The following is a 54,792-nucleotide window of genomic DNA, read 5'->3' as shown; positions in this document are numbered from 1 at the left end:
CCGGCCTTCACCAAGGTGCCGGTCGACCAACTGGTAGCCAAGGACTACCTGGCCAAGCGTGCTGCGCAGGTCAACCCGAAAGCCATTTCAGAGACTGACAAGGTCAAGCCAGGGCTGGAACCGCACCAGACCACGCACTTCTCGATCGTCGACAAGCAGGGCAACGCGGTCAGCAACACCTACACCCTCAACCTCGATTACGGCAGCGGCGTGGTGGTCAAGGGTGCAGGCTTCCTGCTCAACGACGAGATGGACGACTTCAGCGCCAAACCGGGCGCAGCGAATGCATTTGGGGTGGTCGGTGGCGACGCCAACGCCATCGAACCGGGCAAGCGCATGCTTTCGTCGATGAGCCCGAGCCTGATGACCCGCGACGGTAAGGTCGAGCTGGTGATCGGCACCCCGGGTGGGTCGCGGATCTTTACCTCGATCTTCCAGGTGATGAACAACCTGTACGACTACGGCATGCCGCTTGAGAAGGCCGTGGCGGCGCAGCGTGTGCATCATCAATTACTGCCCAAGGACACCATCTACTTCGACAGCTATGCGCCGCTGACCGGGCCAGTGGCTGATGAGCTGAAGAAGATGGGCTATGTGCTGGAGGACCAGGGTTGGGAGATGGGCGATATCCAGGCGATCCGCGTCAATGGGGCGCAGCTTGAGACCGCTTCGGATCCGCGTGGGCGTGGGGTAGGGATGATCGTCAAGTAATGACATTCGAGATTGCCGGGGCGCCGGACCGGTCGGATAGGGCCGCAAAGCGGCCCCGTGCTCTTGAGGTCAGACGCGGAACTGGCTGACCAACATCTGCAGATGCCCACCCAGGCGCGCCAGTTCGACGCTGGACGCCGCTGTCTCGTCGCTGGCAGCGGCCGTCTGCTCCGATACATCCCTTACATTCAGAATGCTGCGGCTGATCTCTTCAGCCACCGCACTCTGCTGCTCGGCCGCCGCAGCGATCTGCTGGTTCATCGACTGGATGCTCGACACCGTGCTGGTGATGTTCTCCAGCGAAGTCCCGGCCTTGCGCGCCAGCTCCACACTGCTGTCGGTCAGCGTGCGGCTGCCCTGCATGGCATTGGCCACTTGCTGGGTACCGTGCTGCAGGCTGGCTACCAGCTCTTCGATCTCTTCGGTGGACTTCTGTGTGCGCTGGGCCAGGCCACGCACTTCATCGGCCACTACCGCAAAGCCACGGCCGGCCTCACCGGCACGGGCTGCCTCGATCGCGGCGTTCAGTGCCAGCAGGTTGGTCTGCTCGGCGACCGACTTGATCACGTCCATCACGCTGCCGATCTTCTGGCTTTCCTGCTGCAGCAGGTTCATGGCCTCGGTGGAGCGGTGCACTTCTTCGGCCAGGCGCTCGATCTGGCTGATCGCCTCGCCTACTACGCGGTCACCGGCACGGGCCTCGTCGTCGGCACCGGTGGCTGCGTGCGACGCTTGCTCAGCGTTGCGCGCCACTTCCTGAACGGTGGCGGCCATTTCGTGCATGGCGGTGGCCACCTGGTCGGTCTCGACTTTCTGGCTGTTGGCGCCAGCGCTGGTCTGCTCGGTTACCGCCGACAGCTCTTCGGCGGCACTGGCGATCTGGGTGACGCCGTCACGGATGCCGCTGATCAGGTCGCGCAGGGTGGTGCCCATGCGCGCGATGCCTTGTTGCAGTACACCAATCTCGTCGCGGCGGGTGACGCGCAGGTCGTGGGTCAGGTCGCCAGCGGCGATGCGTTCGACAGCTTGCAAGGTCTCGCGCAGTGGGCGGGTGATCTGGCGGGTGATGACAACCGCGGCGATCACGCCAGCCAGCAGCGCCAACAGTGTGGCGATGGTCTGCAGGCTGCGTGCCTGGGCGCTTTCGACGTCGCGGCGGTCAATCTGGATCTTGTACAGCGCGTCGCTGCGCTTGACGATGTCGGCACCCTCCACAGTCATTTCCGCACGGGCTACGTTAATGGCGGCGACCGCATCGCGGAACTGGCGCACGGCATCGCGGTAGGCCAGTACCGCCTGTTCGAACTGCTGAACACGGGGTGCCTCGGCCGGTAGCTGGCGCTTGAGGCTGTCGATGTCGGCCAGCGAACCTTCCAGTTGACGCAGGGCGGCCTGCTCGTTGGCGGTGCTGTTGTCGGCAATGTAGCCGCGCACATCGACGCGCACCTGCAACAGTTGCTGGCGCGCCTTGCTGATCAGCTGGTACTGGGCCAGGCGCACGCTGTCAGCCTCGGGGCGGGACATGACGTCCTGGCTGAGCGTTTCCATCGCTTCATCGGCCTTGGCCGCCGACACGTTCATCGCATCGCGGGCGGCCAGCGAACTCTTGTAGCCGGCGCGCATCTTGTTCAGCGATACCTTGTATTCGCTGATGGTCTGCCCCAGCTCCTTGAGCAGCTCGACGTTGGCCGGGCTGGTGAAGGTGCTGACCAGGTATTCCTGCTGCTTGCTGAAGGCGTCGAGCTTGGCCTGTGTGTTGGCGGCGGCGGCATCATCGCCGTTGGCGATCATGTATTGCAGGCGCGCCACGCGCAGGTCGGTCAGGTCCTTGTTGAGCTGGCCGATGTCGCCCATCCAGTTGCTGCGGTCGATCAGGCTGCCCAGGCTGGTCCAGCCGGTCAGGGCCAGCAGGCCGGTTAGAAACAGCACCAGGCCGAAGCCCAGGCCGAGTTTGAGGTTGACGCTGATGTTGGCGAACCAGCTGTTCATGCACGCTCTCCAGAAAATTCATTCGCTCACTTGATCATCGATCGCAGGGCGTTGTTGTTCTGGGGCCTGCTGATTCGTGCAGGTGTTATCGGCACGACGAAGGGAAAGCTGAATCGCTTTTTCAGCTGATTTGTAACTTTGGTGATCGCAGGCGGCTGTGCAGCCCATCGCCGGCAAGCGCGGCGCCTACATCGATCAAGCGGGGAGCCGCGCTTGCCGGCGATGGGCCGCAAAGCGGCCCCAAGATCTCAAAGGCTACGCGCGCTGAAGGTATCGCAGCTGTTCACATTACCCTGGGCAAACCCGGCCTTGAACCAGCGCACCCGCTGCGCCGAGGTGCCATGGGTGAACGAGTCGGGTACTACGCGCCCCTGGCCTTGCTGCTGCAGCCGGTCATCGCCAATGGCATTGGCCGCATTCAGTGCTTCTTCTACATCGCCAGGTTCCAGCCAGTTCAGCCGTTTCTGCGCCTGATACGCCCACACTCCGGCCAGGCAGTCAGCCTGAAGCTCCTGGCGCACCAGCAGGCCATTGTCGCCCTCCATGCGCTGGCCGCCGCGCCGTGCGGCATCGACCTTGGCCGACACACCTAGCAAGGTCTGCACGTGGTGGCCGATCTCGTGGGCGATCACGTAAGCCTGGGCGAAATCACCCGCTGCGGCGAAGCGGTTTTCCATCTCGCGGAAGAACGACATGTCCAGGTAGACACGTTGGTCCGCCGGGCAGTAGAAAGGCCCGACCGCCGCGGAAGCGAACCCGCAGGCGGAGTTCACCTGGCCGCTGAACAGCACCAGCTTGGGATCGCGGTATTGCTTGCCTGCCTGGGCAAACAGGGCCTTCCAGGTATCCTCGGTGTCACCCAGGATCGAGGCGACGAACTGCGCCTGCTCGTCATTGGCCGGCGGCGCCTTGCCGCCTGCGCCAGCCGGCGCTGCCTGATGTTGCTGCTGGTCCATCTGCCCTGCGAGCTGGCCGAGGATCTGCAGTGGGTCCTGGCCGGTGAGCCAGCCGATGCCAACGATCAGCAATATCGCCCCCAGCCCCAGCCCCTTGCCGCCGCCAAAGCGCATGCCGCCGCCACCGCCACCTTCGCCACGGGCATCGACCACGTTGTCGCTGCGCCGGCCTTTTCGCCATTCCATGAAGTGCTCTCCAGAGCGTGAAACATGGGGATAAAGATTAGTTCACCCCAGCCAAAGGTACTAATGCATAACCATTTGGTTATGTATTGGGTGGCTGATTTCAATATTCATCTGGCCCGACCTATCTGAAACTGCAAGTCCGCCTGCCGTGTACAGGCGTTTTCATAATTCCAAGAGAGGAATCCGGCATGCCCGCCCAGGACAACAGCCGCTTCGTGATCCGTGATCGCAACTGGCACCCCAAGGCCCTGACGCCTGACTACAAGACGTCCGTTGCCCGCTCGCCGCGCCAGGCACTGGTCAGTATCCCGCAGTCGATCAGCGAAACCACCGGCCCGGACTTTTCCCACCTGGGCTTCGGGGCCCACGACCATGACCTGCTGCTGAACTTCAACAACGGCGGCTTGCCGATCGGCGAGCGCATCATCGTTGCCGGCCGCGTCGTCGACCAGTACGGCAAGCCGGTACCGAATACCCTGGTGGAGATGTGGCAAGCCAATGCCGGCGGCCGTTATCGCCACAAGAACGACCGCTACCTGGCGCCGCTGGACCCGAATTTCGGTGGTGTCGGCCGCTGCCTGACCGACCGCGACGGATACTACAGTTTCCGCACCATCAAGCCGGGCCCATACCCATGGCGCAATGGCCCGAACGACTGGCGCCCGGCGCACATCCACTTCGCCATCAGCGGCCCGTCGATCGCCACCAAGCTGATCACCCAGCTGTATTTCGAGGGCGACCCGCTGATCCCGATGTGCCCGATCGTCAAGTCGATCGCCAACCCCGAAGCGGTGCAGCAGTTGATTGCCAAGCTCGACATGAGCAACGCCAACCCGATGGACTGCCTGGCGTATCGCTTCGACATCGTGCTGCGCGGCCAGCGCAAGACCCACTTCGAAAACTGCTGAGGACCCCGTCATGCCTATCGAACTGCTGCCGGAAACCCCCTCGCAGACCGCCGGCCCCTACGTGCACATCGGCCTTGCCCTGGAAGCGGCTGGCAACCCGACCCGCGACCAGGAAATCTGGAACCGCCTGGCCAAGCCGGACGCTGCTGGCGAGCACATCCTGCTGATCGGCCAGGTGTATGACGGCAACGGCCACCTGGTGCGTGATTCGTTCCTGGAACTGTGGCAGGCCGATGCCAATGGCCAGTACCAGGATGCCTACAACCTGGAAAACGCTTTCAACAGTTTCGGCCGCACCGCCACCACCTTCGATGCCGGCGAGTGGACCGTGCACACGGTCAAGCCAGGTGTGGTGAACAATGCCGCAGGCGTGCCGATGGCGCCGCACATCAACATCAGCCTGTTTGCCCGGGGGATCAACATCCACCTGCACACGCGCCTGTATTTCGATGACGAGGCCGAGGCCAACGCGAAGTGCCCGGTGCTCAACCTGATCGAGCAGCCGCAGCGCCGCGAAACCTTGATTGCCAAGCGTTGCGAGGTGGACGGGAAGACGGCGTATCGCTTCGATATCCGCATTCAAGGGGAAGGAGAGACGGTGTTCTTCGACTTCTGATACAAACCCTTGGGGCTGCGTTGCAGCCCATCGCGGCGCAAGGCCGCTCCTACAGGAATATGCGTTCCCCTGTAGGAGCGGCCTTGTGCTGCGAAAGGGCCGCACAGCGCCCCCAGCGATTTATCAGTCAGCGCCGAACCAGCAGGACGCCACTTTCCATGTGGTGGGTATAGGGGAACTGGTCGAACAACGCACAACGCTCGATGCGGTGCGTGTCCTGCAACTGGGCAATGTTCGCCGCCAGCGTCTCCGGGTTGCACGAGATGTACAGGATTCGCTCGAAACGCCGGGTCAGCTCGCAGGTGTCCGGGTCCATGCCGGCACGCGGCGGGTCGACGAACACCGTGCCGAACGCGTAGCTTTTCAGGTCAATCCCTTCCAGCCGGCGGAACGGGCGCACGTCATTCAGCGCCTGGGTCAGCTCTTCTGCCGACAGGCGCACCAGCCGCACGTTATCCACAGCGTTCTCGTCGAGGTTGCTCAGCGCGGCATTGACCGAGGTCTTGCTGATCTCGGTGGCCAGTACCTGGCGCACGCGTGTGGCCAGCGGCAGGGTGAAGTTGCCGTTGCCGCAATACAGCTCCAGCAGGTCGTCCTCACGCTCGCCGATGGCCTCGAAGGCCCAGCTCAGCATCTTCTGGTTCACCGCGCCGTTGGGCTGGGTGAACGCACCTTCTGGCTGGCGGTAACTGAACACACGGCCGGCGACATCGAGCTTTTCCACCGCGTAATCGCGGCCGATCACCAGGCGTTTGCCCTTCGAGCGGCCAATCAGGCTCACGCCGAGGTCTTCGGCCAGCTGCCGGGCAGCCACTTCCCAGGCTTCGTCCAGCGGGCGGTGGTAGCACATCGTGACCATGGCATCGCCGGCCAGGGTGGTGAGGAACTCCACCTGGAACAGGCGGTTGCTCAGCGCTTCGCTGGCCTGCCAGGCGGCTTTCAGGCGCGGCATCAACGCATTGATGCGCTGGCTGGCGATGGGGAAGTCGTCGATCAGGATCGCCTTGTGCTTATCGCCCGGGGCGAACATCGCATAGTGGCGCTGGCCCTCTTCACGCCACAGGCGGAACTCGGCGCGCAGGCGGTAGTGCTCGCGCGGCGAGTCGAAAACGGCCGGTTCCGGCGCGCCAAAGGGCGCCAGCAACTCGCGCAGACGGGCGACTTTGCCCTCAAGCTGGGTGTCGTAGGCGGTGGGATCGAAGACAGCACTCATGCGTTGAACCAGCCCAGCTTGATGACGAACAGGATGGAAAGGATCACCAGGGCCGGGTTCAGGTCGCGGTGGCGGCCAGAGATCAGCTTGACGGCGGTCCAGGAGATGAAGCCGAAGGCAATGCCGTTGGCGATCGAGTAGGTCAGCGGCATGGCCAGGGCGGTCACCACCACCGGGGCGGCTTCGGTAACGTCGTCCCAGTTGATTTCCGCCAGGCCCGAAGCCATCAGCACGGCAACGAACAGCAGCGCCGGGGCGGTGGCGAAGGCGGGCACGCTACCGGCCAGCGGGGCAAAGAACAGCGCCAGCAGGAAGAGGATGGCGACCACGATGGCGGTCAGGCCGGTGCGACCCCCGGCGCTCACGCCAGCAGCGGATTCGATGTAGCTGGTGGTGGTCGAGGTGCCCAGCAGGGAGCCCGCCATGGCTGCGGTGCTGTCGGCGATCAGGGCGCGGCCCATCTTTGGCATGTGGCCATCCTTGCCCATCAGGCCGGCGCGCTTGGCCACACCGATCAGGGTGCCGGAGTTGTCGAACAGGTCGACGAACAGGAAGGCGAAGATCACGCTCACCAGGCCCACGTCGAGGGCGCCCTTGATATCCAGCTGCAGGAAGGTCGGTGCCAGCGAAGGCGGCATGGATACCACGCCACCGAACGGGGTCACGCCCATTACGATCGAGGCGATGGTGACGGCGAGGATGCCGATCAGCACCGCGCCTCGCACCTTCAGCGACTCGAGGCCAACGATCAGAAAGAAGCCCAGGGTAGCGAGGATCGGTGCCGGCTGCTTGAGGTCGCCCAGGCCCACCAGGGTTGCCGGGTTATCGACGACGATGCCGGCATTATGCAGGGCGATGAACGCCAGGAACAGGCCGATACCCGCAGCAATCGCCGAGCGCAGGGGCAGCGGGATACTGTTCACGATCCATTCGCGGATGCGGAAGATCGACAGCAGGAAGAACATCACCGCCGAGAGGAACACCGCGCCCAGTGCCACCTGCCAGGTGTGGCCCATGTGCAGGACCACCGTATAGGTGAAGAACGCGTTCAGGCCCATGCCCGGCGCCAGGGCGATCGGGTAGTTGGCGATCAGGCCCATGGTGGTCGAACCGATGGCGGCGGCCAGGCAGGTGGCGACGAAGATCGCGCCTTTGTCCATGCCGGTCTCGCCGAGAATGCTCGGGTTGACGAACAGGATGTAGGCCATGGCCAGGAAGGTGGTGACGCCCGCAAGAATCTCGGTGCGCACATTGGTGTTGTGTGCTTTTAGTTGAAACAGCCTTTCCAGCATGCCCGCTCCCCAGGGCGCCCTCGCGCCGTGAATGTATCGACCCCATCAGCAAAGCACAGACCGTAGCGGATGCCGTGGTTTTGTGTGGGGCGGAAAAAAGCCGCGCATCATACCAGCATGCTCGGCGGGGGCCTATCGCCGTTGGGGAATGGGTTACCTCTAGCCTGTGCCGGCCTCTTCGCGGGTAAACCCGCCCCCACAGGGATATAGCAAGGGCGGCCCCCTGTGGGAGCGGGTTTACCCGCGAAGAGGCCAGCACAGGAGAGCGAATTATTCGTTGTGCAACCGGTCTCGCTTGGCCAGTGTGGGGAACAGTTTTATCCACACCCCGGTCACCACCAGCGTACCGACCCCCCCCATCACCACCGCCGGCACCGTGCCGAACCAGTGCGCCGTCACCCCGGACTCGAACTCGCCCAGCTGGTTCGACGCGCCGATGAACAACCCGTTGACCGCGCTCACCCGCCCGCGCATCTCGTCCGGCGTCTCCAGCTGCACGAAGGCGCCACGGATGACCATGCTGATCATGTCCGCCGCGCCCAGCACCACAAGCACTGCCAGCGAGAACCAGAACGAGGTCGACAGACCAAAGGCAATGGTCGCCACGCCGAATAGCCCGACGGCGGTGAACATGGTGCGGCCGACCTTGCGCTCCACCGGGAACCGCGCCAGCCATAGCGACATCAGCAGTGCCCCCACCGCTGGCGCCGAGCGCAGCAGGCCCAGGCCCCATGGGCCGGTAAGCAGGATGTCCTTGGCAAACACCGGCAGCAAGGCGGTGGCGCCACCGAGCAGCACGGCGAACAGATCCAGCGAGATGGCACCGAGAATGTCGGGTCGGCTGCGGATGAAGCGGATCCCGGCCATCAGCGATTCGATACTGGCGCGGCCACGCTGAGGCACCTGCTGGCGCGAGTCGAGGCTGAGCATCAGCAGGCAGGCGATGGCGTACAGGGCGACAGTCGGGCCGTACACCCAGATGCTGCCAAATGCGTACAGGAAGCCCCCTACGGCCGGGGCGACGATGGTGGCGGCCTGGGTCGCCGAGGCCGAAGCGGCCACCGCGCGCGGGAACAGCCCGGCAGGTACCACGTTGGGCAGCAGCGCCTGGGTCGCCGGCATCTCGAACGAGCGGGTGGCACCGAGCAGGAAGGCCAGCACGAAAATCAGTTCGCGGCTGACGTTGTCGGTGGCGCTGCCCACGGCCAGCGCCAGGGCGATCAACCCCTGCAAGGTCTGGCACAGCGCCGCGACCTTGCGCCGGTCATAGCGGTCGGCGACGTGCCCGGTGTGCAGCATGAACAATACCCGCGGGGCGAATTCGACCAGGCCCACCAGGCCCAGGTCGAGCACATTGCCGGTCAGCTGGTAGAGATGCCAGCCAATGGCCACGGTGAGCATCTGGAAGCCGCTGGCGGTGAACACCCGGGCCAGCCAGAAAGCGATGAACGGGCGGTGATGACGCAACAACTGCGGTGCGGAATCGGACATCGGAAACCTGTTGGCCTCGGCGCAGTAGAGGGGCCCGCAGCGTATCATCTGTTTGTAACAAACGGTTACTGTTTGCCGTGATCGGCACTTTTTCACGTTTCGCGAAAGAGGGTGGGGCAACCGGTCACGCGGCAAACAACCACACGGCCCGGTGGGCCATTCGGGGCTATGCTTCCTAGTAATCGTTGACTTGGATCAATCGTTCCAGATCTAACGAATTGGCCCTCGGGCCGGAATCCCTGCGATCGAACAGAACAATTCCAACGTGCCGCACTCGACTACCGTGGGGGCAGTGGGCGACGGGGCCACAAGCCCGGACGCCGGATTATCTGAAGAGGAAGCACCATGTTCGGAATAGAGGCCTTAGAGCTCGCCCGAATGCAGTTTGCCTTTACCGTGTCGTTCCACATCCTGTTCCCGGCCATCACCATCGGCCTGGCGAGCTACCTGGCAGTCCTCGAAGGCCTCTGGCTGCGGACCCACTACCAGGTCTACCGTGATCTCTACCACTTCTGGTCGAAAATCTTCGCCGTCAACTTTGGCATGGGCGTGGTCTCGGGCCTGGTCATGGCTTACCAGTTCGGCACCAACTGGAGCCGGTTCTCGGACTTCGCCGGTGCCGTCACCGGCCCATTGTTGACGTATGAAGTGCTGACCGCCTTCTTCCTCGAGGCGGGCTTCCTTGGCGTCATGCTGTTCGGCTGGAACCGTGTCGGCCGTGGCCTGCACTTCTTTTCCACGGTGATGGTCGCGCTCGGCACCCTGGTCTCGACCTTCTGGATTCTGGCGTCCAACAGCTGGATGCAGACCCCTCAAGGCCACGAGATCATCGATGGCCGGGTGGTGCCAGTGGACTGGCTGGCGGTGGTGTTCAACCCATCGTTCCCCTATCGCCTGATGCACATGGCCACGGCCGCGTTCGTTTCCACGGCCTTCTTCGTCGGTGCTTCGGCGGCCTGGCACCTGCTGCGCGGGCGTGACAACCCGGCGGTGCGCAAGATGCTCTCGATGGCCATGTGGATGGCACTCATCGTCGCGCCGATCCAGGCGGTGATCGGTGACTTCCACGGCCTCAACACGCTCAAGCACCAGCCGGTGAAGATCGCTGCGATCGAAGGCCACTGGGAGAACGTGCCCGGTGAATCGACCCCGCTGATCTTGTTCGGCATCCCCGACATGAAGGCCGAAACCACCCGCTTCAAGATCGAGATCCCGGCGCTCGGCAGCCTGATCCTGACCCACAGCCTGGACAAACAGGTGCCGGCGATGAAGGAGTTCCCGCCTGAAGACCGGCCCAACTCGACCATCGTGTTCTGGTCGTTCCGGGTCATGGTCGGGCTCGGCTTCCTGATGATCTTCGTCGGGCTGTGGAGCCTGTGGCTGCGCAAGCGCGGCACACTCTACACCTCGCGGCCGTTCCTCCATGTGGCCCTGTGGATGGGCCCCTCTGGCCTGGTCGCGCTGCTCGCCGGCTGGTTCACCACCGAGATTGGCCGCCAGCCGTGGGTGGTGTATGGCCTGATGCGCACCGCCGATGGCGTGTCCAACCACAGTTATGCACAGCTCGGTTTCACCCTGGTGGCATTCGTGGTGGTGTACTTCGCCCTGTTCGGCACCGGCCTTGGCTACATGATGCGCCTGGTGCGCAAAGGGCCGCAGACGGGCGAGGGTGACGAGCACAACCCCGGAGGCCCTGGCACCACACGCACACCGGCGCGGCCGCTGTCTGCCGCTGATGATGGCCGTGAGGCCGAATCCGCCAGCCTGAGCAAGGGGAACTGAGCCATGGGTATCGACCTTCCGCTGATCTGGGCCGTGATCATCATCTTCGGCGTCATGATGTACGTGGTGATGGATGGCTTCGATCTGGGCATCGGCATGCTCTTCCCCTTCGTCAAGGGCGAGCGTGACCGCGATGTGATGATGAACACCGTTGCCCCCGTGTGGGACGGCAACGAAACCTGGCTGGTGCTGGGCGGCGCCGGGTTGTTCGGGGCGTTCCCGATGGCCTACGCCGTGGTGCTCGAAGCGTTGTACCTGCCGCTGATCCTGATGCTGATCGGCTTGATATTCCGTGGCGTGGCTTTCGAGTTCCGCTTCAAGGCCAAGGCCGACAAGCGTCATGTGTGGGACAAGGCGTTCATCGGTGGCTCACTGGTCGCCACCTTCTTTCAGGGCGTGGCGCTGGGTGCCTTCCTCGAAGGCTTCAAGGTAGTCGATCGGCATTTCGCCGGAGGCACCCTCGACTGGCTGACACCGTTCAGCCTGTTCTGCGGCATTGGCCTGATCGTCGCCTACACCTTGCTGGGCTGTACTTGGCTGATCATGAAGACCGAGGGCGACTTGCAACTGAAGATGCACGACCTTGCCCGGCCGCTGGCGCTGGTACTGCTGGCAGTCATCGGCATCGTCAGCCTGTGGACCCCGATCGCTTATCCGCAGATTGCCGACCGCTGGTTCAGCATGCCCAACCTGTTCTGGTTCATGCCAGTGCCGCTGCTGGTCCTGGTGACCTTCTACGGTTTGCTCAAGGCGGTGGCACGCAATGCGCACTACACGCCATTCCTGCTCACCCTGGTATTGATCTTCCTGGGTTACAGCGGGCTGGGCATCAGCCTGTGGCCGAACATCATCCCGCCGTCGATCTCGATCTGGGAGGCCGCAGCGCCACCGCAGAGCCAGGGCTTCATGTTGGTGGGCACGTTGTTCATCCTGCCGTTCATCCTCATGTATACCTTCTGGAGCTACTACGTGTTCCGGGGCAAGGTGACCCATGAAGACGGCTATCACTAGGAGGGCGCCATGATGACCGGTAAACATGGCCTGGAAGAGAAGAAACCGCTGTGGCAGCGATTGGGTTGGCTGGTGCTGATCTGGGCGATGAGCGTGGCAGCGCTGGGCGTGGCGGCCTGGGTGATGAGGCTGTTCATGGGGGCAGCGGGCCTGACCACCCATTGATTCAGGCCATCAGGGCCCTCTCGCCGGCTTGCCGGCGAGAGGGCCCTGAACGTTTACTTGCGGGCTTTGAGGATCACGAACTTTGGCGTCGCCGCTACCTGCTCCACGCCACGGAACAACCGCGCCAGTTTGCTGTGATAGCCCAGGTGGCGATTACCGACGATGTAAAGTGCACCACCCACCACCAGCGCCTCACGCGCCTGCTGGAACATGCGCCAGGCCAGGAAGTCACCCACCACCTGCTGCTGGTGGAACGGCGGGTTGCACAGCACCACATCCAGCGACTGTTTCTCCACCCCGGCCAGGCCATCACCCGGCATCACCGTTACCGGCCGCTCACCCAGGGCAGCCTGCCAGTTCTCCTGCGCCGATTGCACGGCCATGTACGATTCATCGACCAGGGTGAAGTGCGCGTCCGGGTTGGCCAGAGCGCTGGCAATGGCGAGCACGCCGTTGCCGCAGCCGAGGTCGGCAACGCGGGCGTTGCCCAGGTTGCGCGGCAAATGGGGGAGGAAGGCACGGGTGCCGATGTCCAGGCCCTCGCGGCAGAACACATTTGCATGGTTGAGCAGTTCAAGGGCCGGCGTATCGAGCAGATAGCGGGTCGGGTACGGCGACTTGGCAGCAGGGCGGTCGGCGACCGAGGCGGTCAGCAGGCGGGCCTTTTTCTGCGCCAGTGAGGCTTGCACCGGGCCGATGTACTTTTCCATCAGGTCGCCGGCCGCTCGCGGCAAGTGTTTGATCATGGCACCTGCAATCACCTGGGCGCCGGGTGCCAGGTGGCCTTGCAGGCGGATCAGTTGTTCTTCGAGCAGCGCCAAGGTCTTGGGCACGCGCACCAGCACGCGGTCGAACGGGCCTTGCCAGTGTTCGCTTGCCGGCACGAAGGGCACGCTGTCGAAGGCCTTGTCATTGCGTGCCAGGTTCTTCTCCAGGGCAATGCGCGCCAGGTGCGAATCGCCGCTGCTGACCACTTGCAGGTGCCCGGCCAGGCTGGCCGCCAGGGCGCCGAAACTGTCGTTGAGCACCAGCACGCGGCTGCCGGCTACCAAGCCCTGCGCGTGCAATTGCTCGAGCAGGTATTCATCGGCGGCATCGAAGGCCTGCAGCGGGTCGTTGGCCTGGTCCGGCTGTCGGATCAGGTCGAGTTCGGCGTAGGGGGTGGTCAACAGGGGCATGGCGTCTGGCTCGGGTACGGATCTGCCCACGGCGGTTCGCCACGAGCTTTGCTGCGCGATTCTACAGGGCTTTGCGCGACGCCGCAGGCCTGGCTAGTGTTCGATCAGGCCGCGCATCATGGCGGTGGCGATGGCACCGGCCTTGTTGGCGGCGTTGGTCTTGGTGATCACGCTGCGAATATGAAAGTTCACCGTACTCTGCGACAGCGACAGGATGCAGGCCACATCGGCTGCGGTCTTGCCGGCTGCCGACCACTTGAGCACTTCGATTTCGCGGTCGCTCATCTTCAGCGGCACACTGATTCTGGCCAAGTGATATTCACTGATGATCGCGTGCAGGGTGTGGCACAACCACTGCACCTTGCTGGCCTTGTCATACAGTTCGGCAATCTTCACTTCGCCCAGTGGCCGGCACACACTGACCTGGCTTTCGTTGTGCTGAAGGTCATGCAGGGATTGTGTCCAGCCATGGCGCAGGCCATGCGCGCAGGCTTGTTCGCGGTAGTGGGGCACGTCACGGTACAGTTCGTCGGTCCATAGCACCGGCATGGTCGAGGCGTGGCTACGGATAGCAGCAGCGTCCTGTTTGTAGAAGTCGTCGCGCTGATAACGCTCGATCCACTCGACGGGGTAGTTGCTGTAAAGGTACAAGTGGGGAGACTGGGCAGCGAGTTGAATGCGAAGCTTCAGGCCCATGAATTCCATGCCTAGGTCCTGGGCAAGGTGCACCGCAAGGTCGAACACCTTTTGCGGCGTGCTCTCGCTGACCAGCTTGTGAAGATGCTCATGGTTCCATTGAAACATCTCTCGACCTCCTTCCGTTTCTGGCATCCATTCCATTTGCTGCCGGGAAGAGTGTAGGAAAAGTCTGAGCGTTATGATGGGATTATTTGTAACAGCGGTCATGCATTTATGACGTAACAATCGGGGCAGTAGGCTGTGCCCCTACACTCTTGCGGTTTTTATCCTGTCCGCTTTGCGCGACACTGGGCGCACGCTATCGATGGAGCCCGTCATGACCGCCAGTGCCGACAAATTTACCTGCCAGACCCTGCTCGACGTCCAGCCGCTGACGCCGAACCTGTTCAGCTTGCGGGTTACGCGCGACCCAGGGTTTCGCTTTCGGGCCGGCCAGTTTGCCCGGCTGGGCGTGAGCAAGGCTGATGGCAGCGTGGTCTGGCGTGCCTACTCCATGGTCAGCGCCCCCCATGACGAATACCTCGACTTCTTTTCAATCGTAGTACCGGGCGGGGAGTTCACAAGTGAGCTGAGCCGTCTGGGAGAGGGCGATACCCTGTTGATCGACCGTCAGGCGTTCGGTTATCTGACCCTTGACCGCTTTGTCGGTGGCCGCGACCTGTGGCTGCTGGCCACCGGTACCGGCATTGCACCCTTCATGTCGATCCTGCAGGACTTCGAAGCCTGGGAGCGCTTCGACAACATAAAGCTGGTGTATTCGGTCCGTGAGGCGAAGGAGCTGGCGTATGTAGACGACATCGCCGGGTTGGAGCAGCGTGATTATCTGTCCGAATTTGCTGGCAAGCTGCAGTTCATTCCGGTGGTGACCCGTGAGCAGCACCCAGGGGCATTGAATGCGCGCATCACCACGCTGATCGAAAATGGCGAGCTGGAAAAGGCGGCAGGGCTGGAACTGTCGCCCGAGCATTCGCGGATCATGCTCTGTGGCAACCCGCAGATGATCGACGAGACACGCAAGGTGCTCAAAGCGCGTGACCTGCAACTGAGCCTGAGCAAGCGGCCGGGGCAGGTGGCGGTGGAAAACTACTGGTAATGCAGAGGGGCCGCGAAGCGGCCCCTGCTGTTTCAGGGCAGACGGTTCTGGTTCTGCGCCTTGAGCAGATCGCGGATCTCGGTCAGCAAGGTTTCCTGAGGCGTCGGCACCGGCGGAGTGGTGGGTGCAACGGCTTCTTCACGCTTGAGCTTGTTGATCGCTTTCACGCCCATGAAGATGGCGAAGGCGACGATGATGAAGTCGACCACGGTCTGGATGAACTTGCCGTAGGCCAGCACCACGGCCGGTACATCACCTTCAGCAGCCTTGAGGGTAATTGCCAGGTCGCTGAAGTCGACGCCGCCGATCAGCAGCCCCAGTGGTGGCATGACCACGTCCCCGACGAACGAGGAGACGATCTTGCCGAAGGCCGCGCCGATGATGATACCGACCGCCATGTCGACGACATTACCTTTGACCGCGAAGGCCTTGAACTCACTGAGCATGCCCATGTTTGATTCCTTGTAACAAATGGTGAGGTAAACGCAGTGTAAGCCACTCAAACGCTTCATGCGTTGGCTTCAGGGGTAGTGACTGCGGTTAGAACGAATAGTTTTGTCGCATCTCGACGCGTTCGAGACACGTCGCCCTCGGCTATGATGGCGGTTTTTTTCCAGGAGACCCTGCCCCATGGCCAAGGCCAAGCGTTTGTATGGCTGCACCGAGTGCGGCGCTACCTTCCCCAAATGGGCCGGCCAGTGTGCCGACTGCGGGGCCTGGAACACCCTGGTCGAAACCATGATCGAAAGCGGCGGCGCGGCGGCCTCCAGCGGCCGCGCCGGCTGGACCGGGCAACAGGCGCAGATCAAGACCCTGGCCGAAGTCAGCGTCGAAGAAATTCCGCGCTTCACCACCAGCAGCACCGAACTCGACCGCGTACTCGGTGGCGGCCTGGTCGATGGCTCGGTGGTGCTGATCGGCGGTGACCCGGGGATCGGTAAATCGACCATCCTGCTGCAGACACTGTGCAACATCGCCGTGGGCCTGCCGGCGCTGTACGTCACCGGTGAGGAGTCGCAGCAACAGGTGGCCATGCGCTCGCGGCGCCTGGGCTTGCCCCAGGACCAGCTCAAGGTGATGACGGAGACCTGCATCGAAACCATCATCGCCACTGCGCGGGTAGAAAAGCCCCGGGTCATGGTGATCGACTCGATCCAGACCATCTTTACCGAGCAGTTGCAGTCCGCCCCTGGCGGTGTGGCCCAGGTGCGCGAAAGCACGGCCTTGCTGGTGCGTTATGCCAAGCAGAGCGGCACGGCGATCTTCCTAGTTGGCCACGTCACCAAGGAAGGCTCGCTGGCTGGGCCGCGGGTGCTGGAGCACATGGTCGATACCGTGCTGTATTTCGAGGGCGAGTCCGACGGCCGACTGCGGCTGTTGCGGGCAGTGAAGAACCGCTTCGGCGCGGTCAACGAACTGGGCGTGTTCGGCATGACCGACCGTGGCCTGAAAGAGGTTTCCAACCCCTCTGCGATCTTCCTCAATCGCACCCAGGAAGAAGTGCCGGGGAGTGTGGTCATGGCCACCTGGGAAGGCACCCGGCCGATGCTGGTAGAGGTGCAGGCGCTGGTCGATGACAGCCACCTGGCCAACCCTCGGCGGGTCACCCTGGGCCTGGACCAGAACCGCCTGGCCATGCTGCTGGCGGTACTGCACCGCCATGGTGGCATTCCTACCCATGACCAGGACGTGTTTCTTAACGTGGTCGGTGGGGTGAAGGTGCTGGAGACGGCTTCGGACCTGGCGCTGCTGGCGGCGGTGATGTCCAGCCTGCGCAACCGGCCGTTGGCCCATGGGCTGCTGGTGTTTGGCGAGATTGGCTTGTCGGGCGAGGTGCGGCCTGTGCCCAGTGGCCAGGAGCGCTTGAAGGAAGCAGCCAAGCACGGCTTCAAGCGCGCCATCGTGCCCAAGGGCAATGCGCCGAAGGAGCCGCCAGCAGGGTTGCAGGTCATTGCAGTGACCCGGTTGGAGCAGGCGCTGGATGCGCTGTTCGAGTAAATGAAAAAGGGGAGCCGACGATGCGCATCGGCTCCCCCCACCTCACCGCTCAGTCAGCGGTCAATGCTCGGCAACAGCACTGCGCCTGGGCGCCTGGTTGCCGTGCTCGTCCAGCTCCATTACCGGCACTTCGTTGCCATCGGCATCGAACAGCTTGCCATCCTTGAAGTAGTCACCATCACGCAGGCACGAGATGTCCGAATACTGGATGGTGCGCTCGTAGGCTGCGGCGAATACCGACTGGTTCTCCGAGTTGCCTGTCTTGAAGTGGTTGAACAGCAGGTTCAGCAGGATGGCCATGATTGCCGCCGAGCTGATGCCGGAGTGGAAGATGGTCTCGAACCAGTTAGGGAACTGGTGGTAGAAGGTCGGCGCAGCGATCGGGATCATACCGAAGCCCAGCGAGGCGGCGACGATGATCAGGTTGACGTTGTTCTTGTAGTTGACCTTCGACAGGGTGCGGATGCCGCTGGCGGCCACGGTGCCGAACAGCACAATGCCCGCGCCACCCAGCACTGGAGTCGGTACGGCGGCAATCACCCGGCCCATCACTGGCAACAGGCCCAGCACCACCAGGATCACGCCACCGGTGGCCACCACATAGCGGCTCTTGACCCCGGTCACGGCCACCAGGCCGACGTTCTGAGCGAAGGCGCTCTGGGTGAACGAGCCGAAGATCGGCGCCAGAATGCTCGATGCCATGTCGGCCCGCAGGCCATTGCCCAGGCGCTTGGAGTCGACCTTGGTGTCGATGATCTCGCCCACGGCGAGGATGTCGGCCGAGGTTTCCACCAAGGTCACCATGATCACGATGCACATCGACAGGATCGCGGCGATGTGGAATTCCGGCATGCCGAAGTGGAACGGGGTAGGGAAGGCGAACATCGGGCCTTGGCTGACCTTGCTGAAGTCGGTCATGCCCAGCGCCCAGGCGATCAGCGTGCCGATCACCATGGCCAGCAGAATCGACAGGCGCGAGATGGTCGCGCTGCCCAGCTTGCTCAGCACCAGCACGATGGCGAAGGTCAAGCCGGCCAGGCCGATGTTGGCCATGCTACCGAACTCTGGTGAGGCACTGTTGCCGCCCATCACCCAGCGCGCAGCGACCGGCATCAGGGTCAGGCCGATGGTGGTGATGACGATGCCGGTCACCAGCGGCGGGAAGAACTTGGTGATGCGCGAAAACACTGGGGTGATCAGGAAGCCGATCAACGAAGCCGCCATGACTGCGCCGAGCACGCCCGGCAAGCCGCCACCGCCCTCGCTGCTGAGGATGGCACCCATGGTCGCCACACCGGCGAACGATACGCCCTGTACCAGCGGCAGCTGGCAACCGAAGAACGGGATGCCCAGCGTCTGCAACAGGGTCGCCAGGCCACCGGCAAACAGCGAAGCGGCAATCAGCATGCCGATCTCGGCACCGTTGAGGCCGGCGGCCTGGCCCAGGATCAGGGGTACCGCGACGATCCCGCCATACATGGTCAGCACATGCTGCAGACCATAGGCCAGGTTGGCACCAAGCCCGAGGTTTTCATCCTCGGGGCGCTTGGCGGGAGACGTGCTAGGGGACGTAGTCATGGAGCAGGCTCTCTGTTTATTGTTGTGGCGTTACTGTAGACATTTCCTACAAATGATTGCTACATAAATTGTATACAATATTTTGATCGGAGCGCGGACAGCTAGCCTTGCAATGTGTGCAGGACGGCAATGCAGATCGCGTACCAAGTCGTCAGAGGCTGTATTAGAAGGGTGTGTACAAAGCGTCAATGCCCAGGCATAAAGCTGTCTGGGTAGACAAGAAACAATAGGTGGGGATGCTGTTAGCTAGCTAAGAGATTCCATTATTCGATGAGTTCGCGCAGCTCACGCATCATTTCGGTGCTGTCGGCTACGTTCAGTTCCACAAGACGGTGCAGGTGGGTCATCGATTCGACGTCTATATAGAGGCAGACGAAACCCAGGCGGGTTGCTTCTTCATGGCGTAATTCCACCTGCATCTGCACGCGCACAGTGCGGTCGAGGTGGATGATCGCGTCGAAATCCTGGGTCAGGTCGGCATCCCAGGGCGAAGGGCATTCGATCAGCAGGCCCTTGAGCGACAGGTCCAGCAGCTTCACCGGCCAACGGCGATCGCCCTGGCGCAATTCGGTAGGGGCGTCGAAATCGATGCGCTGGAAACGGCGGCGTTCGTCGGCAGAAGTGGTCATGGCAGGCCCCTCGTCAGTTGCTCTGACTATAGACCAGCCATGGCCTCTTCTGCCTCATGACGAGCGACAAGGTGCCGTCTACGGGAGTCGCCCGGTCCCACCTTTAATTGGAGACGAAATTCAGGTCGACCACCTGATAGAAGGCTTTATCGGTCTCGGCAATTTCCCATACCCCAAGCAGCACATGATAACCGTCGCGCTCAGGCATCTTCAGGGTGTGCTTGGTCGGTTGCTCCGGCCACATTTCTTCATCCGAGTAGCTCCAATAAGGTTGTCTTTCATTGAGGAAAGTGGCGAAGGGCTCAGGTTCGAACTGTGCACGCGAAAGCGGCTGAGTCGAGTCCCATCCGGCTTTGGTAATGAAGTAGTTGAAACGGCGGTACTTGTGGCGCGCACTGAAGCTCCACACGAACTCCAGCGGAGTGCCGCTGGTCACATCATGCTTGTCCCAGGCCACATCTGTGCGGTCCAGGTAGGCAGCGCCCGGCCTTTCGCCGCTGGCGATCTTGCCATCGACCGGTGGCGCAATATTCTTCACGTCGTCTTTGGCATAGGGATCGGCCAGCCCGCCCGTGGTCTTCGGGAAGAATTTGCCGCTTTCGATGCCGTTGTGAAGATTTCCCTCAATAAGGTGTTTTTCCTCTGCGAAGGTCGCTCGGGACTTGGGCGTTGAGATCGAGCCGTGGGTGGGTTCGATTGGGCCTGAGTCACGCGTGGATTTACTCTTATCCTGAGTCATCGTTACTCCCTGCTGGTTATCCTATGATCGACGCACGGTTCGAGCTTTTGCGTACTCGATCCTGTGAGTCATTCCGTGACAACTGGTTTGCGTGATCATTGAACGCGTGGGGGGCCTTCCTGCGCAACTGGCAGAAATGACAGGTCAGCCCAACTGAACTTCTGCGGGTAGTAGCGTGCTAGAGCGCGTGCTGGTCAGTGGCTGAGTGCCAAATCGGGATGGTAAAGCCGTCAAGCAGGCCCTAGACTCAAGGGGATGTCTATTCCAACCACTTAGCTGGAAGCATGCCATGAACAACAATAACAGCCTGCTACGCCACATCCCGTGGCTGGCGCTGGCGGTCATAGGGGCCTGCGCGTTGGGTGTCGTCGCCCTGCGTCGCGGCGAGGCGATCAATGCCTTGTGGATCGTGGTCGCTGCGGTGGCCATTTACCTGGTCGCCTATCGTTACTACAGCCTCTTCATCGCCACCAAGGTGATGCAACTCGACCCCCGCCGAGCTACCCCTGCGGTGCTCAACAACGACGGACTGGACTACGTTCCGACCAACAAACACATTCTCTTCGGTCACCACTTCGCCGCCATCGCTGGCGCCGGCCCGCTGGTTGGCCCCGTACTCGCTGCACAAATGGGCTACCTGCCCGGTACGCTGTGGCTGATCGCCGGCGTGGTGCTGGCCGGTGCGGTGCAGGACTTCATGGTCCTGTTCCTGTCCACTCGCCGTAACGGCCGCTCGCTGGGCGACATGGTGCGTGAGGAGATGGGCCGCATCCCGGGGACCATTGCCCTGTTCGGCTGCTTCCTGATCATGATCATCATCCTCGCGGTGCTGGCGCTGATCGTGGTCAAAGCCTTGGCCGAGAGCCCATGGGGCATGTTCACGGTGATGGCGACCATCCCGATCGCGATGTTCATGGGCATTTACATGCGCTACATCCGCCCGGGCCGTATCGGCGAAATCTCGGTAGTCGGCGTGGTACTGCTGCTGGCGTCGATCTGGCTGGGGGGCCAGATTGCCGCCGATCCGGTCTGGGGCCCGGCATTTACCTTCACTGGCGTGCAGATCACCTGGATGCTGGTGGGTTACGGTTTCGTCGCTGCTGTACTGCCGGTATGGCTGGTACTGGCGCCGCGTGACTACCTGTCGACCTTCCTCAAGATCGGTACCATCATTGCCCTGGCCATCGGCATCCTGGTAACCATGCCCGAGCTGAAAATGCCGGCGCTGACCCAGTTCACCGACGGCACCGGCCCGGTGTGGAAGGGCACCCTGTTCCCGTTCCTGTTCATCACCATCGCCTGTGGCGCGGTGTCGGGCTTCCATGCGCTGATCTCTTCGGGGACCACGCCAAAGCTGCTGGACAACGAAGCCAACGCCCGTTACATCGGCTACGGCGGCATGCTGATGGAGTCGTTCGTCGCCATCATGGCCATGGTTGCTGCCTCGGTGATCGAGCCGGGCGTGTACTTCGCCATGAACAGCCCGGCCGCGGTGGTTGGCGCTGACGTTGCTTCGGTGGCGCAAACCGTCAGCAGTTGGGGCTTCATGATCACCCCTGAGCAGCTCGAAGCGGTCGCCCGCGACATCGGCGAGCACACGGTACTCGCCCGTGCCGGTGGTGCTCCAACCTTGGCAGTGGGTATCGCGCAGATCCTGCACCAGGTGCTGCCGGGTGAAAACACCATGGCCTTCTGGTACCACTTCGCGATCCTGTTCGAAGCATTGTTCATCCTCACTGCGGTAGACGCCGGTACCCGTGCCGGTCGCTTCATGCTGCAGGACCTGCTGGGCAGCTTCGTGCCAGCCCTCAAGCGCACCGAGTCGTGGACTGCCAACCTGATCGGTACCGCCGGTTGCGTGGCGCTGTGGGGCTACCTGCTGTATCAGGGCGTGATCGACCCGCTGGGTGGCATCAACACCCTGTGGCCGCTGTTTGGTATCTCCAACCAGATGCTCGCGGGTATCGCGTTGATGCTCGGCACCGTGGTGCTGATCAAGATGAAGCGCGAGCGCTACATCTGGGTCACCCTGCTGCCGGCTGCCTGGCTGCTGATCTGCACCACTGCAGCGGGCCTGATCAAGCTGTTCGACCCGAACCCGGCTGTCGGCTTCCTGGCATTGGCCAAGAAGTACAGCACCGCGCTGGACGCCGGTCAGGTGCTGGCCCCGGCCAAGGACATCAACCAGATGCAGCACGTGATCTTCAACGCCTACACCAACGCCGGCCTGACGATTCTGTTCCTGCTGGTGGTGTTCAGCGTGCTGTTCTTCGCCCTCAAGGTCGGCTACGCCGCCCTTGGCCGCAAGGAGCGCACCGACAAGGAAACCCCATTCCAGGCCCTGCCTGACGCTTGAGAGGACTGCAGTGATGTTCAACGACCTGGGTCGACTGGGTAAATACCTGGGGCAGGCAGCCCGCCTGATGGTCGGCATGCCCGACTACGACAACTACGTCGAGCACATGCAGGCCAAGCACCCGGACAAGCCGGTGATGAGCTACGAGGCGTTCTTCCGGGAACGCCAGGAAGCGCGTTATGGTGGCAAGTCCGGGCCCAAGTGCTGTTGAGCCGGATGCCGGCGCGGTCCATGTAGGAGCGGCCTTGTGTCGCGATGGGCCGCACAAGCCCCCGGCACTATCTGCTGCGAAGCTGAAACATGGGCCGCGGTGCGGCCCATCGCGACACAAGGCCGCTCCTACAGGATTGCGGCCTTTCTTTTTCTACTGTGCAGGAGATGTTCTGCGTGCAGACGCCAATCCCCGTTACTGTCCTCACCGGCTTCCTCGGTGCCGGCAAGACAACGCTGCTCAAGCACATGCTCAAGGCCGAGCACGGGCTGAAGATTGCCGTGATCGAGAATGAATTCAGCGATGCCGGTATCGACAGCCAGCTGCTTGGCGATGAGCCGGTACAGGTCATGACCCTGGCCAATGGCTGTGTGTGCTGCAGCATCCATGGCGACCTTACCCGTGCCCTTTACCTGCTGCTCGAACGCCTGGACGCTGGCGAGATCGCCTTCGACCGCCTGGTCATCGAGTGCACCGGCCTGGCCGACCCTGCGCCCGTTGCGCAGACCTTCTTCGTTGACGAAGAACTGCGTGAGCGCTACATCCTCGATGGCATCATCACTCTGGTCGATGCCGCCCACGCCGAAGTGCATCTGACCCAGACCATTGCCCAGGCCCAGGTCGGTTTTGCCGACCGGCTGCTGTTGAGCAAGACGGACCTGGTCGAGCCAGCTGCGGTGGAGGCCCTGCGCGAGCGCCTGGCTCGGATCAATGGCCGGGCGGCCATCCGGGTGGTCGAGCATGGTCGCATCGACCTGGCCGAGCTGCTCGATGTGCGCGGCTTCAACCTTAACCCGGACCTGGGCGCCAACCTCAAGCCGAGCCTGCGTCCGCTGCTCACGCCGGCCACGCCGGACCGGATTTCCACCCTGGTGCTGCGCACCGAGACTGCACTGGACATTGACCGCCTCAGCGACTTCATGAACGAACTGCTGGAGGAGCATGGCAAGCAGTTGCTGCGCTACAAGGGCGTGCTGAACATTGCCGGCGAGGACCGTCGCCTGGTGTTCCAGGGCGTGCTCAAGCTCTACGGCTTTGACTGGGACGCCGAATGGGCGGCAGACGAGAACCGCGAGAGCGTGATGGTGTTCATTGCCGATGAACTGCCCGAAGCTAAGATTCGGGCTGGGTTCGAGGCGCTGGCTGCGGGTTGATCCGGCGCGGCGACTGGGCCTCGAACCACTGCGGCCATGAGCTGCGGTGGCGGGTTTCGACTTCGATGCACGGGATCAGCCGCTCGGTGAGCACGGCGGTTTGCCGCACGGCCTTGGCGGTGCGGTATTTGACGCTGTGAATGCACTCACGGTCGCCAAACTCGCAGCGGTTCAGCGCCGTGCCCCCGCAAGGGCCGTTGGCCAGGCCTTTGGGGCAGGTTTCCGGGCAGGTGTAGAGGGTGTCTTCCAGGCGGCAACGGCCGCAGGTGTCGCAGCCTACCAGCGGGCGTTTGACTGCCCGCTCCAGCCCGTGCAGCACGCGGGCTCCGCGCTTGGTTGCCCAAAGTGGCTGACGCACGGCCCAACCGAACGCTTTGCTGAGCCAGTTGGCACGGCTGAACAGCAGCGAGTGGGCGGTGTGCAGCAGGTGATAGCGGACTTTTTCCTTGCTTGAGGCACTGACTGTCGATTCACCCTGGCGCCAGTTGCCCTGCGGCGGATGGAACGCGACGATGGGCAAGCCCGGCATCTGCCAGCTGTCGGCCCAGGCGGGCGCCCAGTGCTCCAGTGAGTGGATTTGCGCTTGCCAGTGGTGCAAGCGCTCCTCCAGTGCAAGCAACTGCTTGAGTTCGTGAATTCCCGACAGGTGCACGCCCGCGTAACCCATCAGCTTCACACCGATGATCTGCAGGGCCAGGCGGTCGACGCTGCGCGCCTGGGCAAAGGCCTTGGACACCTTGCTTTCAGCTTCGAGCATGTCGCACATCGAGGGCGACACGGTTACCCCTGCCACATGCTCGAGCATGGTCGCGCGGCCATGGGTCAGGCCCATCAGGCAGGCCAGCATCGGTTTGGGCGAGGCCTGGCGCTGCATCCAGTGGATGGCTTCCTGGTGCTTGCTGGCATCGAAGCCGAGTTGCAGGGTAAGGAAGTCGGCACCGGCGGCGAGCTTTTTCTCGGCCTTGAAGTACTGTGCGCCGCCTTCTTCCTCGTGGTACTTGAACGGGTTCAGTGCCGCGCCGAGCAACCAGTGCGGGCAGGCCTGGCGCGCAGTCAGCAAGGCGGCGACCGACTCCAGGTAGCGCACCGGGCGTTCACCGGGTTGGTGGCCGGGCAGGCGGTCGCCGGTGAGCAGCAGCAACTGATCGTGGCCGGCAGCGTCCATGCGCTGCAGCTGAGCCAGAAGATGATGACGCTCGCGGTCCTTGCCGGAGAAGTGCGGCAGGGCGGGGAGCGGGGTGCTGAAAGAGGCGAGCGCGTCCAGAGGCGACATGTCCAGTGGGCTGCCCACGCGGTCGCCGATGGCGACGGTCATCGGCCAGCCGCACAATTGCCCGCGGGCCATGATCGCCTCCATCGCGGCGAAGCGTTCCGCCGAGGGCTTGGGGACGAATTCCATGACGCAGACGAATTGTTTTTCGCGCAGCGCGGCTTTCAGCAGGCTCATGGCTCGAGGGCACCTGGAGTATTCAGATTGGCATTGTGCGGCAGGTTATCGGTTGGGCTCATGTCTGAATACGTAGGCTGCTGCTCTGAACGAGACATTCGAGCTCATCGGCATCATGAGTATTTCTTGAGTTCATCTCAAATTTAATGAGTTTGTCTCAGGCGCTCGCTGGTCGGAAAATTCCCCCATTCATTTCGGTACTCTTTTTCGGAACGCTGAGGGGCAAGACATGGCACTGGCACACAACCTGGGGTTCCCCCGTATCAACCGTGACCGCGAGCTGCGTGCCCGCCACTGGCAAATGCAGAAAGACGCTGGCATCGAGCTGTTGCCGGTCGGCGATTCTGCCTGGTACGACCAAGTGCCGCCGCATTCGCTCAGCACTGACGACCAGCAGTTTGCCCAACACTGGGAACAGCTGTTCGAAGAAGTCAAGGAAGCGAAGGCCTTGGGCCATGCGGTCAAGCCGGTGGTGATCGGCCCATTGACCTACCTGTGGCTGGGTAAGAAAAGCGGCAGCGGCCTGGACGAACTGGAGTTGCTGGAACGCCTTCTGCCGCTGTATGACCAGGCCCTCAACCGCCTCGCTGGCCTGGGTGTGGAATGGGTACAGATCGATGAGCCGATCCTGGCCCAGGAACTGCCGCAGGACTGGAAAAGCGCCTACGAACGCGTTTACAACATCCTTCAGCGTGCACCGCTGAAGAAGCTGATCGCCATTTATTCCGGTGGCTTGGAGGGCAACCTCGGCGTGGCCGCCAACCTGCCGGTCGATGGCCTGCATATCGACTTGGTCCAGGCCCCCGACCAGTACCCGACCATTCTCGACCGCCTGCCGGCATACAAGGTGCTTTCGCTGGGCCTGGTTGACGGCAACAACGCCTCGTCCTGCGATCTGGAAAAGACCCTGGACCTGCTGCGCGACGCCCACGATCGCCTGGGGGAGCGGCTGTGGGTAGCTGCATCCTGCTCATTGCTGCACAGCCCGGTCGACCAGGCCGTGCAGAAATGTCAGGAAGTTGCGCTGCTGGCCAGCGCCATCAATCAAGCGGCTGCCTATGAGTTGCGCGCCACTGCCTGATGCTTGTGCAGTCAGCGCCGGCTCAACGCTCGATCGCCAGTGCGACACCCTGGCCACCACCAATGCACAAGGTGGCCAGCCCTTTGCGGGCATCCCGCTTGATCATTTCATGCAGCAACGTCACCAGCACCCGGCACCCGGAAGCGCCAATCGGGTGGCCCAGGGCAATTGCCCCGCCATTGACGTTGACCTTGCTCGCATCCCACTCCAGCGCCTTGCCCACCGCCAGCGCCTGCGCGGCAAAGGCTTCGTTGGCCTCGATCAGGTCAAGGTCAGCCAGCTGCCAGCCGGCCTTGTCCAGGCAGCGCTGGGTCGCCGACACTGGGCCAATGCCCATGATCGCCGGGTCCACCCCTGCGCTGGCATAAGCGGCAATCTTTGCAAGTACAGGTAGCCCCAGGGCCTGAGCCTTGCTGGCGCTCATCAGCAGCACTGCGGCGGCGCCGTCGTTGAGGCTGGAGGCGTTGCCGGCGGTGACGCTGCCGTCCTTCTTGAAGGCCGGGCGCAACTTGGCCAACGATTCGGCGGTGGTGTCCGGGCGAGGTTGTTCATCGCGCTCGAAGACTTTTGGCTCGCCTTTTTTCTGCGGCATCACGATCGGGGTGATTTCATCCTTGAAGCGGCCTGCTTCGATCGCCGCCACGGCCTTGCGCTGGGATTCGGCGGCGAAGGCGTCCTGCTGCTCGCGGTTGAGGCCATATTTGTCCACCAGGTTCTCGGCGGTGATGCCCATGTGGTAGTCGTTGAAGGCATCCCACAGGCCATCGCTGATCATGCTGTCGATCAGCTGGCCATGGCCCATGCGCTGGCCGGTACGTGCCGAAGGCATCACATAAGGGGCCAGGCTCATGTTCTCCTGGCCACCGGCGATCACCACCTCGGCGTCACCGCAGCGGATTGCCTGGGCGGCCAGGTGCAGCGCCTTCAGGCCCGAACCGCAGACCTTGTTCAGGGTCAGTGCCGGCACGCTGTAGGGCAGGCCGGCCTTGATCGCAGCCTGGCGCGCAGGGTTCTGCCCGGCACCGGCGGTGAGTACCTGGCCGAGGATCACTTCGTCGACCTGGGCCGGATCCAGCTGGGTCTGCTCCAGCAGCTGTTTGATCACCGCCGCACCGAGGTCCACGGCAGGCACAGTGGCCAGGGCACCCTGGAAGCTGCCGATGGCGGTACGGGTTGCGGCGACGATGACCACGTCGTTCATGTTGTTGTTCTCCGGGCAATGGGCGTAGTGCTGCCAGCATCGGCGGGTTTGGTTGATTTGTTAAGTTTGTTTTTCTTTGTGATTGATGTGAAAAGCCAATCAATGGGCTGCCAGGTGCATGTCGCAAGTGCTTCGGCGCCTGCGAGATCGAGCGCCGCCCGCGCGGCGCATCGCGGATAAATCCGCTCCCACATTTGTTGCAACGTGCCGAACCTGATAGGCCATGGTTGCCCGCCTTGGCGCGTGACTCAAGTCAGGTGAAGCGGCATCAATGCCCACCTCAAAATCCCGTCATGCCAACAAGGCTGAAAACCATGGCCTGACAGGAAAGGCCACGTTGCAACAAATGTGGGAGCGGATTTATCCGCGATGCGCCGCGCGGGCGGTGCTCGGTCTCGCAGGCGCCGAACTTCTGTCGACATGCACCTGGCGGCCTTCACACAGCCGGGCACTGGTGGGTGACGCAATGAATCCCTCCACCCCCGGCCGCAATCGCATCGATATCCAATTGCACGATATCCCGCCCCGGATACAACACGGCCAACAACGCCCGCGCCTTTTCATCGGCCTGCGCATCACCGAACTGCGGTGCGATGATCGCGGCGTTGATCACGAAGTAGTTGATATAACCTGCTGCGAAGTCGTTGTTTCCCTGGCTGAACCTGTTACGCCGCCCCTGCATGGGCGGCGATACCACGTGCACCTGCAAATGCCTGCCTTCGGCATCGGTGGCTTTCTTGAGTATCTCCAGGTGCTTGCGGGTCACCGCGTAGTCATAGGCGTCCGGGTCGTTGTCCAGGTTGGCGACCACCACCCCCGGGCGTACGAAGCGGGCATAGAAGTCCACATGCCCGTCAGTGATGTCTTCCCCGGCGATGCCCGGCAGCCAGATGATCTTGCTCAGCCCCAGGCGTGCCTTGAGTTCGGCCTCGACGTCGGCCTTGCTCCAGCCCGGGTTGCGGTTGGCATTGATCCAGCTGCTCTCGGTCATGATGCCGGTGCCATGGCCGTCCACCTCGATGGCGCCACCTTCGCCCACCAGCTCGCTGCGCTGGTAGCGGGCGCCGGCCAGGGTGGCAACGCGCTTGGCCAGCTGCGCGTCGTTGCGGTGGCGTTGCTTGTTGCCCCAGCCGTTGAAGTTGAAGTCCACCGCTGCGAGGGCGCCGTCATCGTCGACGACGAAGTTGGCGCTGATGTCGCGCATCCAGATGTCGTCCAGGTCGCAGGCGACGAAGTGGGTGTTGCTGCTGCCACAGTGCCGTTCTGCCAGTTCACGCTCGCTGGCGCGGCAGAATACCGTCAGCGGCTGGTAGCGGGCGATGGCCTGGGCGATACGGCCCTGGGCGGCTTGCACGTCAGCGGTGAAGTCCTCCCAGATCGCATCCTGCGCACCAAAGGCGATGAACGCGCGCTGCTGCGGCTCGCCTTCGTCAGGCATGAACCAGCGCCCGGGCTCCTCGGCGCAGGCCAGGCCCAGCGGCAGGCCGAGGCCGGCCCCAAGGCCTGCGGCCAGTGACAGTTGCAGAAAGGTTCTACGGCTTGGCATGGGTCAGTCCTGTGCAGTCTTGAAGCGGGTCCACACACGCATGCGCGCGCGCATGTCGGCCTGTGGAATGTCGCGGCCCGGGATCAGCCGGGCGTAAGTGGCTTCGTCGAGGTAGATGTCGGGGTTGTCGCGCATGCGCGGGTCCACTGCCTGGCGCGCCTTGGCGCTGGCCGTGGGGTAGCCGGTGAAATTGCTGATGGCAGCCATGTTCGCCGGGCGCATGACGAAGTTGATGAAACGATAGGCGTAATCCGGGTGCTGGGCATCGGCGGGGATGGCCATGGTGTCCATCCACACCGTGGTGCCCTGGCGCGGTACGCGGTACTGGAAATCAAGGTGCTTGCCGGCAGCTTCGGCGGTGCGCTGGGCCTGGATCACGTCGCCGCTGTAGCCCAGCGACAGGCAGAGGTTCTCGTTGACCAGCTCGGTTACCGGTTGCGACTGGAACTTGCGGATGTACGGGCGCACCGCCTTGAGCAGCTCGCTGGCGGCAGCCAGGTCTTCACGCTTGGCGCTGCGTGGTTCGCGGCCCAGATAATTGAGCACCACGGCCAGTACTTCGTCAGGCGAGTCGATGATCGAGATGCCGCAATCGGCGAACTTGGCGGCCAGCTCAGGTTTGAACAGCAGGTCGAGGTTATCCAGCGGCGCATCGGGCATGCGCTGGCGGAGTTTCTCGGCATTCGCGGTCAGGCCGATGGTGCCCCAGGTGTAGGGGACGGTCGCCTGGCTGGCTTTAGGGTATTGATCGTGCAGCTTGCGCAGGCCGGGCTCGATATCGTCGAGTGCTTCCAGGCGGCTGCGGTCCAGCGGCTTCAGGCTGCCGGCACGCATCAGCCGTTCAGCCACGGTGTCGCCTGGGAACACCAGGTCGTAACCACTGCGCCCGGACATCAGCTTGGCTTCGAGCACCTCGCTGCCGTCCATCACGTCATAGATCACCTGGATACCGGTTTCGGCGGTGAACTGCTTGAGGGTGTCCTCGGCGAAGTAATCGGCCCAGTTGTACAGGCGCAGGGTGGGTTGGTCAGCCTGGGCCTGGCTGGCGCAGATGGCCAGGGCCAGTGCGGCGAATACGTGGCGTTTCATGCTCTGGCCCTCAGGCTGTGTGGGTGTTTGCCGTCCAGGGTCAGCAGCGGCGCGTACATCTCCGGGCGGCGGTCGCGGTAGATGCCCCAGGTCAGGCGGTCTTCGCGCATGCGGGCCAGGTCCAGGTCGTGCAGCCAGATGCCGCTGCTGTCGCGGTCGGCTTCAGCGAGCATGGCGCCCTTGTGGTCGCAGATGAACGACGAGCCATAGAAGCGCATGCTCAGGGCGTGGTCATTGCCTGCGACTTCCACACCGACCCGGTTGGCGGCCACCACGGGCAACAGGTTGGCGGCCGCATGACCGCGCATGGCGACCTGCCAATGGTCGCGCGAGTCCAACTCGGCGCAGCCGGGCTCGGAGCCGATGGCGGTAGGGAACAACAGCGCTTCGGCGCCCATCAGTGCCAGGCAGCGGGCCGTTTCCGGGAACCACTGGTCCCAGCAGATACCGATGCCCAGGCGGCCAAAGGCGGTGTCCCAGACCTTGAAACCGGTGTCGCCAGGGCTGAAATACTCCTTCTCCTGATAGCCGATGGCGTTGGGGATATGGGTTTTGCGGTATACGCCCAGCAGCTGGCCATCGGCGTCGGCCACGGTCAACGAGTTGAAGAAGGCATTGCCTGCGCGCTCGTACCAGCTCAGCGGTAGCACCACGCCCAGCTCGCCGGCCAACGCGGCGAAGCGTTGCAGGATCGGGCTGCCCGGGTAGGGCTCGGCCAGCGCCTGGTGCTTGTGGTCCTGCTCGATGCAGAAGTAGGGCGTGGCGAACAGCTCTTGCAGCAGGATCACCTGCGCACCATCGGCGGCGGCCTGGCGTACCAGTTGCTCGGCGCGGTCGAGGTTGTCTGGCAGGTTCCAGCTGCAGGGCATCTGGGTGGTGGCGATCCGCAGCTGGCTCATGGCTGTACTTCCGGCTGCTGCTGGGTGATGCAATGGATGCCGCCGCCGCCGTGGGCGATTGCGTCGATACGCACGGGCACGATTTCGCGCCCCGGGAAGGCATGGGCGAGTTGATCGGCGGCGTCCTGGTCGGCAGCGATGCCGTAGGCCGGCATGATGATCGCGCCGTTGGCGATGTAGAAGTTGGTGTAGGAAGCGCAGAACACTTCAGCGTCCTGATCGACTGCGGCGCTGGCCTCGAACAGGTCGAGCAGTTCGAAATGCCGGCCTTGGGCGTCGGTGGCGAGTTCCAGCGCGCGGCGGTTTTCCCGGACGACTTCGGCATAGATCGAACCGTGGTCATGGGTGGCATCGACCAGCAGCACACCTGGGCGGGCGAAGGCGCACACGCCATCGACATGGCCGTCGGTCATGTCGCCCGTCACGTACTGCGGGTCGCCGGGCAGCCAGATGGTCTTGCTGATGCCCAGGTAGCGGGCGAAGCAGGCTTCGAATTCTGCCTTGTCGATACCTGGGTTGCGGTTGGGGTTGAGCAGCACCGATTCGGTGGTGATCAGCGTGCCTTCGCCATCGACATGAATGGCGCCGCCTTCGTTGCACAGCGCAGTGCTGAAGCCGTCCAACCCCAGTCGGTCGAGGATGCGTCGGCCGAGGCTGCGGTCCTGGCTGTGTTGCGATTTACCGCCCCAGGCATTGAAGCGCCAGCTCAGCCCGGCCAGGCCGTGCTGCGGGTGGCAGATGAAGCTCGGGCCGCTGTCTCGGCACCAGCTGTCGTCCACGGCCAGCTCGATCAGCTCGATGTTGGCGCCGCACAGGGCGCGGGCGCTTTGCAGGGCCGATGGATCGACGACCATCTTGACCGGCTCGAAACGGGCGATGGCGGCTGCCACGCGGGCATAGTCGCGCTGCACATCGGCCAGGCTGACGCGCCAGCCGTTTTCCCACAGCGCCTGGTTGTGAGGCCAGACCATCCAGGTCGCCGCGTGGCGGGCCCATTCGGCAGGCATACGCCAGCCGCTGTCGAGGGACAGGTGCATAGTGAACTCCGATCTATTAAGGATTTTTATCAACGAAGCCCGCCGTCGCGGGTGTTGGTGTCCATGCTATGGCTATGAAGGGGTGGCGACAAACGATAGATTTAGCCGACATCTGATTAGCAGGGCTTATCGATCATGCTCAAACACTGGCCACCGCTCAATGCCCTGAGGGGCTTTGAAGCCGCCGCACGGCTTGGCAGCTTCCACAAGGCCGCCGAGGCCCTGAACCTCACCCAGTCGGCGATCAGCCAGCAGATCCGCAGCCTGGAAAACTACCTGGAACAGCCACTGTTCCACCGCAGTGGCCGCAGCGTCAGCCTGACCGATGCCGGGCACGACCTGCTCAGCACCACCCAATCGCTGCTGCAGCATCTGGCAGTCGGCATTCGCCGCCTGGACCAGTACCGTAAGCCGAATCAACTGGTGGTCAACACCAGCCCGGCCTTCGCCCGGCACTGGTTGCTGCCGCGCCTGGCCGATTTTCATCAGCGCTGCCCGCAGGTCGATCTGTGGCTGTTCACCAGTTTCGAGGTGCCGGACATGGCCAGCGAAACCATTGACCTGGCCATTCGTGACGACCTCAGTGCCCAGGCCGAGTGCAGCTTTACCGTGCTCCACCAGGACACGCTGTATCCCGCCTGCCACCCTTCGCTGCTGCAGCACCCAGTGCAACAGCGCACCACCTTGCATGGCGAGCGCGAAATGGACTGGAGCCACTGGCAGCTGGAAGGCGGCGAGGATGTAGGGCAGCAGGGCAAGGGGCTGAATTTTTCCGATCCAGGGCTGTTGCTGGATGCCGCGAGCGAGGGGCTGGGCGTTGCCCTGGTCAGCCAGTTGCTGGCGCAGCGGGCGATGGGCGAGGGGCGTCTGCAGGCACTGTCTGTACAGCGAGTGCGAGGGCCGGTGTGGGCTTGTCTGGTGCACCGGGACAGCCAGGATGATCCACTGGCCCGGCAGTTCCTGGAATGGTTGAAAGGGGTGTTGGCTGCGGATTCATGACAGCCTGTACTGGCCTTCGGTTTTGAATCCCTGGGTTCAGCCCTTAATATGTGTCGGATAACCTGCGGGGGTAGTCTCACCCTCTGATCAATCGGAATCGCCCGTGCGGCGCTTCCCCGGCATAAACCTGACGAGGTACAGACATTGGCCATCATTCATCCTAAGGTTCGCGGTTTCATCTGCACCACGACTCACCCGAAGGGCTGCGAGCTCAACGTCCGTGACCAGATCGAAGCCACCCGCAAGCTGGGCGTGCGCGAGGATGGCCCGAAGAAGGTCCTGGTCATCGGCGCTTCCAGTGGCTACGGCCTGGCAGCCCGCATCACCGCCGCCTTCGGCTTCAAGGCCGATACCCTGGGCGTGTTCTTCGAAAAGCCAGGCACCGAGACCAAGGCCGGCACCGCCGGCTGGTACAACTCCGCCGCATTCGACAAGTTCGCCAAGGCCGAGGGCCTGTACAGCAAGTCGATCAACGGTGACGCCTTCTCCGACGAAGCCCGCGCCAAGGTCATCGAGCTGATCAAGAACGAAATGGGCGGCAAGGTCGACCTGGTCATCTACTCGCTGGCCTCGCCTGTGCGCAAGCTGCCGCAGACCGGTGAAGTGATCCGCTCCGCGCTGAAACCGATCGGTGAACCGTACAAGTCGACCGCCATCGACACCAACAAGGACACCATCATCGAGGCCAGCATCGAGCCGGCCACCGAGCAGGAAATCGCCGACACTGTCACTGTCATGGGTGGTCAGGATTGGCAGCTGTGGATCGACGCCCTGGCTGGCGCTGGCGTGCTGGCCGAAGGCGCGCGCACCGTGGCCTTCAGCTACATCGGCAGCGATATCACCTGGCCGATCTACTGGCACGGCGCCCTGGGCCAGGCCAAGCAGGACCTGGACCAGACCGCACTGCGCCTGAACGAGAAACTGGCCGGTGAAGTGAAGGGCGGCGCCAATGTGGCGGTGCTGAAGTCGGTGGTCACCCAGGCCAGCTCGGCCATCCCGGTGATGCCGCTGTACCTGTCGATGGTCTTCAAGATCCTGCAGGAAAAGGGCGTTCACGAAGGCACCCAGGACCAGCTCGACCGCATGTTCCGGGAGCGTATGTTCCGTGCCGATGGCCAGCCTGCCGAAGTGGACGAGAAAGGCCGCCTGCGCCTGGACGACTGGGAACTGCGCGAAGATGTGCAGGGCGCTTGCAAGGCACTCTGGCCGACCGTGACCACCGAGAACCTGTTCGCGCTGACCGACTACGCCGGTTACAAGAAGCAGTTCCTCAACCTGTTCGGCTTCGAGCGTGCTGACGTCAACTACGACGAAGACGTGGCCACCGATGTGAAGTTCGACTGCATCGAGCTGTAAGTCGATCTGACATCTGAGGGGGCTGTACCGGCCTCTTCGCGGGTAAACCCGCTCCCACAGGTACCCCACAGCTCTCTGGCTCAGTGGGGTACCTGTGGGAGCGGGTTTACCCGCGAAGAGGCCGGTACAGCCCCCGATTTTTTTGCTAGTTTTGGCGCACAACAACAGGAACGCGCGCCATGAGCAGCCTCACCCAACCCGCCACCGCCTTTCGCCAGGCCACGGCCGACGGCTACAGCCTCGGCGGCTTCTGCTGGCGCCACGCCCAGCCTGATCCCCAACGCCCGTTGGTGATCATCAATGCGGCCACTTCGGTACGCTGTCGCTACTACTCACGCTTTGCCGACTACCTGTTCGCCCAAGGTTGCGACGTGCTCACCTACGATTACCGTGGCATAGGCGAATCGCGCCCGGCGTCGTTGCGTGGCTTCCAGGCTTCGTGGAGCGATTGGGGGCGGCTGGACTTCGAGGCCATGCTGGCGCACGCCGCTGCGCATTTTCCCGGCCAGCCGGTAGATGTTGTGGGCCACAGTTTCGGTGGCTGCGCCGTGGGGCTGGCCCCCTCGGCGGGGCAGGTGCGGCGGGTGGTGATGGTCGGTGCGCAGTTTGCCTACTGGCGCGACTATGCCGCCGAACAGCGCTGGCGCCTATTCGGCAAATGGCATGTGGTGATGCCGCTGCTGACCCGTGCCTTCGGCTACTTCCCCGGCAAGCGCCTTGGTTGGCTGGAAGACACCCCGGCCGGTGTGGTGCACGACTGGACCACGCGTACGCCGCTTTATGAACAGCGCCCGAGCGGGCGCGGCCTGGCGACACTGCCTTTCGCCCAGGTACGGGCTGCAACCTTGGCCATCAGCCTGACGGACGATCCGTTTGGCACGGTGGCAGCGACCGAGCGTTTGCTAGGGTATCTGCCTGCGGCGCAGCGGCGGCATTTGCGCATTGCGCCTGTGGATATCTCGGTCAGCGAGATTGGCCATTTCGCGTTCTTCCATGATCGCTTCCGCGAAAGCCTGTGGCCGATTGCGTTGCAGTGGTTGCAGGAGGGCGGGCTGGCAGACGGAGTGCCGGGGACGACTATCCGTTGACATTCCGGGGCTGCTTCACAGCCCTTTCGCGACACAAGGCCGCTCCTACAGAAGAGCGCGTTCCCTGCAGGAGCGGCCTTGTGTCGCGAAAGGGCCGCACAGCGGCCCCGGCAATCTCAAGCCTTGCGCGAAAGCGGCAGCTCGGTGAACTTCACACCCGCCAGCCCATGCTTGATCAGCGCACGGATGTTGCCGTGGTCAGTGCCTTCCGGCGTGGCCAGCACATCACGGTAATGCTCGCCGAAGGCCAGCAGCGCTTCCTGGTCGCTCAGGCCTTCCAGCAGGGCCAGGCCCAGGGTCTTGCACGAACCTTCGTTCTGCCCGGCGGCATTCTCCACGCCGCCGTTGTTGAAGGCCTGGGGCTGGTAGCTGTAGTTGCCGGCGATGAACGCCAGGGTATCGGCGAAGACATGTTGGCCGCTGGCCAGGCTGCTGCGCAGGGTGTTCAGATCAGTCACGAGGTTTTCCTTGTTCAAACGCCGCTTGCTGCTCGGCGCTGGCTTCTTTCTGGAATTGGGCTTTCCACTCAGCGTAAGGCATGCCGTACACCGCTTCGCGGGCGTCATCCAGGCTAATGTCGACCTGGCGCTCGTCGGCGGCGGCCTTGTACCACTTGGACAGGCAGTTGCGGCAGAAACCGGAGAGGTTCATCAGGTCGATGTTCTGCACATCGGTGCGTTTTTGCAGGTGCTCGACCAGGCGCCGGAACGCAGCGGCTTCAAGCTCGAGTTGTTGTTGCTCAGTCATGGCAGTCTCTCAAATCATGCGGTTCTTCAGGTGGCGGCCACCGTTGATGACCACTTGGCTGCCGGTGCTGTACTGGCTGGCGAGCAGGTACTTCACCGTCTCGATCAGTGGCCCGGCGCCGGGTTCGAACTCCAGCAGGGCCTTTTTCAAGGTCTGCTGGCGGTAAGCCTCGTCCCCGCCTTCCTTGAGGATCAGCAGGCCCGGCAGGATACCGTTGACGTGCACCTTGGGCGCGTACTTTTCGGCGAACGACAGCACCATGTTCTGCAGCGCGGCCTTGGTCGCGGCGTAGCCGATGTGGCCTTTGCTGCCGCGCGAAGAGGTTTCGTCGCAAATGTGGATGATGTCGGCCTTGTCGACCTTGTTCAACAGCTCGCCGAGGGCCAGATTGAGGTGGTACGGCGCTTCGACGTGCAGGCGGAACATGGTCTCGAGGTTGTCGAGGTCGTCGTCGAGCCACAGCGAGGCGTTGTGGATGATCGCACGCAGGCCGTCGTAGTTGCGCTGCAGGTGGTCGATCAATGCTTCACGGTCGGCCCTGAGGCAGAGGTCGGCCTGGAACTGCACGATGTTCGGGTGCGCGGACTGCGGCTGAAGGCTACGGCTGGCACTGATCACCGTATGGCCGGCCTGTGCCAGTTCGAGGGCCAGGGCCAGCCCGACGCGCTGGCTGGCGCCGGTGACGAGAATTGGGCTGTTCATGTGCGGGCGGTCAACTTGTCTGTCCTGTCGTTGCCGCCCAGCATACCCGAACTGATCTCGCTTGTATGACCTCGCCTCAGCGGCTGCGCAGTGCCGGGCTGGCGGATGGCGTGGCGTGCAGCCAGTTGGCCAGCAGGCGTGTGGACAGGGGGATGAAGAGGTAGACCATGACGGGCGTCAGGGCCAGCGTGCTGAGCATCACCCGGGGCAGTAGCTCGAGCGCCCCGAGCCAATGCCCGAACAAGACATTGAACACCAGCGAGACCGGAAAAAAGGCCAGCCAGATGGCCACAGCCTGCTTCCAACGTGGTGGCTTTTGCACCATATTGGTGCCAAACCAGTCGTCAAGACCGCTGACACGCCTCTCTTTGGGGCGTTCGAACAGGCCGTTTCCGCGAGCCAGCCAGGCCCGGCGCGAGGCGGAGTGCTCCCAGGCATGCAAGGTGGGCTCGTCGCTGAAGCGGAAAATGATCTGGAACTCGTCGCGGTCGCGGGGCGGGGCGAGGATGCCCGAGCCGAGATAGCCGGGGAAGTCGGTGGCCAGCTGTTCGCCCTCGTGCAGCCAGGCCAGCAGGTCCTGGTAGCGGCCATGGGCGGCGCGGCGCGACACCATCAGGGTGACGGGTGGGGTAGACATCGTGTATCTCCTGGCGACGGGGCTGGCGGATAGCCTGCCCCTTGTCTGCGTGGCCCGGGGTGGTGGGCAACGCAAGAAGGCATGCAAGAATCGGGCGCGAAGCATGAGCGTGATGCAACGCTGCATTAGCGGTTGTTCGCAAACTGGTTTGCGGCCTGGCGTGCCGTAGTAGAATGCCCGTTCAACTTCCGCACACAGGTAACGTAGTGCAGATAAACAAACAAGGACTTAGTTCGGACATCCAGGCAAGCCTGCAAGAGCAGGACCTGTTCCCGATTCGTGAAGTTTCCCGCGTGACAGGCGTCAACGCCGTGACCCTGCGTGCCTGGGAACGCCGCTACGGGCTGATCCAGCCCACGCGCACCGACAGCGGTCACCGGCTGTATTCCCAGGCAGACATCGACGATATCCGGCGCATTCTCGGTTGGCTTGAGCGCGGCGTCGCAGTGAGCAAGGTTGGCAGCATCCTGGCCCGCGGCCAGAAGCTTGCTCACGGTGTGGTTTTGGCTGATTGCACGGCAGGCTGGCAAGCCCAGGTGCGCGAGGCGGTGCATCGCTTCGATGCCGTGGCCCTGGATAGCCTGTTCGACCAGGTGTTTGCGGCACTCAACCTGGACCTGGTATTCACTGAAGTGTTCATGCCCGTCTGGCATGACTTGGCAGCAGGGCAGGGGGCGTTTGGCCTGGCCAGTGAGTGGCTGTTCCTCGACCAGTTCCTGCGTGGCCGGGTGTTCACGCGCTTGCAACTCGCTCGTGTGCCACGTAGCCACACCGTATTGCTGGCGCCACTGCCCGGACCATGCCTGGAACTGGACCTACTGGTGACTGGCTTACTGCTGGCCAGCGATGAGGTTGGCGTGCAGTTGCTCATGCCGGGGCAGGTGCTGGATGAGTTGCCGCTGGTGTGCGAGCGGCTCCGGCCGGATGCGATGGTGCTGTTTTCCAATCACCCACTGAGTGATGGGCTGGGCAAACGCCTGATACGCCTGGCGACAGGGCTGCAGTGCCCATTGCTGTTGGCCGGCGAAGCGGCTGAGGGTGCCCAGGATGGACTGGCGGGTAGCCCGGTGGCATGCCTTGGTGCAGAGATTGAGCGGATGCGGCGGCGCTTGCGCCAGTACTTTGCCGGTCAGCTCGATACCTGATCGTGCAGCTCTGGGTGTGCCTGGCGATGGGCCTGGAGGATGTACTCACGCAGCCGGTCGATTTCGCCTGTGGGGCTGCGGCTCAGGTCGTAGGCGGCCAGGTCCGGGCCAATACGCCGACGTAGCCGACCGTGCAGGCCGATAGGGCTGATGCCGTCCGGAGCGAAGTGCAGGTCGAAGCGTGAAGGGGCCTTGGCCAGGCCACGCACTTCGAGCAACGCGCCCTTGAACGAAATATCCCTGACCAGCAAGCCGCTGGCCTTGCCCTGGGCGTCCAGCAGTGCGCTGGGCTGCTCCATCGACAAACGCCAAGGGCGCAGCATCGGGCCGTCGTCTTCGTAGATTTCCGGTGAGCCGATCTGCAGGTGCACAGCGTGGAACTCGTCTTCCACAAGCTGCAGCGGGAAGCTGATCTGCTGGTTGTTGAACTGTGCCTGCAGCGTTACCTGCTCATTGGCCACCAGGCGGGCAAGCAGCGACTGGATATGGCGGTCGCCATTGACCAGCAGGCTCGACATGGGGTCGGCCAGGTTCAGTTGCGGGGAATGCTGCATGTCCTGGATGAAATCCAGCTCGTCCTGAGTCAGGAGCGCTTCTGCTTGCATGATCGAACTCGGTGATGACGATTTCTTCAACGGGAATTGACCGTGCTCAAGGCGCTTGGTTCAGGTGCGTTCGTCGAAATTCCGACGAGCGTGCATTTCTGCCAGCTCGCGCTCCAGTTCGACCTGGCGGGTGACATCTTTCTGGATACCGATGAAGTAGCTGCGCTGATCGGCATCGTGCTTCACCGGTGTGATCGAAAGTTCGTTCCAGAACGTGCTGCCATCCTTGCGGTAGTTGCGCAGCACTTCGCGGCACGGGCGGCCCTCGGACAGGGCCTTGCGAATGCGTACCCGGCCAAGCTGATCGCGATCATCGGCCTGCAGGAAGCGGCAATCCTGATAGAGGATTTCATCGCGGCTGAAGCCGGTCAGGCGTTCGAAGGCCGCATTCACGTAGATCAGGATGGTGTCGTCGCCTTCCTGTTCGGCGACCACGATCCCGTCGTTGGATGCGTCGACCATTGATTGCAACAGCTGGGCGTTGATCATGTCCGGACCATGGGTAAGGAAGGGGACTTTGGTAGAGGCGGCCTTTTGCCAGCGCTGAATGCTAGTATCCTACGTTTTCACTCAGTTTCGGAATCCTCTTCCCGATGAAAGTCGCCATTATTTCCGGCTCGGTGTACGGCACCGCCGAAGAAGTCGCCCGCCATGCCGAGTCGTTGCTCAAGGCTGCTGGTTTTGAAGCCTGGCACGCCGCCCGTGCTACCCAGCAGGATCTGGAAGGTTTTGCTCCAGAAGCCTTGCTTGCGGTGACTTCTACCACTGGTATGGGTGAGCTGCCGGATAACCTGATGCCGCTGTACAGCAGCATTCGCGACACCCTGCCAGCGGCCTGGCGTGGGTTGCCGGGTGCGGTGATCGCACTGGGGGATTCGAGCTATGGCGATACCTATTGCGGCGGTGGCGAGCAGATGCGCGAACTGTTTGCCGAGCTGGGCGTGCGGGAAGTGCTGCCAATGCTGAAGCTCGATGCCAGCGAAACAGTGACCCCGGAGGCTGATGCCGAACCGTGGTTGGCGGAGCTCGCTCAAGCACTGAATGCCTGAGGCTATTCCTTTGGCGTGTACCGGCCTCTTCGCGGGCAAGGCCACACCCACAGGTCTATCACCACCCTCCAGTCAGTGATGTGCCTGTGGGAGCGGGCTTGCCCGCGAAGAGGCCGCTACAGGTCAATTCATCTCACGCAGCAATTCGAGCCAGGCCTGCGCGGCTCGCGACAGGTAGGCTCCGCGCCGCCAGATGAAGGCAATATCCCAGCGTAGATACGCCGGTGCCTTCAGCGGTAGTCGCACCACCCCAGGGCGCTCCAGCGCTTTTGCCACCACACGGGGCAGCAACACCACGCCCTGGCCGGCTGCGACCAGCGCCACCAGGAAGTCCGCCTGGCCACTGCGGCCACCTTCTTTCGGGGTAAAGCCCTGCTGCTGGCAAGCCTTGAGCAAGCGGTCGTTGAGCACGAAGCTGCGTTGGTACAGCAGGAAGGGTGTATCCGCCAGTTGCTTCAGGTTGACCTGGTCCAGGTTAGCCAGCGCATGCCCGGCGGGCAGCAGGGCATCCAGCGGCTCATTGCAGAACGGCTGATACTCGAACGCCGGGTCGCTTGGAGTGAGGCTGCCGCCCAGCTCCAGCTCGCCGCTTCTGACCGCCTGCTCGACACTTCGGCTGCCGCCCTCAAGCAACTGAATATCAATGTTCGGATGACGCCTGCGGTATTCGGCGAACAACGTGGCGAACAAGGTATCGCTGCCGAGCATGGGCAAGCCCAGGCGCAGCTCGCCGCGGGCCATGTGGCTGAGGTCGTCGAGCTCGCTCAGCAATTCCTGGCGTTGGCGCAACAGCGCCTGGCCGCGCTCCAGCACGATGCGCCCGGCCGCGGTCAGATGCAGCTGCGAGGCCTGGCGCTCGAGCAGCGGCTGGCCCACATCTTGCTCCAGTTGGGCGACCTGCTTGCTCACGGCGGACTGGCTGATATGCAGGGTCTGCGCGGCTTGGGTAAAGCCGCCGCGGTGGACCACTTCGATGAAGCTGCGCAGCTGTTTGAATTCCATGGTGACGATTCCATTGTGGAATGGCTGCAAGTCTAACAATTCGCTTTTGGCCTAGGCAGCCGAATCTTAAAATGAGGGCCTGTCGAGGACTCCCCCCATGAAACCCGCATTACTGAAAAAGCCCCTGCGCCTGTTCGCCGAACTGGCAGTCCTGCTTGCCTTGTTCCTGTCTGGCGGCCAACTGGCCGTTTGGCTGGGCTGGCCGATCCCCGGCGGGGTGATGGGCCTGGGCCTGTTGCTGCTGCTGTTCGCCTGCGGTGTACTCAAGCCGGCAACCTTGCAACTGGGCGCTGGCTGGCTGATGGCGGAAATGCTGCTGTTCTTCATCCCGGCACTGATGAGCCTGCTCGATTACGGCAGCCTGGTGCGCAGCGAAGGCTGGCGCATCTTGCTGGTAATCGCAGTGAGCACCTTGATGGTCATGGTGGTGACCGCCGTGACCGTGGAGCTGGTCTGCCGCTGGAGGCTGCGCCATGAGCCTTGAACCCATGCCGCTGTTCTGGCTGGCGCTGACCTTGGCGGCCTACCTGGCCAGCCGCTGGTTGTATCGGCGCACCGGGCGTTACCTGATGTCGCCACTGATTCTTGTCCCAGCCTTGCTGTTGGCAGTGGCCGTGCCGCTGCACACGGCCTACGCCGAGTACTCGCGCAACACCCATTGGCTGATGAGCGTGCTGGGCCCGGTGACTGTGGCCTTCGCCGTGCCGATCTGGCAACAACGGGCGATGCTGGCACGGCATTGGCCGGCGCTACTTGTGGGTATGGTGGCGGGCAGTGCAGCGTCGATTGCCAGCTCCTGGAGCCTGGCGCACCTGCTGGCGCTGGACGATGCCATCAGCCTGTCGCTGGTGCCGCGCTCGATCACCACGCCATTCGCAATGCCGCTGGCCCATGACCTGGGCGGCGTGCCGGAGCTTACGGCAGTGTTCGTGATGTTCACCGGGGTGCTGGGGGCCATGTTTGGTGGTGTGCTGCTGCGCTGGCTGCCGCTGCGTACCCCCTTGGCGCGGGGCGCACTGTTCGGGGTTGGCGCGCATGGTGCCGGGGTAAGCCGGGCCCAGGAAGTGGGCCGTGAAGAGGGTTCGGTGGCCGGCCTGGTCATGGTGCTCACCGGGCTGCTCAACCTGTTTGCCGCACCGTTGCTGGTGATGCTGCTGTGACCATTCGTGCCTCTGACTCGCTCGGTCATCAAGCTGGCTGGTAACGCAAGTTTCACCTGGCGGGCTGCTGATTACACTCATCCTCGACATAGAGAGCACATGTATGTGCCGAGGTGACATGCAATGACCGCAGCCTTGCCCTATTCCGTCAACACCCTTGCACCGGGACAAATCTGATGCTTATGGCCGAGATTCCATTGCGCGTCTGGCGTACCCGGGGGCAGAGTTTTTCATTCCGGGGCCAGAGCATCCGCTACTGGACCGCAGGGCAAGGAGAGCCCCTGCTTCTTTTGCATGGATTTCCCACCGCGAGCTGGGACTGGCACTACCTGTGGGCACCACTGGCCCAGCGCTTTCGGGTGATCGCCTGCGACATGCTCGGTTTCGGCGACTCCGCCAAGCCGCTCAACCACCGCTACAGCCTGATGGAGCAAGCGGACCTGCAGCAGGCGCTGCTGGCGCATCTGCAGGTCGAGCAGCCGGTACACCTGTTGGCGCATGACTACGGGGGCAGCGTGGCTCAGGAATTGTTGTCGCGGCACCACGAACAGCGTGCTGAGGTTGCCAGTTGCGTGTTCCTCAACAGCGGGCTGTTCCCTGAAAGCTGCCAGGTGCTGCTGGTCCAGAAACTGCTGCTCAGCCGCCTCGGCTGGCTGGTGGGGCGATCCTTCGGGCGCGATGACCTGGTGCGCAACGTCACGCAGATCTACGGCCCGTGCACCCATCCCAGCGAAAGTGCACTGGATGACTGCTGGAGCCTGATCGCCGCCAATTCCGGCACACGTATCCTGCACAAGCTGGTGGGCTACCTGCCGGAGCGCAGGGTGCATCGCGAGCGCTGGGTAGGTGCATTGCAACGCGAAGGTGTGGCACTGCGTTTCATCAACGGCGTGGTCGACCCGGTTTCTGGTGCGCGCATGGTCGAGCGTTACCAACAGCTGGTACCAAACCCTGACATCGTTCAGTTGCAGGGTATTGGCCATTACCCTCACACCGAAGCGCCCGTGCAGGTACTGCGCCACTACCTGGCATTTCGCGAACAGCTGCTGAGCTACCTGCCGCGTAGCGTCGCCTGGTCCTGACCCAGCGATCATCGCCCGCCGTTATCGCCTGGCATTCAGCCGGGGTGCGCTTGATTGCCCGCCTGCCAGGGCTGGCGGACACTCGATGCATTCAACCTGAGCTGGAGCCATGCCCATGAGCGAGCCGGTAAGCCTGCAAGACCGTGTAGTGATTGTCACCGGAGCGGGTGGCGGCCTGGGCCGTGCCCATGCACTGCTGTTCGCCGCACGTGGCGCCAAGGTCGTGGTCAACGACCTTGGCGGCTCGACCCAGGGTGAGGGTGCCAATGCTTGCGCTGCCGACAAAGTCGTGACGGAAATCCGCGCCGCCGGTGGCACAGCTGTGGCCAACCACGATTCGGTGGGCGACGGTGCGCGCATCGTCGAGCAGGCGCTGGACAGTTTCGGCAGGGTCGATGTGCTGGTGAACAACGCCGGCATCCTGCGCGACAGAGCCTTCCACAAGATGGACGACAGTGATTGGGAGCAGGTCTACAAGGTTCATGTCGAAGGTGCCTACAAAGTCACCCGGGCTGCCTGGCCACACCTGCGCGAGCAGAACTGGGGGCGGGTGATCTTCACCGCATCGACCTCGGGTATATACGGTAACTTCGGCCAGGCCAACTATGGCATGGCCAAGCTGGGGCTGTATGGCTTGACCCGCACTCTGGCCATCGAGGGGCGCAAGCACGGTGTGCTGGTCAACGCCATCGCGCCAACCGGCGGCACGCGCATGACCGAGGGGCTGATACCACCGCAGGTGTTCGAGCGGCTCAGGCCGGAATTGATCAGCCCGTTGGTGGTGTACCTGGGCAGCGAACAGTGCCAGGACAGCGGCGAATTGTTCGAGGTGGGCGGTGGCTGGGTGGGCAAGGTGCGCTGGGAGCGTAGCCTCGGTGTCGGCTTCGACCCAGACCAAGGGTTCACCCCGGAGCAGGTCGCGCAACGCTGGGCGCAGATTGGTGATTTTGCCGGGGCAGTGCACCCGCGGGACACCTTTCAGGCACTGCAGCAGATGATGGCCAACCTGCAGAAATAAAAAAGGCCGCTGCAAACGCAGCGGCCAATCGAGACGTTAGATCAAGGAGCTTCAAAATCAACGTCGGTGAACCTCGCGGGCCTGAAAGGCGGGGGGTAGAGCCCTTCATGCCGGCCAGTGAGGTAAGAATAAGCGCTTGATCCGGTAGGAAAAATAGCCGCTTATGACATTCACCTTTACGTTTCGGGCAACAGTCCCGGCTGGCCACTTCAAGGCGCTGGTGAGTAACCCATGCGCCAACTGGTCTCGCGCGACGCAGCCAGCAGGCGCTGTGCTGCCGGGCCGTGTTCGTCGGCGTGGAAGATAGAGGTCGGGCCGACCACGGTCATCACCGCCGCGATCTGCCCCATGGCGTTGAACACGGGGGCAGACAACGCATCGACGCCCGGCATCAACAGGCCGTGCACATGGTGCAGGCCTTGTTCGCGGATCCTTGCCAGCAAGCCTTCGTAGGCGGTGGCGCTCTGCTGCAAGACCGCCAGCTCGCGGTCGCGCAACTCCACGGTCTCTCTCTCGGGCAGATGGGCTGCAAACACCAGGCCGGTGGAAGAGCTGAGCAGCGGCAGTACAGAGCCGATTTGGGTTACCACCGTGACCGCTCGCACGGCGGGCTCGATGCTCACCACGGTGGCGCCCTGGTTGCCCCATACCGCGATGAAGCAACTCTCGTTGAGGTCATCGCGAAGTTGCGACAGCGGCAGCGCCGCCACCTTCAGCACATCGATGCTGCCCAGTGCCGCCAGCCCCACGCGCAACGCCTCGCGCCCCAGCCCGTAGTGGTTGGTGGCGGCATCCTGTTCGGCAAAACCGCTGGCGATCAACGCCTGCAGATAGCGGTGCACCTTGCTCGCCGGCATCTGCACGTGTTCGGCCAGGCGCGACAGCGAGGTGGACGGTGACAGTTCGGCGAGGGCCTTGAGGATGTCGGTGCCGACCTCCGCCGAACGGACTTTCTGCTTGCCGTTGTCGGCGGGTGAGCTGGCTTTGGACATGGATAGGAATATTCCGAGTTTTCGCGTCGCGCCTTTATAGCTTGACGCTTGGCATGGAGCAAATTACGTTATTCGTAATCAAATTACGATAAAAACAAAATCCGGAGGCATCGATGCATCGCGACACGTCCGCCGATCTTCATTATCTGAGCGGTTTCGGCAACGAATTCGCTAGCGAAGCCCTGCCTGGCGCCCTGCCGGTCGGGCAGAACTCTCCACAGAAAGCCCCCTATGGCCTGTATGCCGAACTGCTGTCGGGAACGGCGTTCACCATGGCCCGCAGCGAGCTGCGCCGTACCTGGCTGTACCGCATCCGACCTTCGGCCCTGCACCCGCGCTTCGAGCGCCTGCAGCGTCAACCATTGAGCGGCCCGCTGGGCGCAAGCACACCCAACCGCTTGCGCTGGAACCCACAGCCGATCCCCGCTGAGCCAACCGATTTCATCGAAGGTTGGCTGCCGATGGTGGCCAACTCGGCCGCTGAAAAGCCAGCCGGGACAAGCATCTACATCTACCGCGCCAACCGGTCCATGGAGCGGGTGTTCTTCAATGCGGACGGTGAGCTGCTGCTGGTGCCGGAGCAGGGCCGCCTGCGCATCGCCAGCGAACTGGGCGTGATGGACGTCGAGCCACTGGAAATCGCCGTGATCCCGCGTGGCATGAAGTTCCGCGTCGAGCTGCTCGATGGCCAGGCCCGCGGCTATATCGCCGAAAACCACGGCGCGCCGCTGCGCCTGCCTGACCTGGGGCCGATCGGCAGCAATGGCCTGGCCAACCCGCGTGACTTCCTCACCCCGGTGGCACGCTACGAAGACGTCGAGGGCCCGGTGCAGCTGGTGCAGAAGTTCCTCGGTGAACACTGGGCCTGCGAGCTGCAGCACTCACCGCTGGACGTGGTCGCCTGGCACGGCAGCAACGTGCCCTACAAGTACGACCTGCGTCGCTTCAACACGATCGGCACGGTCAGCTTCGACCACCCGGATCCGTCGATCTTCACCGTGCTGACGTCGCCGACCAGCGTACACGGCATGGCCAACATGGATTTCGTGATCTTCCCGCCGCGCTGGATGGTGGCCGAAAACACCTTCCGTCCACCTTGGTTCCACCGCAACCTTATGAACGAGTTCATGGGCCTGATCAGCGGGGCCTACGATGCCAAGGCCGAAGGCTTCCTGCCGGGCGGTGCCTCGCTGCACGGCGTTATGAGCGCCCACGGTCCGGATGCAGAAACCTGCGAGAAGGCCATCGCCGCCGAGCTGGCACCGCACAAGATCGACAACACCATGGCTTTCATGTTCGAGACCAGCCAGGTGCTGCGCCCGAGCCTGCAGGCACTCGACAGCCCGCAATTGCAGGCCGACTACGACAGTTGCTGGGCCACCTTGCCGAGCACCTTCAACCCGAACCGGAGATAACCCATGAACCAGACCGCCATTGCCTGTAGCTGGGTCGAGCACGCCAACGGGCACCGCGACTTCCCACTGCAGAACCTGCCGCTGGGCATCTTCAGCCGCCCGGGTGAAGCGCAGCGCTGTGGTGTCGCCATTGGCGATGCCATCCTTGACCTGGAAGCCGTGCTGGCCGCCGGCCTTTTCGCTGGCCAGGCCAAGGCTGCGGTGGAGGCCACCGGTGGCGGTGCGCTGAACGCCTTCTTCGCACTGGGCCGTGCTGCCCGGGTGGCGCTGCGTGAGCGTCTGCTGGTGCTGTTGGGCGAACACAGCGAACATCAGGCCGCACTCAAGGCTGCGCTGTATCCGGCCAGCGAGTGCCAGCTGCACCTGCCGGCCAAGGTCGGTGACTACACCGACTTCTATGTCGGCATTCAGCACGCCACCAACGTCGGCAAGCTGTTCCGCCCCGACAACCCGCTGCTGCCCAACTACAAGTACGTGCCGATCGGCTACCACGGCCGCGCTTCGACCTTGCGCCCTTCCGGTACCGAAGTCCGTCGCCCGAAAGGCCAGACCCTGCCGGCCGGCCACACCGAGCCGAGCTTCGGCCCCTGCGCACGCCTGGACTACGAGCTGGAGCTGGGCATCTGGATCGGCCAGGGCAACGACATGGGGCAGGCTATCCCGATTGCCGAGGCCGACCAGCATCTGGCCGGCCTGTGCTTGCTCAACGACTGGTCGGCACGGGATATCCAGGCCTGGGAATACCAGCCACTGGGCCCGTTCCTGTCGAAGAGCTTCGTCACTTCCATTTCGCCCTGGGTAGTCACCGCCGAAGCGCTGGAGCCCTTCCGCTGCGCCCAACCGGCCCGGCCGGATGGCGACCCGCAGCCGCTGCCTTATCTGCTCGATCCGCGTGATCAGGCAAATGGCGCTTTCGACATCGAACTGGAAGTACTGCTGCTCACCGAGCGCATGCGCGAGCAGGGCCTGCCGGCTCATCGTCTGGCATTGAGCAATACCTTGAACATGTACTGGACCGTGGCCCAGCTGATCGCTCACCACACCGTCAACGGCTGCCAGTTGCAGCCCGGCGACCTGTTTGGTTCCGGCACTCTGTCCGGTGCCACGGCAGACTCGTATGGCAGCCTGCTGGAAATCACCGTGGGTGGCAAACAACCGGTGGAACTGGCCAGTGGTGAGGTGCGCAAGTTCCTGGAGGACGGTGACGAGATCATCCTGCGCGCCCGTTGCCAGCGTGATGGCGTGGCCAGCATCGGCTTCGGCGAATGCCGCGGCAAGATCATCGCAGCCAACTGAGGGAAGCGGCCATGGAGCTGTATACCTATTACCGTTCCACGTCCTCCTACCGGGTGCGCATCGCCCTGGCGCTGAAAGGCCTGGGGTACCAGGCCGTGCCGGTCAACCTGCTCAAGGGCGACCAGCGCGGTAGCGCCTATGTCGCGGTGAATCCGCAAGGGCGGGTGCCGGCATTGCGCACCGATGACGGTGAACTGCTGGTGCAGTCGCCGGCGATCATCGAGTACCTGGAAGAGGTTCATCCACAGCCGGCACTGTTGCCGGCGGGGGCGGCCATGCGCGCCAAGGTGCGTGGCGTGGCAGCGATCATCGGTTGCGATGTGCACCCGCTGCACAATGTCAGCGTGCTCAACCAGCTGCGCCAGCTGGGCCATGACGAGGCGCAGGTCAATCAGTGGATCGCGCACTGGATCGGTCAAGGGCTGGCCGCCGTGGAGCAGTTGATTGGCGATCACGGGTATTGCTTTGGCGATGAGCCGGGGCTGGCGGATGTCTACCTGATTCCGCAGCTGTATGCGGCCGAGCGCTTCAACATCGACCTTGGCGGTTATCCGCGAATAGCCCGGGTGGCTGAGCTGGCCAAACAGCATCCGGCGTTCGCCAAGGCGCATCCGTCCTGCCAGGTGGACACGCCGGCTCAGTGAATCGAACGGTTGACCGTCGGTAGCTTGCCGATGCGTTCGGACAGCTTCAGGCGCTGGACCGGGTCGTCGGTCAACAGCAAGGCATGCTCCAGGTCGAAACGTTCGGCCTGGGGGCAGTCCAGGTGTTGGTACAGCGTCGCGCGGGTCATGTAGTCGCTGACCTGCACCGGGCCCAGTTGCATGACCCGTTCGGCGTCGATCAGCGCGGCCAGGTGGTTGTCGTTGCTGATGTGCAACTGGCGCAGGTTGCGCGAAAGGCGCTGCAGCATCTGCATGGCGCTGGCGCTGCGCAGATGTTCGGCGGTCAGCGGCAGATGCGGGCCGAACTGGCGTGCCAGCAGCTCGCGGCAATCATTGGGGTACAGGCGCCGGCCGCCACAGGGGTCGAGCAGGTGGTCGGCACCCGGCACGCGCAGCAGGAAGTGCCCAGGGAATGCCACGCCTTCCAGTGGTATGGACAAGCGCGAGGCCAGTTCCAGGGTAATGATTGCCAGTGCCAGAGGCTGGCCACGTCGGCGCTGCAGTACCTTGTCCAGCAGTGCCGCTTGCGGGCGAAGCGGGTGGTATGCGTCCTGTTGGAAACCGAGTGCATTGAGCTGGCGCAGCAACGGCTGGGCCAGTTCGGACAACGGCAGCATCGGCAGGCTGGCACTGATCTGCCCTTGCAGGTTGTGCAGTGCGCCAAGGCAGGCCGCGGGCTCGACCAGTCGATCATGCTCGGCGGCGATCCATAGCGCAGCTTCCAGCAGGGCGACTGGCTCGCGTTCCAGGCAGGCCAGGCAGGCTTGACGTGGCTTCATGGGGGTTCTCCACACACGCTTGAGTATTAGCTGGGGCGCGTCGATTCGTCCAGTGGTCCGCCCGCCGTGCCGGTCTCTGGCGCGTGCCTATACTGGTAGGAGCACCTCGTTGGGGAGCCCGTCGATGTTCGCGCTGATGCAAAGCACCCGTACCCAGTCGCTGCACCTGTTCATTGACCCGCCCACCGGCCTCAAGGCCGTGGTGGCGATTCACAGTGAGAAACTGGGCCCTGCGGTGGGCGGTTGTCGCTATCTGCCCTATGCCGATGACGAGAGCGCCATGACCGACGCCATTCGCCTGGCCCAGGGCATGAGCTACAAGGCGGCGCTGGCGGGGTTGTCGTTGGGGGGCGGTAAGGCGGTCATCATGCGCAACCCCCACGTGGAAAACCGTGCGGCATTGTTTGAGGCGTTCGGCCGCTTCATCGATACCCTGCAAGGGCGCTTCATCATTGCGGTAGACAGCGGCACCTCGACCCTGGACATGGACTGCATCGCCCAGAGCACACCGCATGTCACCAGTACCACGGCGTCTGGCGACCCATCGCCACACGCCGCCATGGGCGTATTCGCTGGCATCCGCGCCACCTCGCAGGCTCGGCTGGGCAGCAGTAACCTCGAAGGCCTGCGCGTGGCCGTGCAGGGGCTCGGCAATGTCGGCTATGCCCTGGCCGAGCAGCTGCATGCGGCGGGCGCGGAGTTGCTGGTCAGCGATCTGGACCCAGGGCGGGTACGCCTTGCGGTGGAACAGTTCGGCGCTCACCCGGTGACCAATGACGCCCTGATCAGCACCCCCTGTGACATCTTCGCGCCCTGTGGCGTAGGGCCGGTGCTCAATGGCCAGACGGTGATGCAGCTGCGATGCGCGGCGGTGGCAGGGGCGGCGAACAATCAGCTGACCACGCTGCAGGTGGCCGACCAGCTGGAGACACGCGGCATCCTGTATGCCCCCGACTATGTGATCAATGCCGGTGGCCTGATCTACGTGGCGCTCAAGCATCGGGGCGGCGACCTGGGCACCATCACCGCGCACCTGGCGCGGATACCGACGCGGCTGACCGAGGTGTTCGGCCATGCCCAGGCGGAGAAGCGCTCGCCGGCCAGGGTGGCGCAGATGCTGGCCGAACGCTTGCTTTACGGTTGAGGCCGGGCGCTGATTGCTTCAATCATGCATCAGCCACGGCCTCAGGTCCTTGAGGTTGGCTACCACGATCTGTTGCGCTTCAGGGCTTGTCGCCACGTTGCGCGGGTCGATCTGATAACGCTGCAGTACATACTTCACCAGAGCCCTGCGGCTCGGTACTACCAGCTGACCCTGGGTCATGCCGAAGTCGGCTTCGATGATCGCCTTCTGTGCTTCGTTCAAACGCCCGTCAGGCTCGAAGATCACCGGAATCTCGGCATTCCAGTCTTCGTCCTGTTCTTGGGTGTTCGGCGACTCATCCAGCAGGTCCGGCTGCCCTCGCAAACGGCTGAGCACGAAGTCGCGGTACTGGCCGTTCTTTTCGCAGTACGCTCGCACATGCCAGCGCATGCCGGTGTAGACCAGTGTGTGCGGCGCTATGAGGCGCACTTCCACGTTGGGCGTGTTGAGTGAAACGTACTCGGTTTCCAGGCGCAGGCCTTCACGACAGGCCTTGAGCAGGGGCCGCAGCACCTCCGGCCGAATAGGCCGATCCGGCACTTCCAGTACCTTGGTGTGAGCGTAAGCCAGGGCCAGGCCGTCAATGTGCGGGGCGCGTTCACCGTTCTGATACAGCAGGTGAAGGTAAGCGCTTGCACTGTCTTCGATGAACTTGGGCTTGAACTGCTTGCTGGGTACATAACCCTTGAGCTGTTTGTCATACGCCAGGTTTTTCGGCGCGTGCTCGGTGATGTAGGTATTGATGTCCTTGGAAGCCTGCTGCCGGCTGATGCCGAAACTCTGCATCAGATGGCCGGTGGTCAGGCGGCCTTCCCACCAAGCGACGGTCTCGATCAGCTTGTAGCGCAGTGCCAGGTCCCAGCGTACCTGCTCGACAGTTTGCTTGCGTTTCATGACCTCTCCTGAGACAGAATGCCTGAGTGGAATATTGATTTTTGATTATGTGTAAAGTTTAAGGTCATGTCTATCTCAGGGTCTTGTCATGATCTTGACTTTTCGAGTTTTTCCGTCCGTGCAAGGCATTTAGCCATTAAGCACCTTTGCTGTTGGGGCGATGCCATTTAAAGGTGATATCAAAAAGCTAGTTAAGGTGCGTGTCCCCGGCTGAGAACCGCTTCATTCAAGCTTTCCAATGTGCATGAGTAGTTTACCTGTATAAGTCTACATTCTAGATCTGTCGTTAAACGCTACATATATTTTCCTCGTCTTCAGGGCACATTGGCTCACTCAAGGAAAAGGAAATGGGTATGTGGGAAGTGATTGCGACAGGCGCAGTTGTAGTGATGGGCATCATTCTGCTGGTGCTGCTGTATCAGAGCTTGAGGCTGCACGAGCTGTGGAAGATGGGGCTTGCCTGCCAGAAGAACGCACGTTGGGCGCAGATCTGGGAGGCAGAGAACCGCGAGTTGCGCTCGGCGCTGCGCGCAGAGCAGGCGCAGATCGAGCAACTGCAGAGGAAACTGGTGATCTTGCAGGAATTGATCCCGGTGCAACCCGGCACCTGCTAGGCATTCAGCCTGTGCTGAACGGGAGGCTTCAGTGGTGGACGAAGGTGACCGGCGTGGGCCCCTTCGCCACGGACCAAGGGTTCGTTACGCTTTCGAAGTGCTGCTTACTCGCCGCCGCTTTCAGCCGAATCCAGTTCAGCCAAGGCCGCCGCATTGTTCTTGAACGCCGCGGCAAACACCGCCCTGTTCTTGGCCATGAAGATGCTTGCCTCTTCGGCAATGTTTTCGTCCAGCCCAGGTACATGTTTCACCAGAACCTGAGTAAGCACCTCGGCCAGTTCCAGCATCTGGTCATGGGCGTCTGCGAGTTTGCGGTCCAAGAACGTGGTCTCCAAATCGCGCGTGCTGCGGTAAAGAATCTCAACAGCCATACGAGGCCTCTCGGTCAGTGGTAGCAGGGCTGCGGTCGTGCGCCTTCTGCTTTGCGGTTCAGTTGCTATCCAGGCAGTCAGGCAGAATGCCGTCACCGAATACTGTATCGATGTACAGTAATGGCAAGGCGGTCATTTCGCAACCAGAAATTGTAGCCGTACTGAAATTGCGTGCCGCCCGTGCCTTGCGGCAATCGGTCGCCTTCCAAGGCTAGGGCCTGGCCCTTTAACTGCATGGCACAAGCGTCACAGGGGTGACGCATCATCCTTCATGTCGTATCGGGGAATCGCACATCGTGGACATCAAATGGGCAGAAAAACTGCGCAAGGGCCTGCACGGCTCGGCCGACTCGCTGGGCAACCTGTGTGTGGAAGCGTTCCACTACCTGGCGCTGTTCGGCATTGGCGCAATTACCGCCTATGCGGCGGTGGTCACCTTCCTGGACATGCTCGGCAAGGGCGGGGTCAGCGTCGATGACATCCTGCTGCTGTTCATCTACCTGGAGCTCGGGGCGATGGTCGGTATCTACTTCAAGACCAACCACATGCCGATCCGCTTCCTGTTGTATGTAGCGATCACCGCGCTGACGCGCCTGCTGATCGGCGATGTTTCGCACCACAAGGCGCCGGACGAAGGGTTGCTGTACGTGTGTGGGGGCATCCTGCTGCTGGCGTTCTCGATTCTGGTGGTGCGCTACGCCTCGTACCGTTACCCCTCGACCAAGGCGCTGGACGCCAACGGCAAGGAATTGAAGGAAATGGAGGAGGGCAAGTAGGGGCTAGATATCTGTTGCCATTGCCTGGCTCTGGCGCGGTTGAATCATCGCAGGCGTCGGCAGGGAAGTCGTGACACGGGGTCGCGAACCAGAGGCGCCAAGCGGGGGATTCACATGAAGCTGAACATAGAAGCTGTCCATGCTCACCTGAAGCAAGCATCCGGGCTTGACCCCGATGAGGTGCATGTCACCGAAGTGGGGGATGTCATCAACCTGGACGTGGTCAAAAGCCGCACCCTGGTCGAAGAGTCATTGCACTGGCTCAAGCGGGGCGAAGAGCCGACCTATGATCCGGGCCTGTTCGGCCTGTTTCACCAGCCGGGCACTTTTGACAGCGCACACCGAGTCGGCACCTGGCGCCTGCAGGACCTAGAGAAGCAGATCGGCAAGCTGTTGCAACTTGTGTGACCGTCAATTGGCCACGCCAGCGGCCTTGAACCAACGGGCATCCTGACGCGCATCACCCGTCAGGGCGGCCAGAACCTGCAATGGGTTCTGCCCCAGCTCGATGGCCAGGCCCAGGCGGATGCTGTCGATGACCCGCTGCAGTCGCACCGGGTCGTTGCGCTGGGCCTGGCTGATCAGGCGTTTGGCAACCACGCCGGCGTCGTCTGAAAGGGTCAGCATGATGCTGCCGTCCAGTCGTTCGATACTCAGGTTGACCCGGTACTCGGGAGCGAAAGCGGCGCTGATCTGTTCGAATGGATTGTTCATGGTTGGGGTCTGCAATGAATGGCTGCAGAAGTTGACCGGCTGACCCTCAGGTTGGTTCAGGCCCATTGATCGGCGCAAACGAAAACGCCCGGCACAGGCCGGGCGTTGTTGTTCAGAGTGCGGATCAGGCTTCAGGATCGCTCAGTTCCAGTGCGCCGCGCTTGCTGCGCAGCTTGCCGTAGAAGTGCTCCAGCGCATTGTTCAGCTTGCTGGCGGCACCATCGACTGCCTGGTCCAGCGAGGTGGCGGTGTGGGTCACGGAAATCGGCTGATGGCCTTTCGGGCGA

General features: G+C 62.9%; 58 protein-coding genes (2 of these 58 cut by a window edge). 28 read left to right on the top strand and 30 right to left on the bottom strand.

Features of this window, described 5'->3' with window-relative positions; translation table 11 throughout:
• Positions 1-711, top strand: partial view of a gamma-glutamyltransferase gene (gene ggt / locus H040_RS21065; RefSeq protein WP_027918393.1) — the final stretch only. 957 nt of this gene lie to the left of the window's left edge; only the last 711 of its 1,668 coding nucleotides appear in the window; its start codon lies off the left edge, out of view; the stop codon is at positions 709-711.
• A 69-nt stretch (positions 712-780) separates the two neighbouring features.
• On the opposite strand, the gene H040_RS21060 is transcribed toward ggt, so the two are convergent.
• Positions 781-2,700, bottom strand: coding sequence for a HAMP domain-containing methyl-accepting chemotaxis protein (locus H040_RS21060; RefSeq protein WP_027918394.1), 1,920 nt, complete (start codon positions 2,698-2,700; stop codon positions 781-783).
• A 248-nt stretch (positions 2,701-2,948) separates the two neighbouring features.
• Positions 2,949-3,842: a KPN_02809 family neutral zinc metallopeptidase gene (ypfJ, locus tag H040_RS21055; RefSeq protein WP_027918395.1), complete on the bottom strand. Its 894-nt coding sequence runs from the start codon at positions 3,840-3,842 to the stop codon at positions 2,949-2,951.
• Positions 3,843-4,030: 188 nt separating this feature from the next.
• Between ypfJ and pcaH the strand changes: the two genes are divergently transcribed.
• Together pcaH and pcaG are read left to right on the top strand one after the other, a co-directional pair.
• On the top strand, positions 4,031-4,750 hold the full coding sequence (gene pcaH, locus H040_RS21050; protein WP_027918396.1) for a protocatechuate 3,4-dioxygenase subunit beta: 720 nt from the start codon (positions 4,031-4,033) through the stop codon (positions 4,748-4,750).
• 10 nt (positions 4,751-4,760) lie between these two features.
• Positions 4,761-5,366 carry a protocatechuate 3,4-dioxygenase subunit alpha gene (pcaG, locus tag H040_RS21045; protein WP_027918397.1) on the top strand — a complete coding sequence of 202 codons (606 nt, stop codon included), beginning with the start codon at positions 4,761-4,763 and terminating at the stop codon, positions 5,364-5,366.
• A gap of 127 nt (positions 5,367-5,493) precedes the next feature.
• On the opposite strand, the gene trmA is transcribed toward pcaG, so the two are convergent.
• From trmA to H040_RS21025, 3 genes are all read right to left on the bottom strand, one after another.
• Positions 5,494-6,579: a tRNA (uridine(54)-C5)-methyltransferase TrmA gene (gene trmA, locus H040_RS21040; protein ID WP_027918398.1), complete on the bottom strand. Its 1,086-nt coding sequence runs from the start codon at positions 6,577-6,579 to the stop codon at positions 5,494-5,496.
• Positions 6,576-7,871: an NCS2 family permease gene (locus tag H040_RS21035; protein WP_027918399.1), complete on the bottom strand. Its 1,296-nt coding sequence runs from the start codon at positions 7,869-7,871 to the stop codon at positions 6,576-6,578. Before H040_RS21035 ends, trmA begins: the two co-directional genes overlap by 4 nt.
• Before the next feature lie 270 nt (positions 7,872-8,141).
• Positions 8,142-9,362, bottom strand: a complete 1,221-nt coding sequence (locus H040_RS21025) for an MFS transporter (RefSeq protein WP_027918400.1) — start codon at positions 9,360-9,362, stop codon at positions 8,142-8,144.
• Between the two features lie 345 nt (positions 9,363-9,707).
• On the opposite strand from H040_RS21025, the gene H040_RS21020 reads away from it, so the two are divergent.
• From H040_RS21020 to H040_RS21010, 3 genes are read left to right on the top strand one after another with little or no spacing between them, the layout of a single operon-like run.
• Positions 9,708-11,144, top strand: a complete 1,437-nt coding sequence (locus H040_RS21020) for a cytochrome ubiquinol oxidase subunit I (RefSeq protein WP_027918401.1) — start codon at positions 9,708-9,710, stop codon at positions 11,142-11,144.
• A 3-nt stretch (positions 11,145-11,147) separates the two neighbouring features.
• Entirely contained in the window at positions 11,148-12,155 is a 1,008-nt protein-coding gene (gene cydB / locus H040_RS21015; RefSeq protein ID WP_027918402.1) for a cytochrome d ubiquinol oxidase subunit II, read from the top strand.
• Positions 12,156-12,164: 9 nt separating this feature from the next.
• The gene (locus H040_RS21010) at positions 12,165-12,320 is read left to right on the top strand and encodes a DUF2474 domain-containing protein (protein ID WP_016489104.1); all 156 of its coding nucleotides are present in this window, start codon (positions 12,165-12,167) and stop codon (positions 12,318-12,320) included.
• Between the two features lie 53 nt (positions 12,321-12,373).
• Here H040_RS21010 and H040_RS21005 read toward each other — a convergent pair whose 3' ends face one another.
• Complete coding sequence (locus tag H040_RS21005; protein WP_027918403.1) at positions 12,374-13,498, bottom strand: methyltransferase; 1,125 nt, start codon at positions 13,496-13,498, stop codon at positions 12,374-12,376.
• A gap of 93 nt (positions 13,499-13,591) precedes the next feature.
• Positions 13,592-14,302, bottom strand: coding sequence for an autoinducer binding domain-containing protein (locus H040_RS21000; RefSeq protein WP_027918404.1), 711 nt, complete (start codon positions 14,300-14,302; stop codon positions 13,592-13,594).
• Between the two features lie 211 nt (positions 14,303-14,513).
• On the opposite strand from H040_RS21000, the gene H040_RS20995 reads away from it, so the two are divergent.
• Complete coding sequence (locus H040_RS20995; protein ID WP_027918405.1) at positions 14,514-15,290, top strand: ferredoxin--NADP reductase; 777 nt, start codon at positions 14,514-14,516, stop codon at positions 15,288-15,290.
• A 32-nt stretch (positions 15,291-15,322) separates the two neighbouring features.
• On the opposite strand, the gene mscL is transcribed toward H040_RS20995, so the two are convergent.
• Positions 15,323-15,742 carry a large-conductance mechanosensitive channel protein MscL gene (gene mscL, locus H040_RS20990; protein WP_027918406.1) on the bottom strand — a complete coding sequence of 140 codons (420 nt, stop codon included), beginning with the start codon at positions 15,740-15,742 and terminating at the stop codon, positions 15,323-15,325.
• A 178-nt stretch (positions 15,743-15,920) separates the two neighbouring features.
• Between mscL and radA the strand changes: the two genes are divergently transcribed.
• Positions 15,921-17,288, top strand: a complete 1,368-nt coding sequence (gene radA, locus H040_RS20985; protein WP_027918407.1) for a DNA repair protein RadA — start codon at positions 15,921-15,923, stop codon at positions 17,286-17,288.
• Between the two features lie 60 nt (positions 17,289-17,348).
• Here the strand turns inward: radA and H040_RS20980 are convergent, their stop codons facing one another.
• From H040_RS20980 to H040_RS20970, 3 genes are all read right to left on the bottom strand, one after another.
• Positions 17,349-18,866, bottom strand: coding sequence for a nucleobase:cation symporter-2 family protein (locus H040_RS20980; RefSeq protein ID WP_027918408.1), 1,518 nt, complete (start codon positions 18,864-18,866; stop codon positions 17,349-17,351).
• Positions 18,867-19,129: 263 nt separating this feature from the next.
• On the bottom strand, positions 19,130-19,495 hold the full coding sequence (locus H040_RS20975; protein ID WP_027918409.1) for a PilZ domain-containing protein: 366 nt from the start codon (positions 19,493-19,495) through the stop codon (positions 19,130-19,132).
• Between the two features lie 103 nt (positions 19,496-19,598).
• Positions 19,599-20,234: a lytic polysaccharide monooxygenase auxiliary activity family 9 protein gene (locus H040_RS20970; protein WP_027918410.1), complete on the bottom strand. Its 636-nt coding sequence runs from the start codon at positions 20,232-20,234 to the stop codon at positions 19,599-19,601.
• A gap of 289 nt (positions 20,235-20,523) precedes the next feature.
• Here H040_RS20970 and H040_RS20965 point away from each other — a divergent pair, with 289 nt between their 5' ends.
• From H040_RS20965 to yjiA, 3 genes are all read left to right on the top strand, one after another.
• Positions 20,524-22,590, top strand: a complete 2,067-nt coding sequence (locus H040_RS20965; protein ID WP_027918411.1) for a carbon starvation CstA family protein — start codon at positions 20,524-20,526, stop codon at positions 22,588-22,590.
• A gap of 13 nt (positions 22,591-22,603) precedes the next feature.
• A complete protein-coding gene (locus H040_RS20960; RefSeq protein WP_027918412.1) occupies positions 22,604-22,801 on the top strand; it encodes a YbdD/YjiX family protein in 198 nt (65 codons plus the stop codon).
• Between the two features lie 176 nt (positions 22,802-22,977).
• Positions 22,978-23,955 (top strand): GTPase, encoded by a 978-nt coding sequence (yjiA, locus tag H040_RS20955; protein ID WP_027918413.1) that lies wholly within the window; start codon positions 22,978-22,980, stop codon positions 23,953-23,955.
• On the opposite strand, the gene H040_RS20950 is transcribed toward yjiA, so the two are convergent.
• Complete coding sequence (locus tag H040_RS20950) at positions 23,915-25,402, bottom strand: methylenetetrahydrofolate reductase C-terminal domain-containing protein (RefSeq protein ID WP_027918414.1); 1,488 nt, start codon at positions 25,400-25,402, stop codon at positions 23,915-23,917. The two genes, yjiA and H040_RS20950, sit on opposite strands and share 41 nt — an antisense overlap.
• Before the next feature lie 229 nt (positions 25,403-25,631).
• On the opposite strand from H040_RS20950, the gene H040_RS20945 reads away from it, so the two are divergent.
• Positions 25,632-26,483, top strand: a complete 852-nt coding sequence (locus H040_RS20945) for a 5-methyltetrahydropteroyltriglutamate--homocysteine methyltransferase (RefSeq protein WP_027918415.1) — start codon at positions 25,632-25,634, stop codon at positions 26,481-26,483.
• Between the two features lie 22 nt (positions 26,484-26,505).
• Here H040_RS20945 and H040_RS20940 read toward each other — a convergent pair whose 3' ends face one another.
• The 5 genes from H040_RS20940 to H040_RS20920 form a co-directional block, all read right to left on the bottom strand.
• Positions 26,506-27,684: an acetyl-CoA C-acetyltransferase gene (locus H040_RS20940; protein ID WP_027918416.1), complete on the bottom strand. Its 1,179-nt coding sequence runs from the start codon at positions 27,682-27,684 to the stop codon at positions 26,506-26,508.
• Between the two features lie 436 nt (positions 27,685-28,120).
• Positions 28,121-29,230, bottom strand: coding sequence for an agmatine deiminase family protein (locus H040_RS20935; protein ID WP_027918417.1), 1,110 nt, complete (start codon positions 29,228-29,230; stop codon positions 28,121-28,123).
• A gap of 3 nt (positions 29,231-29,233) precedes the next feature.
• Positions 29,234-30,319, bottom strand: coding sequence for an extracellular solute-binding protein (locus H040_RS20930; protein WP_027918418.1), 1,086 nt, complete (start codon positions 30,317-30,319; stop codon positions 29,234-29,236).
• Positions 30,316-31,218: an N-carbamoylputrescine amidase gene (gene aguB, locus H040_RS20925; RefSeq protein ID WP_027918419.1), complete on the bottom strand. Its 903-nt coding sequence runs from the start codon at positions 31,216-31,218 to the stop codon at positions 30,316-30,318. The genes H040_RS20930 and aguB overlap by 4 nt, the downstream gene beginning before the upstream one ends.
• Complete coding sequence (locus H040_RS20920) at positions 31,215-32,255, bottom strand: agmatine deiminase family protein (protein ID WP_027918420.1); 1,041 nt, start codon at positions 32,253-32,255, stop codon at positions 31,215-31,217. The genes aguB and H040_RS20920 overlap by 4 nt, the downstream gene beginning before the upstream one ends.
• Before the next feature lie 135 nt (positions 32,256-32,390).
• Here H040_RS20920 and H040_RS20915 point away from each other — a divergent pair, with 135 nt between their 5' ends.
• The 3 genes from H040_RS20915 (at position 32,391) to H040_RS20900 (ending at position 35,698) form a co-directional block, all read left to right on the top strand.
• Positions 32,391-33,254: a LysR substrate-binding domain-containing protein gene (locus H040_RS20915; protein WP_027918421.1), complete on the top strand. Its 864-nt coding sequence runs from the start codon at positions 32,391-32,393 to the stop codon at positions 33,252-33,254.
• Positions 33,255-33,398: 144 nt separating this feature from the next.
• The gene (gene fabV, locus H040_RS20910; RefSeq protein WP_027918422.1) at positions 33,399-34,610 is read left to right on the top strand and encodes an enoyl-ACP reductase FabV; all 1,212 of its coding nucleotides are present in this window, start codon (positions 33,399-33,401) and stop codon (positions 34,608-34,610) included.
• A 179-nt stretch (positions 34,611-34,789) separates the two neighbouring features.
• Positions 34,790-35,698: an alpha/beta hydrolase family protein gene (locus H040_RS20900; protein WP_027918423.1), complete on the top strand. Its 909-nt coding sequence runs from the start codon at positions 34,790-34,792 to the stop codon at positions 35,696-35,698.
• A gap of 116 nt (positions 35,699-35,814) precedes the next feature.
• On the opposite strand, the gene H040_RS20895 is transcribed toward H040_RS20900, so the two are convergent.
• From H040_RS20895 to H040_RS20880, 4 genes are all read right to left on the bottom strand, one after another.
• Entirely contained in the window at positions 35,815-36,156 is a 342-nt protein-coding gene (locus H040_RS20895) for a HopJ type III effector protein (protein WP_027918424.1), read from the bottom strand.
• Positions 36,149-36,445: a DUF1244 domain-containing protein gene (locus H040_RS20890; RefSeq protein WP_027918425.1), complete on the bottom strand. Its 297-nt coding sequence runs from the start codon at positions 36,443-36,445 to the stop codon at positions 36,149-36,151. The genes H040_RS20895 and H040_RS20890 overlap by 8 nt, the downstream gene beginning before the upstream one ends.
• A 9-nt stretch (positions 36,446-36,454) precedes the next feature.
• Positions 36,455-37,147, bottom strand: a complete 693-nt coding sequence (gene folM / locus H040_RS20885) for a dihydromonapterin reductase (RefSeq protein WP_027918426.1) — start codon at positions 37,145-37,147, stop codon at positions 36,455-36,457.
• A gap of 76 nt (positions 37,148-37,223) precedes the next feature.
• Positions 37,224-37,784 (bottom strand): antibiotic biosynthesis monooxygenase, encoded by a 561-nt coding sequence (locus H040_RS20880; protein ID WP_027918427.1) that lies wholly within the window; start codon positions 37,782-37,784, stop codon positions 37,224-37,226.
• Positions 37,785-37,996: 212 nt separating this feature from the next.
• Here H040_RS20880 and H040_RS20875 point away from each other — a divergent pair, with 212 nt between their 5' ends.
• Complete coding sequence (locus H040_RS20875) at positions 37,997-38,929, top strand: MerR family transcriptional regulator (protein WP_027918428.1); 933 nt, start codon at positions 37,997-37,999, stop codon at positions 38,927-38,929.
• Here the strand turns inward: H040_RS20875 and H040_RS20870 are convergent.
• Entirely contained in the window at positions 38,914-39,534 is a 621-nt protein-coding gene (locus H040_RS20870) for a hypothetical protein (RefSeq protein ID WP_027918429.1), read from the bottom strand. The genes H040_RS20875 and H040_RS20870 overlap by 16 nt on opposite strands.
• 60 nt (positions 39,535-39,594) lie before the next feature.
• On the bottom strand, positions 39,595-40,023 hold the full coding sequence (locus tag H040_RS20865) for a PAS domain S-box protein (protein ID WP_027918430.1): 429 nt from the start codon (positions 40,021-40,023) through the stop codon (positions 39,595-39,597).
• A 104-nt stretch (positions 40,024-40,127) separates the two neighbouring features.
• On the opposite strand from H040_RS20865, the gene H040_RS20860 reads away from it, so the two are divergent.
• Complete coding sequence (locus tag H040_RS20860) at positions 40,128-40,583, top strand: flavodoxin (RefSeq protein WP_027918431.1); 456 nt, start codon at positions 40,128-40,130, stop codon at positions 40,581-40,583.
• Positions 40,584-40,706: 123 nt separating this feature from the next.
• Here the strand turns inward: H040_RS20860 and H040_RS20855 are convergent, their stop codons facing one another.
• Complete coding sequence (locus tag H040_RS20855) at positions 40,707-41,585, bottom strand: LysR family transcriptional regulator (protein ID WP_027918432.1); 879 nt, start codon at positions 41,583-41,585, stop codon at positions 40,707-40,709.
• A 97-nt stretch (positions 41,586-41,682) separates the two neighbouring features.
• On the opposite strand from H040_RS20855, the gene H040_RS20850 reads away from it, so the two are divergent.
• The 4 genes from H040_RS20850 (at position 41,683) to H040_RS20835 (ending at position 44,845) form a co-directional block, all read left to right on the top strand.
• The gene (locus H040_RS20850) at positions 41,683-42,069 is read left to right on the top strand and encodes a CidA/LrgA family protein (protein ID WP_027918433.1); all 387 of its coding nucleotides are present in this window, start codon (positions 41,683-41,685) and stop codon (positions 42,067-42,069) included.
• On the top strand, positions 42,059-42,745 hold the full coding sequence (locus H040_RS20845) for an LrgB family protein (RefSeq protein WP_027918434.1): 687 nt from the start codon (positions 42,059-42,061) through the stop codon (positions 42,743-42,745). The genes H040_RS20850 and H040_RS20845 overlap by 11 nt, the downstream gene beginning before the upstream one ends.
• A gap of 176 nt (positions 42,746-42,921) precedes the next feature.
• Positions 42,922-43,827, top strand: coding sequence for an alpha/beta fold hydrolase (locus tag H040_RS20840; RefSeq protein ID WP_027918435.1), 906 nt, complete (start codon positions 42,922-42,924; stop codon positions 43,825-43,827).
• Between the two features lie 115 nt (positions 43,828-43,942).
• A complete protein-coding gene (locus H040_RS20835) occupies positions 43,943-44,845 on the top strand; it encodes an SDR family oxidoreductase (RefSeq protein WP_027918436.1) in 903 nt (300 codons plus the stop codon).
• A gap of 209 nt (positions 44,846-45,054) precedes the next feature.
• On the opposite strand, the gene H040_RS20830 is transcribed toward H040_RS20835, so the two are convergent.
• Positions 45,055-45,837 carry an IclR family transcriptional regulator gene (locus H040_RS20830; RefSeq protein WP_027918437.1) on the bottom strand — a complete coding sequence of 261 codons (783 nt, stop codon included), beginning with the start codon at positions 45,835-45,837 and terminating at the stop codon, positions 45,055-45,057.
• A gap of 113 nt (positions 45,838-45,950) precedes the next feature.
• On the opposite strand from H040_RS20830, the gene hmgA reads away from it, so the two are divergent.
• The 3 genes from hmgA to maiA are packed head-to-tail and all read left to right on the top strand — an operon-like array spanning position 45,951 to position 49,192.
• A complete protein-coding gene (gene hmgA, locus H040_RS20825) occupies positions 45,951-47,252 on the top strand; it encodes a homogentisate 1,2-dioxygenase (RefSeq protein WP_027918438.1) in 1,302 nt (433 codons plus the stop codon).
• A 3-nt stretch (positions 47,253-47,255) separates the two neighbouring features.
• Positions 47,256-48,548, top strand: coding sequence for a fumarylacetoacetase (fahA, locus tag H040_RS20820; RefSeq protein ID WP_027918439.1), 1,293 nt, complete (start codon positions 47,256-47,258; stop codon positions 48,546-48,548).
• Positions 48,549-48,559: 11 nt separating this feature from the next.
• The gene (gene maiA / locus H040_RS20815) at positions 48,560-49,192 is read left to right on the top strand and encodes a maleylacetoacetate isomerase (RefSeq protein WP_027918440.1); all 633 of its coding nucleotides are present in this window, start codon (positions 48,560-48,562) and stop codon (positions 49,190-49,192) included.
• On the opposite strand, the gene H040_RS20810 is transcribed toward maiA, so the two are convergent.
• A complete protein-coding gene (locus H040_RS20810; protein WP_027918441.1) occupies positions 49,186-49,992 on the bottom strand; it encodes a SirB1 family protein in 807 nt (268 codons plus the stop codon). The genes maiA and H040_RS20810 overlap by 7 nt on opposite strands.
• 124 nt (positions 49,993-50,116) lie before the next feature.
• Between H040_RS20810 and H040_RS20805 the strand changes: the two genes are divergently transcribed.
• The gene (locus H040_RS20805) at positions 50,117-51,136 is read left to right on the top strand and encodes a Leu/Phe/Val dehydrogenase (protein ID WP_027918442.1); all 1,020 of its coding nucleotides are present in this window, start codon (positions 50,117-50,119) and stop codon (positions 51,134-51,136) included.
• Between the two features lie 18 nt (positions 51,137-51,154).
• Here the strand turns inward: H040_RS20805 and H040_RS20800 are convergent, their stop codons facing one another.
• The gene (locus H040_RS20800) at positions 51,155-52,030 is read right to left on the bottom strand and encodes a WYL domain-containing protein (protein WP_027918443.1); all 876 of its coding nucleotides are present in this window, start codon (positions 52,028-52,030) and stop codon (positions 51,155-51,157) included.
• A gap of 347 nt (positions 52,031-52,377) precedes the next feature.
• Here H040_RS20800 and H040_RS20795 point away from each other — a divergent pair, with 347 nt between their 5' ends.
• A complete protein-coding gene (locus tag H040_RS20795) occupies positions 52,378-52,644 on the top strand; it encodes a hypothetical protein (protein ID WP_027918444.1) in 267 nt (88 codons plus the stop codon).
• A gap of 104 nt (positions 52,645-52,748) precedes the next feature.
• Here H040_RS20795 and H040_RS20790 read toward each other — a convergent pair whose 3' ends face one another.
• Complete coding sequence (locus H040_RS20790; protein WP_027918445.1) at positions 52,749-53,015, bottom strand: YebG family protein; 267 nt, start codon at positions 53,013-53,015, stop codon at positions 52,749-52,751.
• Positions 53,016-53,311: 296 nt separating this feature from the next.
• On the opposite strand from H040_RS20790, the gene H040_RS20785 reads away from it, so the two are divergent.
• Both H040_RS20785 and H040_RS20780 read left to right on the top strand, forming a co-directional pair.
• The gene (locus tag H040_RS20785; RefSeq protein ID WP_027918446.1) at positions 53,312-53,791 is read left to right on the top strand and encodes a phosphate-starvation-inducible protein PsiE; all 480 of its coding nucleotides are present in this window, start codon (positions 53,312-53,314) and stop codon (positions 53,789-53,791) included.
• Between the two features lie 114 nt (positions 53,792-53,905).
• Entirely contained in the window at positions 53,906-54,199 is a 294-nt protein-coding gene (locus H040_RS20780; protein ID WP_027918447.1) for a hypothetical protein, read from the top strand.
• Positions 54,200-54,202: 3 nt separating this feature from the next.
• On the opposite strand, the gene H040_RS20775 is transcribed toward H040_RS20780, so the two are convergent.
• The gene (locus H040_RS20775) at positions 54,203-54,505 is read right to left on the bottom strand and encodes a DUF3509 domain-containing protein (protein WP_027918448.1); all 303 of its coding nucleotides are present in this window, start codon (positions 54,503-54,505) and stop codon (positions 54,203-54,205) included.
• Positions 54,506-54,629: 124 nt separating this feature from the next.
• Positions 54,630-54,792, bottom strand: the 3' portion of a protein-coding gene (locus H040_RS20770) for an HPF/RaiA family ribosome-associated protein (RefSeq protein ID WP_027918449.1). The gene runs 185 nt beyond the window's last position; only the last 163 of its 348 coding nucleotides appear in the window; the start codon falls outside the window, past its right edge — the gene reads right to left on this strand; it ends in the stop codon at positions 54,630-54,632.

It is taken from the genome of Pseudomonas sp. URMO17WK12:I7 (genome assembly GCF_003269045.1).
Taxonomy (GTDB): domain Bacteria; phylum Pseudomonadota; class Gammaproteobacteria; order Pseudomonadales; family Pseudomonadaceae; genus Aquipseudomonas; species Aquipseudomonas putida_J.
Note: the sequence above shows the minus strand (reverse complement) of the source record. Positions and strands in the feature narration are given on the sequence as shown.

Coding starts and splice junctions, on each gene's coding strand:
- H040_RS21060 (WP_027918394.1), bottom strand. CDS start 2,700: ATGAACAGCTGGTTCGCCAACATCAGCGTCAACCTCAAACTCGGCCTG.
- ypfJ (WP_027918395.1), bottom strand. CDS start 3,842: ATGGAATGGCGAAAAGGCCGGCGCAGCGACAACGTGGTCGATGCCCGT.
- pcaH (WP_027918396.1), top strand. CDS start 4,031: ATGCCCGCCCAGGACAACAGCCGCTTCGTGATCCGTGATCGCAACTGG.
- pcaG (WP_027918397.1), top strand. CDS start 4,761: ATGCCTATCGAACTGCTGCCGGAAACCCCCTCGCAGACCGCCGGCCCC.
- trmA (WP_027918398.1), bottom strand. CDS start 6,579: ATGAGTGCTGTCTTCGATCCCACCGCCTACGACACCCAGCTTGAGGGC.
- H040_RS21035 (WP_027918399.1), bottom strand. CDS start 7,871: ATGCTGGAAAGGCTGTTTCAACTAAAAGCACACAACACCAATGTGCGC.
- H040_RS21025 (WP_027918400.1), bottom strand. CDS start 9,362: ATGTCCGATTCCGCACCGCAGTTGTTGCGTCATCACCGCCCGTTCATC.
- H040_RS21020 (WP_027918401.1), top strand. CDS start 9,708: ATGTTCGGAATAGAGGCCTTAGAGCTCGCCCGAATGCAGTTTGCCTTT.
- cydB (WP_027918402.1), top strand. CDS start 11,148: ATGGGTATCGACCTTCCGCTGATCTGGGCCGTGATCATCATCTTCGGC.
- H040_RS21010 (WP_016489104.1), top strand. CDS start 12,165: ATGATGACCGGTAAACATGGCCTGGAAGAGAAGAAACCGCTGTGGCAG.
- H040_RS21005 (WP_027918403.1), bottom strand. CDS start 13,498: ATGCCCCTGTTGACCACCCCCTACGCCGAACTCGACCTGATCCGACAG.
- H040_RS21000 (WP_027918404.1), bottom strand. CDS start 14,302: ATGTTTCAATGGAACCATGAGCATCTTCACAAGCTGGTCAGCGAGAGC.
- H040_RS20995 (WP_027918405.1), top strand. CDS start 14,514: ATGACCGCCAGTGCCGACAAATTTACCTGCCAGACCCTGCTCGACGTC.
- mscL (WP_027918406.1), bottom strand. CDS start 15,742: ATGGGCATGCTCAGTGAGTTCAAGGCCTTCGCGGTCAAAGGTAATGTC.
- radA (WP_027918407.1), top strand. CDS start 15,921: ATGGCCAAGGCCAAGCGTTTGTATGGCTGCACCGAGTGCGGCGCTACC.
- H040_RS20980 (WP_027918408.1), bottom strand. CDS start 18,866: ATGACTACGTCCCCTAGCACGTCTCCCGCCAAGCGCCCCGAGGATGAA.
- H040_RS20975 (WP_027918409.1), bottom strand. CDS start 19,495: ATGACCACTTCTGCCGACGAACGCCGCCGTTTCCAGCGCATCGATTTC.
- H040_RS20970 (WP_027918410.1), bottom strand. CDS start 20,234: ATGACTCAGGATAAGAGTAAATCCACGCGTGACTCAGGCCCAATCGAA.
- H040_RS20965 (WP_027918411.1), top strand. CDS start 20,524: ATGAACAACAATAACAGCCTGCTACGCCACATCCCGTGGCTGGCGCTG.
- H040_RS20960 (WP_027918412.1), top strand. CDS start 22,604: ATGTTCAACGACCTGGGTCGACTGGGTAAATACCTGGGGCAGGCAGCC.
- H040_RS20950 (WP_027918414.1), bottom strand. CDS start 25,402: ATGAGCCTGCTGAAAGCCGCGCTGCGCGAAAAACAATTCGTCTGCGTC.
- H040_RS20945 (WP_027918415.1), top strand. CDS start 25,632: ATGGCACTGGCACACAACCTGGGGTTCCCCCGTATCAACCGTGACCGC.
- H040_RS20940 (WP_027918416.1), bottom strand. CDS start 27,684: ATGAACGACGTGGTCATCGTCGCCGCAACCCGTACCGCCATCGGCAGC.
- H040_RS20935 (WP_027918417.1), bottom strand. CDS start 29,230: ATGCCAAGCCGTAGAACCTTTCTGCAACTGTCACTGGCCGCAGGCCTT.
- H040_RS20930 (WP_027918418.1), bottom strand. CDS start 30,319: ATGAAACGCCACGTATTCGCCGCACTGGCCCTGGCCATCTGCGCCAGC.
- aguB (WP_027918419.1), bottom strand. CDS start 31,218: ATGAGCCAGCTGCGGATCGCCACCACCCAGATGCCCTGCAGCTGGAAC.
- H040_RS20920 (WP_027918420.1), bottom strand. CDS start 32,255: ATGCACCTGTCCCTCGACAGCGGCTGGCGTATGCCTGCCGAATGGGCC.
- H040_RS20915 (WP_027918421.1), top strand. CDS start 32,391: ATGCTCAAACACTGGCCACCGCTCAATGCCCTGAGGGGCTTTGAAGCC.
- H040_RS20900 (WP_027918423.1), top strand. CDS start 34,790: ATGAGCAGCCTCACCCAACCCGCCACCGCCTTTCGCCAGGCCACGGCC.
- H040_RS20890 (WP_027918425.1), bottom strand. CDS start 36,445: ATGACTGAGCAACAACAACTCGAGCTTGAAGCCGCTGCGTTCCGGCGC.
- folM (WP_027918426.1), bottom strand. CDS start 37,147: ATGAACAGCCCAATTCTCGTCACCGGCGCCAGCCAGCGCGTCGGGCTG.
- H040_RS20880 (WP_027918427.1), bottom strand. CDS start 37,784: ATGTCTACCCCACCCGTCACCCTGATGGTGTCGCGCCGCGCCGCCCAT.
- H040_RS20870 (WP_027918429.1), bottom strand. CDS start 39,534: ATGCAAGCAGAAGCGCTCCTGACTCAGGACGAGCTGGATTTCATCCAG.
- H040_RS20865 (WP_027918430.1), bottom strand. CDS start 40,023: ATGATCAACGCCCAGCTGTTGCAATCAATGGTCGACGCATCCAACGAC.
- H040_RS20860 (WP_027918431.1), top strand. CDS start 40,128: ATGAAAGTCGCCATTATTTCCGGCTCGGTGTACGGCACCGCCGAAGAA.
- H040_RS20855 (WP_027918432.1), bottom strand. CDS start 41,585: ATGGAATTCAAACAGCTGCGCAGCTTCATCGAAGTGGTCCACCGCGGC.
- H040_RS20850 (WP_027918433.1), top strand. CDS start 41,683: ATGAAACCCGCATTACTGAAAAAGCCCCTGCGCCTGTTCGCCGAACTG.
- H040_RS20845 (WP_027918434.1), top strand. CDS start 42,059: ATGAGCCTTGAACCCATGCCGCTGTTCTGGCTGGCGCTGACCTTGGCG.
- H040_RS20840 (WP_027918435.1), top strand. CDS start 42,922: ATGCTTATGGCCGAGATTCCATTGCGCGTCTGGCGTACCCGGGGGCAG.
- H040_RS20835 (WP_027918436.1), top strand. CDS start 43,943: ATGAGCGAGCCGGTAAGCCTGCAAGACCGTGTAGTGATTGTCACCGGA.
- H040_RS20830 (WP_027918437.1), bottom strand. CDS start 45,837: ATGTCCAAAGCCAGCTCACCCGCCGACAACGGCAAGCAGAAAGTCCGT.
- hmgA (WP_027918438.1), top strand. CDS start 45,951: ATGCATCGCGACACGTCCGCCGATCTTCATTATCTGAGCGGTTTCGGC.
- fahA (WP_027918439.1), top strand. CDS start 47,256: ATGAACCAGACCGCCATTGCCTGTAGCTGGGTCGAGCACGCCAACGGG.
- maiA (WP_027918440.1), top strand. CDS start 48,560: ATGGAGCTGTATACCTATTACCGTTCCACGTCCTCCTACCGGGTGCGC.
- H040_RS20810 (WP_027918441.1), bottom strand. CDS start 49,992: ATGAAGCCACGTCAAGCCTGCCTGGCCTGCCTGGAACGCGAGCCAGTC.
- H040_RS20805 (WP_027918442.1), top strand. CDS start 50,117: ATGTTCGCGCTGATGCAAAGCACCCGTACCCAGTCGCTGCACCTGTTC.
- H040_RS20800 (WP_027918443.1), bottom strand. CDS start 52,030: ATGAAACGCAAGCAAACTGTCGAGCAGGTACGCTGGGACCTGGCACTG.
- H040_RS20795 (WP_027918444.1), top strand. CDS start 52,378: ATGGGTATGTGGGAAGTGATTGCGACAGGCGCAGTTGTAGTGATGGGC.
- H040_RS20790 (WP_027918445.1), bottom strand. CDS start 53,015: ATGGCTGTTGAGATTCTTTACCGCAGCACGCGCGATTTGGAGACCACG.
- H040_RS20780 (WP_027918447.1), top strand. CDS start 53,906: ATGAAGCTGAACATAGAAGCTGTCCATGCTCACCTGAAGCAAGCATCC.
- H040_RS20775 (WP_027918448.1), bottom strand. CDS start 54,505: ATGAACAATCCATTCGAACAGATCAGCGCCGCTTTCGCTCCCGAGTAC.